The 57,671-nt window shown below is 62.1% G+C and carries 45 protein-coding genes and 5 tRNA genes (1 of these 50 cut by a window edge); 23 read left to right on the forward strand and 27 right to left on the reverse strand.

The window, feature by feature from the left end; genetic code table 11:
* From AC6H4Z_RS19180 to AC6H4Z_RS19200, 5 genes are all read left to right on the forward strand, one after another.
* Positions 1 to 362, forward strand: partial view of an NAD(P)/FAD-dependent oxidoreductase gene (locus AC6H4Z_RS19180; RefSeq protein ID WP_497543571.1) — the end only. 682 nt of this gene lie to the left of the window's left edge; the window shows 362 of its 1,044 coding nt (coding positions 683-1,044); the start codon falls outside the window, past its left edge; its stop codon occupies positions 360 to 362.
* 128 nt (positions 363 to 490) lie between these two features.
* Positions 491 to 1,453, forward strand: a complete 963-nt coding sequence (gene lipA / locus AC6H4Z_RS19185; RefSeq protein ID WP_497543572.1) for a lipoyl synthase — start codon at positions 491 to 493, stop codon at positions 1,451 to 1,453.
* Between the two features lie 102 nt (positions 1,454 to 1,555).
* Complete coding sequence (gene pdhA, locus AC6H4Z_RS19190) at positions 1,556 to 2,587, forward strand: pyruvate dehydrogenase (acetyl-transferring) E1 component subunit alpha (RefSeq protein ID WP_497543573.1); 1,032 nt, start codon at positions 1,556 to 1,558, stop codon at positions 2,585 to 2,587.
* Positions 2,588 to 2,687: 100 nt separating this feature from the next.
* The gene (locus tag AC6H4Z_RS19195) at positions 2,688 to 3,677 is read left to right on the forward strand and encodes a pyruvate dehydrogenase complex E1 component subunit beta (RefSeq protein WP_497543574.1); all 990 of its coding nucleotides are present in this window, start codon (positions 2,688 to 2,690) and stop codon (positions 3,675 to 3,677) included.
* Positions 3,678 to 3,694: 17 nt separating this feature from the next.
* Positions 3,695 to 4,978, forward strand: a complete 1,284-nt coding sequence (locus AC6H4Z_RS19200; RefSeq protein WP_497543575.1) for a pyruvate dehydrogenase complex dihydrolipoamide acetyltransferase — start codon at positions 3,695 to 3,697, stop codon at positions 4,976 to 4,978.
* A 4-nt stretch (positions 4,979 to 4,982) separates the two neighbouring features.
* Here the strand turns inward: AC6H4Z_RS19200 and AC6H4Z_RS19205 are convergent, their stop codons facing one another.
* Positions 4,983 to 5,795 (reverse strand): carboxypeptidase-like regulatory domain-containing protein, encoded by an 813-nt coding sequence (locus AC6H4Z_RS19205; protein ID WP_497543576.1) that lies wholly within the window; start codon positions 5,793 to 5,795, stop codon positions 4,983 to 4,985.
* A gap of 161 nt (positions 5,796 to 5,956) precedes the next feature.
* Here AC6H4Z_RS19205 and lpdA point away from each other — a divergent pair, with 161 nt between their 5' ends.
* The 3 genes from lpdA (at position 5,957) to AC6H4Z_RS19220 (ending at position 8,654) form a co-directional block, all read left to right on the forward strand.
* Positions 5,957 to 7,360, forward strand: coding sequence for a dihydrolipoyl dehydrogenase (gene lpdA / locus AC6H4Z_RS19210; RefSeq protein ID WP_497543577.1), 1,404 nt, complete (start codon positions 5,957 to 5,959; stop codon positions 7,358 to 7,360).
* An 84-nt stretch (positions 7,361 to 7,444) separates the two neighbouring features.
* Positions 7,445 to 8,158 carry a lipoyl(octanoyl) transferase LipB gene (gene lipB, locus AC6H4Z_RS19215; RefSeq protein ID WP_497543578.1) on the forward strand — a complete coding sequence of 238 codons (714 nt, stop codon included), beginning with the start codon at positions 7,445 to 7,447 and terminating at the stop codon, positions 8,156 to 8,158.
* Positions 8,159 to 8,255: 97 nt separating this feature from the next.
* Positions 8,256 to 8,654 carry a hypothetical protein gene (locus tag AC6H4Z_RS19220; protein ID WP_497543579.1) on the forward strand — a complete coding sequence of 133 codons (399 nt, stop codon included), beginning with the start codon at positions 8,256 to 8,258 and terminating at the stop codon, positions 8,652 to 8,654.
* 137 nt (positions 8,655 to 8,791) lie between these two features.
* Here the strand turns inward: AC6H4Z_RS19220 and AC6H4Z_RS19225 are convergent, their stop codons facing one another.
* On the reverse strand, positions 8,792 to 11,617 hold the full coding sequence (locus AC6H4Z_RS19225; RefSeq protein ID WP_497543580.1) for a beta strand repeat-containing protein: 2,826 nt from the start codon (positions 11,615 to 11,617) through the stop codon (positions 8,792 to 8,794).
* A gap of 734 nt (positions 11,618 to 12,351) precedes the next feature.
* Between AC6H4Z_RS19225 and AC6H4Z_RS19230 the strand changes: the two genes are divergently transcribed.
* Positions 12,352 to 14,448 (forward strand): ATP-dependent helicase, encoded by a 2,097-nt coding sequence (locus tag AC6H4Z_RS19230; RefSeq protein WP_497543581.1) that lies wholly within the window; start codon positions 12,352 to 12,354, stop codon positions 14,446 to 14,448.
* A gap of 74 nt (positions 14,449 to 14,522) precedes the next feature.
* Here the strand turns inward: AC6H4Z_RS19230 and AC6H4Z_RS19235 are convergent, their stop codons facing one another.
* Positions 14,523 to 15,617: an aminopeptidase gene (locus AC6H4Z_RS19235; protein WP_497543582.1), complete on the reverse strand. Its 1,095-nt coding sequence runs from the start codon at positions 15,615 to 15,617 to the stop codon at positions 14,523 to 14,525.
* A gap of 66 nt (positions 15,618 to 15,683) precedes the next feature.
* Between AC6H4Z_RS19235 and dnaE the strand changes: the two genes are divergently transcribed.
* The 4 genes from dnaE (at position 15,684) to metG (ending at position 22,947) form a co-directional block, all read left to right on the forward strand.
* A complete protein-coding gene (dnaE, locus tag AC6H4Z_RS19240; protein WP_497543583.1) occupies positions 15,684 to 19,184 on the forward strand; it encodes a DNA polymerase III subunit alpha in 3,501 nt (1,166 codons plus the stop codon).
* A 1-nt stretch (position 19,185) separates the two neighbouring features.
* Positions 19,186 to 20,154, forward strand: coding sequence for an acetyl-CoA carboxylase carboxyltransferase subunit alpha (locus AC6H4Z_RS19245; protein ID WP_497543584.1), 969 nt, complete (start codon positions 19,186 to 19,188; stop codon positions 20,152 to 20,154).
* A gap of 114 nt (positions 20,155 to 20,268) precedes the next feature.
* The gene (locus AC6H4Z_RS19250; RefSeq protein ID WP_497543585.1) at positions 20,269 to 21,396 is read left to right on the forward strand and encodes a PSP1 domain-containing protein; all 1,128 of its coding nucleotides are present in this window, start codon (positions 20,269 to 20,271) and stop codon (positions 21,394 to 21,396) included.
* Positions 21,397 to 22,947 (forward strand): methionine--tRNA ligase, encoded by a 1,551-nt coding sequence (gene metG, locus AC6H4Z_RS19255; protein WP_497543586.1) that lies wholly within the window; start codon positions 21,397 to 21,399, stop codon positions 22,945 to 22,947.
* A gap of 89 nt (positions 22,948 to 23,036) precedes the next feature.
* On the opposite strand, the gene AC6H4Z_RS19260 is transcribed toward metG, so the two are convergent.
* The 4 genes from AC6H4Z_RS19260 to AC6H4Z_RS19275 form a co-directional block, all read right to left on the reverse strand.
* Positions 23,037 to 23,669 (reverse strand): LemA family protein, encoded by a 633-nt coding sequence (locus AC6H4Z_RS19260; protein WP_497543587.1) that lies wholly within the window; start codon positions 23,667 to 23,669, stop codon positions 23,037 to 23,039.
* Positions 23,670 to 23,783: 114 nt separating this feature from the next.
* Positions 23,784 to 24,503, reverse strand: coding sequence for a hypothetical protein (locus AC6H4Z_RS19265; protein WP_497543588.1), 720 nt, complete (start codon positions 24,501 to 24,503; stop codon positions 23,784 to 23,786).
* 2 nt (positions 24,504 to 24,505) lie between these two features.
* Complete coding sequence (locus AC6H4Z_RS19270; RefSeq protein WP_497543589.1) at positions 24,506 to 25,321, reverse strand: TPM domain-containing protein; 816 nt, start codon at positions 25,319 to 25,321, stop codon at positions 24,506 to 24,508.
* Between the two features lie 18 nt (positions 25,322 to 25,339).
* Positions 25,340 to 25,975 carry a MotA/TolQ/ExbB proton channel family protein gene (locus tag AC6H4Z_RS19275; RefSeq protein ID WP_497543590.1) on the reverse strand — a complete coding sequence of 212 codons (636 nt, stop codon included), beginning with the start codon at positions 25,973 to 25,975 and terminating at the stop codon, positions 25,340 to 25,342.
* Positions 25,976 to 26,174: 199 nt separating this feature from the next.
* Here AC6H4Z_RS19275 and AC6H4Z_RS19280 point away from each other — a divergent pair, with 199 nt between their 5' ends.
* Positions 26,175 to 26,888: a DsbA family protein gene (locus AC6H4Z_RS19280; protein ID WP_497543591.1), complete on the forward strand. Its 714-nt coding sequence runs from the start codon at positions 26,175 to 26,177 to the stop codon at positions 26,886 to 26,888.
* 8 nt (positions 26,889 to 26,896) lie between these two features.
* On the forward strand, positions 26,897 to 28,186 hold the full coding sequence (locus tag AC6H4Z_RS19285; protein WP_497543592.1) for a 3-deoxy-D-manno-octulosonic acid transferase: 1,290 nt from the start codon (positions 26,897 to 26,899) through the stop codon (positions 28,184 to 28,186).
* Between the two features lie 226 nt (positions 28,187 to 28,412).
* Here the strand turns inward: AC6H4Z_RS19285 and AC6H4Z_RS19290 are convergent, their stop codons facing one another.
* From AC6H4Z_RS19290 to AC6H4Z_RS19300, 3 genes are all read right to left on the reverse strand, one after another.
* Positions 28,413 to 30,050: an EAL domain-containing protein gene (locus tag AC6H4Z_RS19290; RefSeq protein WP_497543593.1), complete on the reverse strand. Its 1,638-nt coding sequence runs from the start codon at positions 30,048 to 30,050 to the stop codon at positions 28,413 to 28,415.
* Between the two features lie 16 nt (positions 30,051 to 30,066).
* Complete coding sequence (locus AC6H4Z_RS19295) at positions 30,067 to 30,468, reverse strand: response regulator transcription factor (RefSeq protein WP_497543594.1); 402 nt, start codon at positions 30,466 to 30,468, stop codon at positions 30,067 to 30,069.
* 78 nt (positions 30,469 to 30,546) lie between these two features.
* Positions 30,547 to 31,200, reverse strand: coding sequence for a hypothetical protein (locus AC6H4Z_RS19300; RefSeq protein ID WP_497543595.1), 654 nt, complete (start codon positions 31,198 to 31,200; stop codon positions 30,547 to 30,549).
* 389 nt (positions 31,201 to 31,589) lie between these two features.
* Here AC6H4Z_RS19300 and AC6H4Z_RS19305 point away from each other — a divergent pair, with 389 nt between their 5' ends.
* A complete protein-coding gene (locus tag AC6H4Z_RS19305; protein ID WP_497543596.1) occupies positions 31,590 to 32,120 on the forward strand; it encodes a hypothetical protein in 531 nt (176 codons plus the stop codon).
* Between the two features lie 88 nt (positions 32,121 to 32,208).
* Here AC6H4Z_RS19305 and AC6H4Z_RS19310 read toward each other — a convergent pair whose 3' ends face one another.
* The 8 genes from AC6H4Z_RS19310 to AC6H4Z_RS19345 all read right to left on the reverse strand — a co-directional run bounded on the left by AC6H4Z_RS19310 (position 32,209) and on the right by AC6H4Z_RS19345 (position 43,526).
* Entirely contained in the window at positions 32,209 to 33,834 is a 1,626-nt protein-coding gene (locus AC6H4Z_RS19310; protein WP_497543597.1) for a RagB/SusD family nutrient uptake outer membrane protein, read from the reverse strand.
* A gap of 26 nt (positions 33,835 to 33,860) precedes the next feature.
* Positions 33,861 to 36,968 (reverse strand): SusC/RagA family TonB-linked outer membrane protein, encoded by a 3,108-nt coding sequence (locus AC6H4Z_RS19315; RefSeq protein WP_497543598.1) that lies wholly within the window; start codon positions 36,966 to 36,968, stop codon positions 33,861 to 33,863.
* Between the two features lie 480 nt (positions 36,969 to 37,448).
* On the reverse strand, positions 37,449 to 38,612 hold the full coding sequence (locus AC6H4Z_RS19320) for a TonB family protein (protein ID WP_497543599.1): 1,164 nt from the start codon (positions 38,610 to 38,612) through the stop codon (positions 37,449 to 37,451).
* Between the two features lie 95 nt (positions 38,613 to 38,707).
* Entirely contained in the window at positions 38,708 to 40,588 is a 1,881-nt protein-coding gene (locus AC6H4Z_RS19325) for a GDSL-type esterase/lipase family protein (protein WP_497543600.1), read from the reverse strand.
* Between the two features lie 19 nt (positions 40,589 to 40,607).
* Positions 40,608 to 41,108 carry a hypothetical protein gene (locus AC6H4Z_RS19330; protein ID WP_497543601.1) on the reverse strand — a complete coding sequence of 167 codons (501 nt, stop codon included), beginning with the start codon at positions 41,106 to 41,108 and terminating at the stop codon, positions 40,608 to 40,610.
* Positions 41,109 to 41,142: 34 nt separating this feature from the next.
* Positions 41,143 to 41,301, reverse strand: coding sequence for a DUF5989 family protein (locus tag AC6H4Z_RS19335; protein WP_497543602.1), 159 nt, complete (start codon positions 41,299 to 41,301; stop codon positions 41,143 to 41,145).
* A 15-nt stretch (positions 41,302 to 41,316) separates the two neighbouring features.
* Entirely contained in the window at positions 41,317 to 41,733 is a 417-nt protein-coding gene (locus AC6H4Z_RS19340) for an SxtJ family membrane protein (RefSeq protein ID WP_497543603.1), read from the reverse strand.
* Positions 41,706 to 43,526 (reverse strand): carbamoyltransferase family protein, encoded by a 1,821-nt coding sequence (locus tag AC6H4Z_RS19345; protein WP_497543604.1) that lies wholly within the window; start codon positions 43,524 to 43,526, stop codon positions 41,706 to 41,708. Before AC6H4Z_RS19345 ends, AC6H4Z_RS19340 begins: the two co-directional genes overlap by 28 nt.
* A 215-nt stretch (positions 43,527 to 43,741) precedes the next feature.
* Between AC6H4Z_RS19345 and AC6H4Z_RS19350 the strand changes: the two genes are divergently transcribed.
* Complete coding sequence (locus AC6H4Z_RS19350; RefSeq protein ID WP_497543605.1) at positions 43,742 to 44,188, forward strand: hypothetical protein; 447 nt, start codon at positions 43,742 to 43,744, stop codon at positions 44,186 to 44,188.
* Between the two features lie 57 nt (positions 44,189 to 44,245).
* On the opposite strand, the gene atpC is transcribed toward AC6H4Z_RS19350, so the two are convergent.
* From atpC to atpA, 4 genes are all read right to left on the reverse strand, one after another.
* Positions 44,246 to 44,494 carry an ATP synthase F1 subunit epsilon gene (gene atpC, locus AC6H4Z_RS19355; protein WP_497543606.1) on the reverse strand — a complete coding sequence of 83 codons (249 nt, stop codon included), beginning with the start codon at positions 44,492 to 44,494 and terminating at the stop codon, positions 44,246 to 44,248.
* A 14-nt stretch (positions 44,495 to 44,508) separates the two neighbouring features.
* On the reverse strand, positions 44,509 to 45,939 hold the full coding sequence (gene atpD, locus AC6H4Z_RS19360; protein ID WP_497543607.1) for a F0F1 ATP synthase subunit beta: 1,431 nt from the start codon (positions 45,937 to 45,939) through the stop codon (positions 44,509 to 44,511).
* Between the two features lie 116 nt (positions 45,940 to 46,055).
* Entirely contained in the window at positions 46,056 to 46,919 is an 864-nt protein-coding gene (atpG, locus tag AC6H4Z_RS19365; protein ID WP_497543608.1) for an ATP synthase F1 subunit gamma, read from the reverse strand.
* Positions 46,920 to 46,952: 33 nt separating this feature from the next.
* Positions 46,953 to 48,560: a F0F1 ATP synthase subunit alpha gene (atpA, locus tag AC6H4Z_RS19370; protein ID WP_497543609.1), complete on the reverse strand. Its 1,608-nt coding sequence runs from the start codon at positions 48,558 to 48,560 to the stop codon at positions 46,953 to 46,955.
* Between the two features lie 153 nt (positions 48,561 to 48,713).
* Between atpA and AC6H4Z_RS19375 the strand changes: the two genes are divergently transcribed.
* On the forward strand, positions 48,714 to 49,115 hold the full coding sequence (locus AC6H4Z_RS19375) for a four helix bundle protein (RefSeq protein WP_497543610.1): 402 nt from the start codon (positions 48,714 to 48,716) through the stop codon (positions 49,113 to 49,115).
* Here AC6H4Z_RS19375 and AC6H4Z_RS19380 read toward each other — a convergent pair.
* The 3 genes from AC6H4Z_RS19380 to AC6H4Z_RS19390 form a co-directional block, all read right to left on the reverse strand.
* Positions 49,084 to 49,902, reverse strand: coding sequence for a hypothetical protein (locus AC6H4Z_RS19380; protein WP_497543611.1), 819 nt, complete (start codon positions 49,900 to 49,902; stop codon positions 49,084 to 49,086). The genes AC6H4Z_RS19375 and AC6H4Z_RS19380 overlap by 32 nt on opposite strands.
* Positions 49,899 to 50,657, reverse strand: a complete 759-nt coding sequence (locus AC6H4Z_RS19385) for an ABC transporter ATP-binding protein (protein ID WP_497543612.1) — start codon at positions 50,655 to 50,657, stop codon at positions 49,899 to 49,901. The genes AC6H4Z_RS19380 and AC6H4Z_RS19385 overlap by 4 nt, the downstream gene beginning before the upstream one ends.
* 153 nt (positions 50,658 to 50,810) lie before the next feature.
* Positions 50,811 to 51,698, reverse strand: coding sequence for a sigma-70 family RNA polymerase sigma factor (locus tag AC6H4Z_RS19390; RefSeq protein ID WP_497543613.1), 888 nt, complete (start codon positions 51,696 to 51,698; stop codon positions 50,811 to 50,813).
* A 273-nt stretch (positions 51,699 to 51,971) separates the two neighbouring features.
* Between AC6H4Z_RS19390 and AC6H4Z_RS19395 the strand changes: the two genes are divergently transcribed.
* The 5 genes from AC6H4Z_RS19395 (at position 51,972) to AC6H4Z_RS19415 (ending at position 52,638) form a co-directional block, all read left to right on the forward strand.
* Positions 51,972 to 52,044: transfer RNA gene (locus AC6H4Z_RS19395), tRNA-Ala, on the forward strand.
* Between the two features lie 125 nt (positions 52,045 to 52,169).
* Positions 52,170 to 52,242, forward strand: a tRNA-Gly gene (locus AC6H4Z_RS19400).
* Between the two features lie 60 nt (positions 52,243 to 52,302).
* Positions 52,303 to 52,376: transfer RNA gene (locus AC6H4Z_RS19405), tRNA-Val, on the forward strand.
* A 75-nt stretch (positions 52,377 to 52,451) separates the two neighbouring features.
* Positions 52,452 to 52,525, forward strand: a tRNA-Arg gene (locus AC6H4Z_RS19410).
* A gap of 36 nt (positions 52,526 to 52,561) precedes the next feature.
* A tRNA-Pro gene (locus tag AC6H4Z_RS19415) sits at positions 52,562 to 52,638 on the forward strand.
* A 152-nt stretch (positions 52,639 to 52,790) separates the two neighbouring features.
* On the opposite strand, the gene AC6H4Z_RS19420 is transcribed toward AC6H4Z_RS19415, so the two are convergent.
* Positions 52,791 to 54,179: a hypothetical protein gene (locus tag AC6H4Z_RS19420; protein ID WP_497543614.1), complete on the reverse strand. Its 1,389-nt coding sequence runs from the start codon at positions 54,177 to 54,179 to the stop codon at positions 52,791 to 52,793.
* Positions 54,180 to 54,202: 23 nt separating this feature from the next.
* Complete coding sequence (locus tag AC6H4Z_RS19425) at positions 54,203 to 57,412, reverse strand: SusC/RagA family TonB-linked outer membrane protein (protein ID WP_497543615.1); 3,210 nt, start codon at positions 57,410 to 57,412, stop codon at positions 54,203 to 54,205.
* Between the last annotated feature and the right edge of the window lie 259 nt (positions 57,413 to 57,671).

Below are 57,671 nucleotides of genomic sequence, written 5' to 3' on the forward strand. Positions count from 1 at the left end.
ATATCTACCTCGTTCCGCGCGGCAGCGAGATCGCCGTGGGAGCGACCGTCGAGGATGTTGGCTTCGACATCACGACGACGGACGATGCGATCGACGGACTCAGGCGCGCCGCCACTGAACTCGTTCCTGCACTCGAGAGCGCCTCGATCGCCCGGCGCTGGGCCGGGCTCCGACCCGCGACTCCGGATCGGCTCCCCATCATCGGAGCCGACCCTGACCAACCAAGCCTCGTCTACGCCTGCGGCCACTCGAAGAACGGAATCCTGCTCGCGCCAGCGACCGCCAAGGCGGTCGCAGCGGTCGTTCTGGGGGTGGGGCCGGAGTGGGATTTGACGCCGTTTTCTGTCGCCCGTTTCGCGTAGCTTCTGTCTCTCGGATTCGCTAACCCCACAACCGTTTCGTCGCGGGTTATTCGGTCCTACCAGCGCCAATACGACCGGGGTAGATTTCGCGGTCCGTCGGACATAGGGCTTCGCGATGAGCGCCGCTGGTGAGCTCGCAGAAGCGCTTTGCCCGCTATCACTTCGCCGCGAGGCTCATGGGCGATACGCTTTACCAAATAACCGGCCGACACCGCGTAGAACCGCTTCCCGAGCGAAAGCCGGGGTGGTTGAAGGTTCGCGCTCCCGGAGGTCCCAACTACCTTCGGCTCAAGCAGCTGATGCGGGACCTCGATCTCCATACCGTCTGCGAAGAGGCACACTGCCCCAACGTCGGCGAGTGTTGGGAGCATGGCACTGCCACCTTCATGGTGCTCGGCGACGTCTGTACGCGAAACTGCGCGTACTGCGCCGTCGCCCATGGCCGTCCCCCGAAGTACGACATTGAAGAACCCTCGCGCGTGGCATCGGCAATCGCCGAAATGAACCTCCGCCACGCCGTAATCACGTCGGTCGATCGTGACGATCTCCCGGACTTCGGCGCTTACATCTTCGCCGAGACGATTCGTCAGATCAAACAGCGCCTTCCGGACTGTTCAGTCGAAGTCCTCGTTCCCGATTTTCAGGGCAACGAAGACTCGATTCGAACCGTGCTCGAGGCGGGCCCCGACATCTACAATCACAACACCGAAACAGTCCCGCGCCTGTACAAAAAGTGCCGCCCAGGCGGACGCTACGAGCGCGTGATGCAGATCTTTCGGACCGCCAAGCGCATTGCGCCGCACATCCCGACAAAGACCGGCATCATCTTGGGAATGAGTGAGACGCTGGAAGAAGTCGAGATCGTCATGCGCGACCTGCGCGCTGTCGACGTCGACATCCTCACGCTGGGCCAATATCTGCGTCCGTCCGACTCGCACATTCCGATCGATCGCTACGTGACGCCTGACGAATTCCGTCACCTGCGCGACGTGGGAATGGCAATGGGCTTCAAACACGTGGAATCGGGCCCGCTCGTGCGGTCCAGCTACCATGCGTGGGAGCAGGTGGTGGCGGCTGGGGCTGGGCGCTAGACACCAAGCGCTAGAGGTTCGGCAGAACATCGATTTAGAAAACCATAAACCCAAGTCCTTTTTTCTAGCGCCTAGCGCCGAGTGCCTAGCGCTTCCATCGACATGGCTAAAAAGAAACAGGAAGTGTCAAAAAGTTCTGATGCAGAACTAAATCTGTCGCTGCTCCACTCCATGCTTCTCCAGCGCCGCTTCGAAGAGCGTTGCGCCGAGGCGTATGCGTTGGGCAAGATCGGCGGCTTCTGTCACCTGTACATCGGACAGGAAGCGGTGAGCACCGGTTCGCTGTCGATGCTGCGCCCCGACGACTACATCATCACGACGTACCGCGATCACGGCCAAGCACTCGCGCGCGGAATGACGCCGCGCGCCGTGATGTCGGAACTCTTCGGACGCATCGATGGCTGCGCACGCGGCAAGGGCGGCTCGATGCACATGTTCGACAAGAGCCTGAATTTCCTTGGCGGCCACGGCATTGTCGGCGCGCACGTTCCGCTCGGCACGGGTGTCGGTTTCGCGATCAAGTATCGCGGCGGCGATCAGGTCTGTGTCTGCTTCATGGGTGAATCGGTCGTCAACACCGGCGCGTTCCATGAAGCGTTGAACATGGCCGGCTTGTGGAAGCTTCCGGTTGTGTACGTCATCGAGAACAACCGCTACGGCATGGGTACGGCACTCGAGCGGGCGTCGGCAATTCACGACGTGTACGAGCGTGGTGCTGCGTACAACATTGCTCGCGGCCAGTGCGACGGTCAGGATGTCTTTGCTGTTCGCGCGGCGATGGGTGAAGCCATCGAGCGCGCACGCACCGAGTCGCAGCCCACGCTCCTCGAAATTCGCACCTACCGCTTCATGGGACACTCGATGTCCGATGCGGTGAGCGGCACCTATCGCAGCAAGGCCGAGCTCGACGAATACATGAAGCGCGATCCGATCGTGCTGCTCCGCGCGCACATGCACGACGAAGGACAGCTCACGGAAGAAGATCTGCACAAGCTCGACGACGAAATCAAAGCCGTCGTCCAGGACTCGTGGGACTTCGCCGACGCGAGCCCCGAACCGCCGCTGGAAGCGCTGTATGAGGATGTGCTCGTGGATACGACGAGTGATGCTTTGGCAGAGGCTGTGGCGTCCTAGCAGTCATCCTCCGCGCGAAGCGCGAGGATCTACCATGCGTTCATCGAAGCCAGCCACTAACCAATGACACTAGATCCTCCGTTCGCGGAGCGAACGGAGGATGACTACTATGCCAGTAATTACATACAGAGATGCCCTGAACCAGGCGCTGCGCGAAGAGATGCAGCGCGACGACCGCGTGTTCCTCATGGGCGAGGAAGTCGCCGTCTATCAAGGCGCATACAAGGTCTCTAAAGGCCTGCTCCAGGAATTCGGCGAGATGCGTGTCGTCGACACGCCGATCACCGAGCTCGGCTTCGCAGGCGTCGGGGTTGGCGCCGCGATGGTCGGCCTTCGTCCGATCATCGAGTTCATGACCTGGAACTTTGGCATCCTTGCTCTCGACCAGGTGCTCAACTCGGCGGCAAAGCTGCTGTACATGTCGGGCGGACAGTACAACGTGCCGATCGTCTTCCGCGGCCCCAACGGCGCGGCACTACAGCTCTCGGCGCAGCATTCGCAGGCCTTCGAGTCGTGGCTCGCCCACATCCCTGGCCTCAAGGTGGTTACTCCGGGAACGCCGTACGATGCCAAGGGCCTCCTCAAGAGTGCCATTCGCGACGACAATCCGGTGTGCTTCCTCGAAGGCGAGATGCTCTACAACATCAAGGGCGAAGTGCCCGAGGAAGAGTATCTGATCCCGATCGGCAAGGCTGATCTCAAGCGCGAAGGCAGCGACTGTTCGATCATCACGAACGGCAAGATGGCGCTCGTCGCGATGCAGGTGGCGGATCAACTCGCCAAGGACGGCATTCACATCGACGTCGTCGACCTGCGGACCGTTCGCCCTATGGACGTCGAGGCGATCAAAACGTCGGTGGAAAAGACGAACCGCGCCGTCGTGCTCGAAGAAGGCTGGGAAATTTGCGGAATCGGCACGCAGGTCGTGGACTACATCCAGCGCGACTGCTTCGACTCGCTCGACGCGCCGGTCATTCGCGTGCACCAGGCCGACGTTCCAATGCCGTACGCCAAGAATCTCGAGAAGGCAGCAAAGCCTGACGTCGCCAAGACCATCGCGGCCGTCAAGAAAGTCATGTACATCGACTGAGAATAGGGTCTACCGTAATGGCAACTAAGGTGTTCATGGAGGCGCTCTCTCCCACCATGGAAGAGGGGCGTCTCGTCAAATGGCTGAAGAACGAAGGCGACGCCGTAAAGAACGGTGAGCCGATGGCCGAAGTCGAAACCGACAAGGCCATCATGGAGCTCGTCGCGCGCGGCGACGGCATTCTTCGTAAGCGATTGATCGCCGAAGGCGATTCGTCGCCTGTCGGTACGCTCATCGGCGTAATTGCCGCCGCCGACGAAAACATCGATGCGCTGGTTGCCGGCGCCGGCTCAGCAGCGGCAGCCAAGCCGGCCGAGCAGGCGGCGCCGGCCGCAGCTGCTCCGGCGGCAGCGGCTCCCGTTGCCCCTTCAGCTCCCGCCGCGCCGACGCAACCACCCGTCGCACCTGCTGCTGCGCCAGTCGCGGCTGGCAACGGCGGCCCCGTGCGATCTTCGCCGTTGGCTCGCCGGCTCGCGAGCGATCGCGGATTGGACCTCGCCTCGGTACGCGGCTCCGGCCCGGGCGGACGAATCATCAAGCGCGACATTGAATCGGCTGTGAGCGCCCCGGCCGCATCGGTAGCCGCTGCCGCCGCACCGCCGCGCGCAGCAGCTGCAGGCGACTTCGAGGACATCGCGCTCACGCAAATCCGAAAGACGATCGCCAAGCGTCTCTCGGAATCCATCGGGCCGATTCCGACCTTCTACCTCACCGCCGAATTCGACCTCACGCGCGTGACCGAAATGCGCGCCGCGATGCTCGAGATGGGCGACGAGTTCAAGGTGTCGATCAACGACATCCTCATGAAGGCCGTGGCCACGGCGCTCGCGCAGCACCCCGAGGTCAATGCGCACTGGCTCGGCGATCGTATCCGCCAACACCATCGCGTGCACCTCGGTATGGCGGTCGCTACGCCGGACGGCCTGATCGTACCGGTGATCTTCGACGCCGATCAGAAGCGCATGAGCGAGATCTCACGCGAGGCGCGTGAGCTCGCGAAGAAGGCGCGCGAGCGCAAGCTCAAGCCGGAAGAGTACACGGGATCGACGTTCTCGATCTCGAACCTCGGCATGTTTGGGATCGATCAGTTCACGGCGATCATCAACCCGCCCGAGGTTGCCATTCTCGCGATTGGCGCGGCGCAGGACATCGCCGTTCCCACGGGCGATGGCTTCACGGTTCAGAAGCGCGTGCGCGTCACGATGAGTTGCGACCACCGCGCCGTGGACGGTGCGGTGGGTGCGGCATTCCTTCAGACGTTACGGCGGTTGATTGAAAACCCTCTGATGCTCGTTTTCTAACGACTCAGGGGGGCGAAGGCACGGACGGAAACAAGGGCTTCCGCGGATCGCGCGTCCACACGACGATCGCTCCGCAGATGCCCTTTCCGTTTTTATCCAGCTCGGGAGGAACTTCCGAGATTCCGACGTACACCTCGAGCGCTTCGATGTCGTCGGCGGAGAAATCGTCGAGCATTCCACTATACGGCATGCCATGGACGAACATCGTCGGCACGCACGCTCGCGTGCCGGCGCCCCGCGTCATGATCACCTGATTGCTGCCTCCACTTCGCGTCGAGGCGAGCCGGACGCCAGGCACGGCTCGAACGATGTCCGTTCCAGTCCGTGCGCCTTTTCGCTCGATGTCGGTGCGTGTGATGAACGTGCCACGCGAGCCACTGCGGCGCCGTTCGAACTGATCGAGCCAGTGCGTCTTGAGCGCCGTATCGGCAATGGCGACCGTCGGCAATCCGAGCGCACTTGGCGTGAGCGCCAGCGTGGCACGATGCGTTTTTCCTGCCTTGAGCACCGCCGTGAAGCTGGCGGGCTCGAAGCCCAGACGACGCACGTTGAACACGCGCGTTCCCGAGGGAATGCCGGGAAAGCGGAAGTCTCCGCTATCGCCGGTGACGACGTGCAACTTGTCGTCGAACTGGTGCAGTGAAATCTCGGCGCCAGCCAGGCCGACGCCAGCGGGGTCGGTGACGCGGCCAATGAGGACAGCCGGCAGCGAATCGCGCTTGGCGCCCGTGTCAGCCTGCTCGGCGCCAAGTCGGAGAGCTACCAGCACCGCAAAGGCCAGGCACCACGCGAGGGTGGGGGTTCGGCGTGTGACCATGCGCTCAACCTTATGGCTCGGGGGGAAATCCGGCAACAACGAGGTGACGAACCGCGGTAGCGCCCTACTTCAAAAACCCCGTATCTTTCGACGTTGTCACAAGAGTTTCGGACTCACGTCCGACACCCTCTCCTCCGCACTCTCCGATCCCTCAAGAGTTTATGGCTTCCTTTGACGTCATCTTCATTGGCGGCGGCCCCGCCGGTTATGTCGGCGCGATCCGTTGCGCCCAGCTGGGGCTAACCGTCGCCGTCGTTGAGCGCGAAGGGCTCGGCGGCACCTGCGTTCTATGGGGCTGCATCCCTGCCAAGGCACTCCTCGAGTCTGCCGCGATCGCCAACCGCTCGCGCCACGCCGCCGAGTTCGGCGTGAACCTCGGCGAAGTGAAGACCGACTACGGCGTCGCCATGAAGCGCTCGCGCGCCGTGAGTACACAGAACTCGAAAGGCGTGGAGTTTCTCTTCAAGAAGAACAAGATCACGTACATCAAGGGCACCGCGAAGCTCGCCGGAAAGAACAGCGTGTCCGTGAAGACCGCCGACGGGAAGGACGAGAAGCACGACGCAAAGAAAGCCGTCGTGATCTCAACCGGTTCCCGCGTAAAGGGCCTGCCGCAGGTCGGCCTCGAGTTGAACAAGACGACGATCATCTCCTCCGACGAGGCGCTCATCCTCGAGAAGACGCCCGCGTCGATCGTCATTGTTGGCGCCGGCGCGGTGGGCTGCGAATTCGCGGACGTGTTCAACGCGTTCGGCTCGCAGGTCACGCTGATCGACGTCGCTCCGACGATTCTTCCGCTCGAAGATCAGGATGCATCGAAGGAAGTCGAGCGTTCGTTCAAAAAGCGCGGCATCACCGTGCTCACGGGCGCCAAGATCTCCAACGTGAAGGCTGCGAAGGATTCCGTCTCGATGACGGTCGACGCTGGTGGCGAGAAGAAGGATCTCAAGGCGGACATCGTTCTCGTTGCCGCTGGCCGCGCCGCGAACATCGAAGACATCGGCCTCAAGGAGAACGGCGTTCAGCTCACCGAGCGCGGATTCATCAAGATCAACGATCACATGGAGACGTCCACCAAGGGCATCTACGCGATCGGAGACGTGGCTGGCCCGCCGATGCTCGCGCACAAGGGCGAGCGCGAAGGCGTGGTGCTCGCGGAGTTTCTCGCCGGCAAGGGCGGCCACGGAATGGATTACGCCAACATTCCGAACGCCACCTACTGCCACCCGGAAGTCGCATCGATCGGCCTGACCGAAGCGCAGTGCAAAGAGAAGAAGCTCGATTACAAAGTTGGAAAGTTCCCCTTCTCTGCCAATGGCCGCGCACGCACGTCGGGTGAAACCGAAGGCTTCGTGAAAATCATTCGTGACGCGAAGTACGGTGAGATTCTCGGAGCGCACATCGTTGGCGCGCACGCCACTGAATTGATCCATGAGCTCGTGGTCGCCCGCACGAACGAGTTCACGGTCGAGGAAGTCGATCTCGCGATTCACGCGCACCCCACGCTCTCCGAAGCGATCGCCGAAGCGGCGCTCGATTCGTTGGGCAAGATGATTCACGCGTAACAGGTCACTGGTCTCTGGTCTGAGATCTCAGGGGTCGAATTCCGAGATCTTCGTTTCTTCCCTCGGACCAGTGACCTGAGACCAGTGACCTCTCCAGGTATGTCAGAGCTGTGGATTGATCGTCTCGGCGTGATGCCGTACGCCGAGGCGCTGGAGTTTCAGCGACAGGTAGCGCGCGCGCGGATTTCTGGCGCGATCGAGGAGGACGTTCTTCTTCTCGTCGAACACCCGCCAGTCGTGACCCTCGGCCGGTCGGCCAAGGAGAAGAACCTACTCGTGTCGCCGCAGTTGCTTGCGGCGCGCGGCGTAGAGCTCTTCGAGGTAGAGCGTGGCGGGGACGTCACGTTCCATGGGCCCGGCCAGCTGGTCGGGTACCCCATCATCGATCTCAAACGCCACAAGCGTGACCTGCACTGGTACCTTCGCCAAGTCGAAGGTGCGCTCATCGAGGCACTCGGCGAGCTTGGGATCGCCGCAGAACGCAGCGCAGGGTTCACCGGAGTCTGGACCCAGGGGCGCAAGATTGCGTCGATTGGCGTGCACGCGCGCGACTGGGTGACGTGGCATGGCTTCGCGCTCAACGTGTCGACAGATCTCAGCTACTTCGACGTCATGGTTCCGTGCGGGATCAAGGCGGTGACCATGACCTCCGTCGCGCGGGAATTGGGCCCAGGAGCCCCTGGGATCGATCAGGTTGGCGACGTGGTGGCCGAGGCATTCGCTCGAACATTCGGGCTGCAGACGCGGCCTGTGGCGGCTGAATTCGTGGCGTCGCGACTGCTACCTGCTAGCGCCTGACGGGTAGTTCCGTCACAGCGCATCCCGCAACAATTCGCTAATTTGCGGTGTTGTAGCTTGGCAGTTAACGCCCCCACAATAGCCCACAGGAGAACAGATGCGGACTCTTTTTGTCAGACGCAGGTTGTTGGCCTTTGCAACGCTCACTGCAGCTACTGCCCTCGTGGCGTGTGGCGAGGACAAGCGCGTCAAGGAGCTGAACACGGGCATCACCCGTGACTCGGCCGTGGGCGTCATTTCGCAGGGTCTCAAGCCGGGAACGGCGAGCGATTCCTTCCCGAACGTCTACACGCGCGAGCGCTTCCTCATCGCAGGCAAGACGGTCGAGGTCATGTACTTCACGCCGAACAACGAGAAGGCGGCGAAGCAGTCGGTACCGATGAGCAAGTTGACGCCATTGGTGTTCGTCGAGAACCAGTTGGTCGGAAAGGGTTGGGCCGCCTGGGATAGTATCTCGAAGGCGAACAACATTCCGCTGAAGGACCGCAGCAAGTAGTCCGTAGGCAAGTAGGAGAGCAAAGAGGCGCCCGAAATCGGGCGCCTCTTTTTTGTCGTCGAACACACATCCGAAAAAGGAAAGGGCCCCGTCTTTCGACGGAGCCCAATCCTCTCAAACCAAAGCCGTAAAGAAGATTACGGGATCAGCGTGATGTTCGCGTTGGCCGGCGTTACGAGCGCATCGCCCGCAGCGTTCGAACCGATCGCGATAACGTTCTTGACGCCCAAGCCGAGCGAAGCCGGCGGATCCCAGCTCGGGAAGCTCCACGTGAAGGCACGCGTTCCCGCGACTGCGTCATCCGTGACTGCCGACGCGGTGCTCGTACCGATGAACACCCACTCGGTCGTCGTCGCGTTGTAGTAGTAGAACTGGACCTGCGTGAAGGGCAGCTGGAACGTGCTGAGCGAACCCTTCGCCTGCGCGGTCAACGTGATCGTGGTCGGCGTTGCGCTCGAGACGCAAGCCGTGGCCGGAGCAACGATGTTACAGATGCTCGTCGCCGCGTTGCTGACCGTGAAGCCCGAGCCAGCCGGCGGAGCCGGGACAGCCGAGCCACCGAAGCCCGCCAACGTCGCCCAGTTCTGGGCGGCCGGAGCGGTCTGCGGAACGTTCGCGATGCCGATGGCCACAGCGCCCGACGAGGCCGTGTTGCCGGCAGCGTCAGAAGCACGGACCGTGATGCTGCTCGGCTGGTTGGCACCCGCCACGAGCGCAACCGGGACGCCAGCGGCGTCGGTCGCCTGGATGTTACGGAGGAACAGCGGGACCGTCGCGCTGAACGACGAAGCCGTCGTCAGGACGTTGTCGAACGCAACGCCGAGTGCAGGACCCGGGGTGCGGAATGCGAGGGGGTTAACCGCCGCACCAGCAACGTTCGTCGCGTACGCGAGCGTGAAGTTCGAGCTGACGAGATCGAGGTTGTCGCTGGCGCTCGTGGCGAAGCTCGCCGTGGTGCCACCGATGATCGTAGCCGGAACCGAGATACCACCGACGACCGGGGCCGTCACGTCGACAACCGCCGAGCGGGTGAGCGTCGGGGCGTTGTTCTGCGCCTGATCGCGAACCGTCGTCGTGTACGTGTAGTAGCCTTCGGTGTTCGTTGCGTTCGGGTTCGGGTCGACTGCTGCACCGACCGTCGCCGCGCCCGTGCCGTTCACCGGGATCGTCGTTGCCTTGTTCGCCGTGTTGGCGCAAACGTTCGAGCTGTTGAGCGAGCCGATGACGCAGGTGTGCGCGGCATCGATGCCCGGGTAGTTACGAACGATGAGCGTACGAGCCGGGGTCGGCGTGAAGCCCGAACCCGTGTCCGAGATGACGAGCTGCCAGCTCGGGATCGCCGGAGCGGCAATGTTCACCGCAACCAGGTCAGCCGCGCTGCCGCCAGCCACATCGTTGAAGCTCGCCTGCGGAACCGTCTTGTCGACGCCGAAGGTAGCCTGGCCACCGCCGACACCGTTGAGGTCCGTGCAGCGGATGTTGCCGAGCTTGTCGGTCTCAGTCACACGAACCTTGTAGGTCGTGTTCACGAGCGTCGCGGCAAGGTCGCCGGCCGTCGTGATGGGCGTCAGGCCCGTCGTCGCGCAATCGGAAGCGCCCGTGCTCGTCGCTGCAGCAGCGGCACCGCCAACGTTCGTGTACGACGCAGCCGGAGCCGCAAAGTACGTGTAGGTCAGGCCCGAGCCGGAAACGAGACCGGTCGTGCCGCTGATGCCAGCCGTCGAGCCGCCCGTCGGGTTCGGCGCACCGCCGAGACCAACGTAGAGGCCAGGCGTGCCCTTGCCATTGCCGTTCGAGACGCCAAGATCGCCGCCCGTCGCATAACCAGCCGCCGAACCGGTGAACGTGTACGCAGCGTTGACCCAACCAGCCTGACCGGTCGTGTTGGCCGGCGGAACCGGCGAACCCGGGATCGTGAAGACCGTCGGGGCAGCAGCGGCCGTGTTATCGATACGGACATCGCTCGCCGACGTGGCATTGAGCTGATTGAGCGCGAGGTCCGCACCCGTGTTGTCGATCACGAGGACCGTCGGGCGAATGCCCACCGGGAACCCGTTGACGTCATAACCAGCGATGAGCGACAGGCCCGTGATGCGTGAGCCGGAGGTTGCCGTACCAGACCACGTGGCCGTCGTAGCGCCCGTGGTGACCGCCGCGATCGTCTGCGACGAGTTCGTCGAGCCCGGAACCGTGATCGTCACCGTGGCCGGGGTGCGGCCGCTGTAAAGAACCGGCAGCGCGCTGACCGTCAGCGAGCCAGCCTTCCACGGAAGACCGTTGATGTCGTTCGCCGAAGCGCCCGACATGGCCGACGTCACGATGACGCCGTCCGTGTTGTTCAGCGTCAGCTGCGCCGAGTTCGTGGCGCTCTGCGTGCCCGATGCCGTCGTGGCCGAAGCCGCGATCGTGCAAGCACCGTTGTTGAGCGCCGGAACGCCAGTCGTGGCGTTGAACGCCGCCGTGTTGAAGCTGAGCGTGATCGGAACAGCCGAAGCCTCGGCCGCAACCGGCGCCAGGTTCGAAACCGTCTGCGACGACGTAACCGACTTCGTGCCGCAGGTCATCGTCGCCTGCACCGTCTTCAGCGTCTGGCCGTTCGGCTCGACGTTGAGAACGACATCAAGCTGGCCCTTGGCGTTCGTAAGATCCGCCGGGACCGACGTGGCGCCGTTGTTCTGGTTGATCGACGAGATCGTAACGGTCGGAGCGCCAGAGTTCGCGCCGGTCACCGTCACTGCAGCCGCACCCTTCACGTTGGCATCAGCCGCCGACGTCGCAATGATCGTCGCCGTACCGGTCTTGACGCCCGTCACAACACCAGCCGCGCTGACGGAAGCAACCGTCGCGTCGCTGGACGTCCACGTCACCGTACGAACCGTGACACCCGCGCCAGCGTCAACCGACGCGGCCAACGTGATCGTCGAACCAACTGCGACCGAAGCCGCCGCCGGCGAAACCGTCACGCTGTGTACAATGTTATCCGTTGGCGGATTTACTGCCGGGGGAATCGTGACCTTGTCGCCGCAAGCCGTAAGGCCCGCCGCGAAGGTCAGGAGACCCACCAAAGAAAGACGAACTACGCGTTGCATCTTACCCCCTTGGTAGTGATGCGAGGTGAAAACAGAAACTTCCTACCTGCGAGAAACCACTAAAACACCTTCACCAACTGCCACGACTTCAGTTGCAACGACTGCTCGAGTACCGCAGAACGTTTCGGAGAACCGTGACCATTCTCCACATTCGTTACCGAATACCGCTCATACCGGAAACGACCCAAGGTACAGCTTGGGTGCAATGGGGTCAAGGCGACCCCCACCGGAGTTTCCGATTAGGCGTTCTAATTTTTCAGTTGCGTCATCAACAGGTGAACGACAACACCAGTCATTCGGTCACCCTACCACGTCATGCTCCACGCGGGCGCCCCTGCACTTCTCTTTGCGGCGGGAACAACCTAGCGCCCACAGACTGCCTCTACAGTGAGAGAGGTCACGCGTACCGCGTGTGAATTCTACTCACCCCAGCACCAAAACGGCACGACTACAGTTTTCTCACCCATCACGTCCAGGCTTCGTCACCGGAGAGCGGGCGGACAACGGGGATAAGACGCCGCACCCAATCGGACGTAACAGCCGGGTGCTCCACCATCCACTCGGCAACCTATTCCCCCCGAAATTCCCCCGAACCTATATTGCGCGCCATGACCGTCGAGCCCCGCCTCTACCCGGCGCGCGAGCGGACGATCGCCGGCCCCGCCCGCGATCTCTCCTCAGAGCTGAATCACGAGCAAGCCGCTGCCGCCACGCACGGCGACGGACCCCTGCTCATCATCGCCGGCGCCGGCACCGGGAAAACTCGCACGCTCGTCTATAGAGTCGCCCACCTCCTCGAGCAAGGCGTCTCCCCCGAACGCATTCTCCTCCTCACCTTCACCCGCCGCTCCGCCCAGGAAATGCTCGGCCGCGCCGAACGACTGGTCGGCTCCGTGTCGCGCAGCGTGCAGGGAGGGACGTTCCACGCCACCGGGCACAAACTCCTTCGACAGTTTGGCCCCGAAGCAGGTCTGGCGCGCGACTTCTCCATCATGGACCAGGGCGACGCCGAAGACCTGATGCAGCTCGCGCGCGGTAATCTGGGCTTCGGCCGCCAGGAAAAGCGTTTCCCAAAGAAGGAGACGCTGCACTACATCTACTCGCGCCATCTCAACATCGAGCGGCCGGTCGACGAGATCCTCGAGCGCGACTATCCGCAGTTTAAAGAATTCTCGAACGAGATCATTCGGATCTTCGCCGAGTACGTGAGCCGGAAGTCGGAGCGCAATCTCGTCGACTACGACGACCTCCTGCTCTTCTGGGCGCTGATGCTCGAGCAGTCAACATCGCTGGCCGATCGCATCGCCGGCCTGTACGACCACATTCTCGTCGACGAATACCAGGACACCAATCTGCTGCAAGCCCGCGTGCTGCGCGGCATGTGTCGCCAGCACCGGAACATCACGGTCGTCGGCGACGACGCGCAGAGCATCTATTCGTTCCGCGGCGCGCACTTCCGCAACATTCTCGACTTTCCAAAACAGTTCCAATGCGACGCGATCGTCGCGTTGCAGCAGAACTACCGCTCCACGCAGCCGATCCTCGACGTTACGAATACGCTCATCTCGCGCGCACTCGAGCGCTTCACGAAGGAACTGTGGTCGATGCGCGCCGGCGCCGAGGCGCCATGGCTTGTCACCGCGCGCGATGAGCAGCAACAAACACGGTTCGTCGTCGACCGCATTCTCGAACTGCACGAAGAAGGCACGCCGCTCGCCGAGATTGCCGTGCTGGTGCGTGCGGGATACATGTCGGCCGACCTCGAGATCGAGCTGACGAATCGCAAGATCCCGTTCGAGAAGTGGGGAGGCATCAAATTCCTCGAAGCCGCGCACGTCAAGGACGTGCTGGCGTTTCTGCGCGTATTAGAGAATCCTCGCGACGAAGTGAGCTGGTACCGCATCCTCATGCTCCTGCCGGGGATCGGCGACGTCACCGCGCGCGCGATCATGGAGACGATGGCCGAGCAAGCCTGGGATCCGGAAGCGTTCGCGAACTTCACGCCTCCGGCGCGTGCGCGTGACGCACACCGCGATCTCGCGGCGCTGCTCCGTCGCCTCCGCAAAGCACGAACGAATGACGAGGGCAGCGTCGGCGAAGACATCGACGAAATCCGAACGCTGTACGATCCCGTGCTCGCCGAACGCTACGATCACGGCGAGCCGCGCACGGCCGATCTCGATCAACTGCGTGTCATTGCCGCCGGCTATCCGAATCGCGGTGCGTTCCTCGCCGCGCTCGCGCTCGAGCCGCCCGCAAACACACAGGATCTATCGGCGGGCAGTGAATCGGAGGAGGACGCACTCGTCATCAGCACGGTGCACAGCGCGAAGGGTAAGGAATGGGACGCCGTGTTCGTACTGTGGGCGGTCGACGGATGGTTCCCGTCGTCGCGTTCGTTGAACGATGAAGACCAACTCGAAGAAGAACGACGTCTGATGTACGTCGCGATGACGCGCGCGCGAAATCACCTCGCCGTGACGTACCCGTTGAACGTCTACGCCACGCGTCGTGGGTCCGACTATTCGATCGATCAGCTGTCGCGCTTTCTCGATCAGGGAGTCCGCGCGAAAATGCAGCGTGTCGTTCCGAAAGACGCCAACCCGGTGCCTGGCGCACCCATCGAACCCGAGTTGCCACAGCACGAACCGGCGATCGACCTCCGGGCGCTGCTGAAAGGAAGATTCTCCGCGCCGCCGGGATGACTTGGGCAAGGACCTAGGGTCTTCGCGCGTTGGCGGGCGTCACGATGGCGAGGGCGAGCCCCGGTCCTGCTCCTTCATATAGAAGGCCGCCCTACCCAGGCCCGCATGGCCCCGAAGGGATCCTTGGGCCTCGACTTGGCCAACTCCACGATCCTGGCGACGGCCCGGCGCAGATCCCCCTGCTCCCGCCACCACACCTCATCGAACAGATCGAGGTCCGTATCGTAGATCCGGTGCGCCATCAGCGCCGCATTGTCGAGCCGAACGCGCACCAGCGAACGAGGACTGTAAGTCTTGAGCTGCGGCCCCAAACGCTCGACCAGATCCCGGCGGGCTTGCGCGTAGACACTATCGCGAGCGACGAGCCGCGCCAGCGAATCAGACGGATGCGCGGCGAACGCCGAATCGACGGTCTTGTAGAGCTGAGCCCAGAAGCGCGACAGCACCTTCTCATCGGCCCAGCGTGCGTCCTCACCGTCCGCCGCCGTGGGCGCGCCCCGCGATCGAAAAAACCACGCGGAGCCGCGCGCGCCAACGAAATTGGCGAATGATTCATTGAACACCGTCTGACCGCTCGCGTAAAACGTGTTGTGCGTCAGCTCGTGGATGACCGTGTTCGCCAGATCGAGCGAGTCGGCACGCAATGACGTGGAGAGCAACGGATCGTTGAACCAGCCGAGTGTGCTGAATGCCGGCGACGGTCGGAGGTAGACGTCGAAGCCGGCGGCGTCGAGTGACTGACCCGCCTTTCGCGCCGCCTCGAAGTCGAAGAATCCTTTGTACGGAACGCGGCCAACAATCGGAAACCACCACGTGTACGGCACGAGACGGTCGCGGTACGCGCCCGATAGGACCATGACCAGTGTGTCGCGATCGAGCGGGCTGTACGTCGTGAAGCTCTCTTTCGCGCGCAGTCCAATCGATTCGGCCGCAAAGCTTCGCGCGGCGAGCACGAGACGAAGCTTCGACGCGATAGCCGGCTTGGTCGCGGAGTCGGCGACGATCGCGTCGATCGGGCGTCGCCGAGCCAAAATGCGCCCCTCGGCCAGCGCAGCACGCACGAGGTAGCGCCCGGTTGGAGCGAGTGCGAGGTAGGCCGCGACCGCGAGAAGAACCACGCCGATGACACGACGCGCGACCTTCCAGCTAATCCATTGATATGAAAACACTTACAAGCGAGAAAAAAGTTCGGTTCGTTTTGACACCGTCGGGGCCGTATCGCTATCTTCACCAAGATGTCCTTCGTCCACCTCCATTGCCACTCGGAATACTCGCTTCTCGACGGCGCTAACCGGATCGAAGATCTGATCCGTCGCGCACAGGAGCTCGAGCAACCGGCGCTGGCGATCACCGATCACGGAAATCTTCACGCCGCCTGGGAATTCCAGGAAAAGGCGAAGAAAGCCAAGATCAAGCCGATCCTTGGCATGGAGGCGTACGTCGCGCCCGGAGATCGGCGGACGAAGACGCGCGCCACGCCGGGCGCCAAGGCGTACTACCACCTCGTGCTGCTCGCGCGGGACATGACCGGCTACAAGAACCTGGTCAAGCTCTCGTCGCTCGCGTATACCGAAGGCTTCTACTCCAAGCCGCGCATCGATCGCGAGTTACTCGCCAAGTACAGCGAAGGGCTCATCGTCTCGTCGGCGTGTCTGGCCGGTGAAGTCGCGCAGCATCTGATGGACGATCGGATCGACCAAGCGCGTGAAGTCGCGGCCTGGTACGCCGAGCTGTTCAAAGGCCGGTACTACCTCGAGGTGCAGGCGCACGAGTCCGAAGGTCAGGCGAAGCTCAACGAACGCATTTTCGCGCTGTCGGACGAGCTCGGACTGCCAGTGATCGCGACGAACGACGCGCACTTCTTGAAGAGCACCGATCACGACGCGCACGACGTGCTGCTCTGTATCGGACTCGGCAAGGATCGCAGCGACGCCGACCGCATGCACTACGATCGCGGCCTGTACTTCAAGAGCGCACCGGAAATCGCGAATCATTTCAAGTCGCGTCCCGACGTTCTCGAGAATACGCTCAAGATCGCCGACGAAGTCAGCGTCGAGTTCGGAAAGAAGTATCATCTGCCAGCGTTCCCGCTCACGCCCGACGTCTCGAGCGAGAACGAGCTGCTGATGAAACTCGCGACCGCAGGCACGATTGAACGGTATGGCGACCCCATGCCCGACAACGTGCGTGAGCGGCTCGACTACGAGCTCGGCGTCATCACGAAGACGGGCTATGCGGGCTACTTCCTCATCGTCGCCGACTTCATCAAGGCGGCACGCGATCGCGGAATCCCGGTAGGACCCGGCCGAGGATCCGCCGCGGGCTCGCTCGTGGCGTATGCGCTCAAGATCACGAACGTCTGTCCGCTCAAGTACGATCTGCTCTTTGAGCGTTTTCTGAATCCCGAGCGCGTGTCGATGCCTGACGTCGACGTCGACTTCTGCTTCGAGCGACGCGGCGAGGTGATCGAATACGTTCGGCAGAAGTACGGCAAGGCATCGGTCTGCCAGATCGTAACGTTCGGAACGATGAAGTCGCGCGCCGCGATCAAGGACGTAGGCCGCACGCTCGGCTTCACGCCAGCGGAGACGGACGCGCTCGCGAAGCTGATTCCGAACGCGCCGAACTTCTCGCTCACAGTCAAGGAAGCGGTCGATCAGATCGCCGACGTTGGCAAGCTGTATCGCGGCGACGAGCGTTATCGCCAACTGCTCGATTACGCGATCGCACTCGAAGGTCTGTCGCGACACACCGGCGTGCACGCGGCCGGTGTCGTGATCGCGCCAGGGCCGGTGGACGACTACGTGCCAGTGTGCACACAATCGTCGAAGGGCTCAGGCGCTGGCAGTGATGAAGCGGTGGTCGTGAGTCAGTACGACATGAACTGCCTCGAGAAGGCAGGCATGCTCAAGATGGACTTCCTCGGCCTCACGACGCTTACCGTGATTCACGACGCGGTAGAAGGCATCCGTGCGCGTACGGGAGAAGTGATCGACGTCGACGGGCTGCTCGACCAGAACGACGAGCGCACCGAAAAGGTTTATCAGATGCTGCGCTCCGGCCGCACGACTGGCGTGTTCCAGTTCGAGTCGCCGCTCGCCACAGATATGCTGCGCAGCATGCGCTGCGACCGTTTCGACGATCTCGTGGCGTCGAGCGCGCTCATGCGCCCGGGTCCGCTCGATGCGGGCATGCATCGCGTGTATCAGCGTCGCAAGCGCGGCGAAGAGCCGGTGACGTACGCGTTGCCGGAGCTCGAGCCGATTCTGCGCGAAACGCAAGGCGTCATCACCTATCAAGAGCAGGTGATGCGTATTGCGCAGGTGCTCGGCGGCCTGTCGCTCGCCGAAGCAGACGTTCTTCGAAAGGCCGTCGGTAAGAAAGACGCGGAGCTCATCAAGCTCGAGCTCGGCAAGTTCGTCGAGAAGGCGATCGCGAAGGGCCACGACCGCAAGGTCATCGACGAGTTATCGGGACAGATTGAAACGTTCGGCCGCTACGGTTTCAACAAGTCTCACTCCGTTGCGTACTCCGTCATTTCGTATCAGACGGCGTGGCTCAAAGCGCACTTTCCGGCCGATTTCATGGCGGCGATTCTGTCGTCATCGATCGGCGACACGGATAGCGTCGTCAAGTTCATCAACGAGGCGCGCGAGATTGGGATCGAGGTCTTGCCGCCGGATGTGAACGAATCTGGATACAAGTTCACGGTGATCGGCGAAAAGCGGATGCGCTTTGGGCTCGGCGCCATTCGCAACGTCGGCCGCACGGCGATCGACTCGATCCTCGCGGCGCGAGCGAACGGGCCGTTCACGTCGTTCTACGACTTCTGCGATCGCGTCGATTTGCGGATGTGCAATCGGCGCGTGTTCGAAGCGTTGATCGCATCGGGTGCGCTGGACTCGCTCGGTGGACATCGCGGCCAGTACTCGGCCGTGCTCGACGTCGCGCTGCAGGAGGCGTCGCTCAAACAGCAGGAAGCGGCAATGGGGCAGTTTTCACTGCTCGGCGGGTCAGACAGTCCGACCGCGACCGCGAGTCCGCGCATTCTGCCGAACCTGCCCAAAATCAGCGATTCCGAACGTTTGGCGAAGGAAAAGGAGATCCTCGGCTTCTACATCTCCGGCCATCCGCTCGAGCCATTTCGGCTGGAATGCGAACTGTTCGCCACCCACGCCGTGTCTCAACTTGGGAAGTGGACAGACCAGCCCGTATCGCTTGGTGTCGTGGTCACGGCTGTCAAGAAGCAGATCAGCAAACGGTCGGGGGCTGAGTTCGCGCGGTTGACAGTTGAGGATTTTTCGGGATCTTCTGAAGTTCTGGTCTTTCCGGAAGCCTGGACGATGCTCGGAGACCGGGTCAAGACGGATGTACCTGTCGTATTGAAAGGCAGTTATTCGCGGCGAGATCAGGACGTTGAAAACCCCACCTTCATCGTCGAGTCGCTTTCGCCGTTTGTAGAACTTCGGTTGACGGGGCAGGTCGCGGTCGCATTGGAACTGGCATCGGGCGGCGATTTGACGCCCGAGATCATGCGCGACGTTCGATCGATCGTCGACAATCACGCGACGACGGCAGCATCATCGCCGCCGTTGGAAGTACAGTGGACCGACAGTACTGGTATGCGCGCCCGCTTGCGGTCGCGCTCATTGCGAATCGCGGCATCTCAGGCCGCACTCACAGATCTTCGCCGCGTTTTGGGCGAAGCTCGTGTTCGTCTCGTGCGCGGGAGCTGACGTGGGGTCTTCCGTAACACTGGATTTCGAGAAGCCGATCGTCGAGTTGGAAAAGCAGATCGACGAGCTGAAGCGGCTCGCCGGTGGGCAGCAGTTGGACGTCGACGAAGAGATTGCGCCTCTCGAAAAAAAGCTGACTGCCTTGCGCGAAGAGATCTACAAGAATCTCTCGCCGTGGCAGCGCGTGCAGGTCGCTCGCAGCGCGAAGCGGCCGTTCACGCTCGATTACATCCAACTGGCGTTCACGGATTTCATCGAACTGCACGGCGACCGTGCGTTCCGTGAGGACGCGGCCATCGTTGGCGGTTGGGCGCGGCTCGACGGCGAGACCGTAATGGTGATCGGCCAACAGCGCGGCCGCGACACCAAAGAAATCCTGAAGCGCAACTTCGGCATGCCGCATCCGGAGGGCTATCGAAAAGCCCTTCGCCTGATGAAGCTCGCCGAGAAATTTCACGTACCGGTGATCACCTTCATCGATACGATGGGTGCGTGGGCTGGACTCGGCGCCGAGGAACGCGGCCAGTCGGAGGCGATCGCGACGAATCTGTTCGAGATGAGCCGCCTCGAGGTACCGATCATCGCCACGGTCATCGGCGAAGGCGGCTCCGGCGGCGCACTCGCACTCGGCGTTGCCGATCGCACGAACATGCTCGAGAACGCCGTGTATTCGGTGATCACCGTCGAGGGCTGCGCCACGATTCTATGGAAGGACGGCAAGAGCCCGGAGATGCGCGAGAAGGCAGCGTCCGCGCTGCGCATCACCGCTCAGGACCTCATGGAACTGAGGGTCATCGACGAGATCATCCCGGAGCCACCCGGCGGTGCCCACGCCAACCACGAGCAGACCGCCCAGGCGGTGCACGACACGCTCGTGCGACAGCTCGAGGACCTGCGGCGGTACAAACCGGACAAACTCGTCCGGCGACGCCGGGATAAGTTTCTGAGAATGGGGCAATTCCAAGAATAGGTCTCAGGTGTGAGGTCTGAGGTCTCAGGTCCCTGGTCTCAGGTCACTGGTCTGAGACCGCGAGTTGCACGCCTTAACCCACAGACCAGAGACCAGAGACCTCAGACCTAAATCATGCTGATCGAAGTCTCGTTCAAGGGAAATCGAAAAGACTTCTTCCTGTGGGAGGAAGACGAAGCGCCGCCTCTCAAGGCAGGCGTGATCGTCGACGCTGACCGCGGCGAGGATCTCGGTTTCGTGCATGCCCTGGGCGAGCTCGCTGAGAAGCGCAACGCCGGAACGCCGCACGGATATGGCGCAGCCGGTACAGCGAAAAAGGCTCGGCGCCTGGCGACACCAGACGACGTGCAGCGGTCGCACGAGCTCCGCGAACAGGACGAGGACGCGCGTCGCAAAGCGATGGAGCGCGTGAAGGCGAACGATCTCGTGATGAAGCTGTCCGACGCCGAATGGCAGTGGGATCGGAAGAAGCTCACGCTGTATTTCACCGCCGAAAAGCGCGTCGACTTCCGAACGCTCGTCCGCGAGCTGGCGTCGATGTTCCGCACGCGAATCGAGCTCAAGCAGATCGGTGTGCGCGACGAAGCCAAGCGTCTCGACGGCATCGGTCGCTGCGGCCGACAGTACTGTTCGTCGTCATGGCTGCCAGAACTTCGTCCGGTGAACCTCGGCGTCGCCAAGGATCAACGACTTTCGTTGAATCCGTCGCAGATCTCTGGCGCGTGCGGACGCCTGATGTGCTGCCTGCGCTACGAGCACGAGTTCTACGCGCAGAGTCGGAAGCGCTTCCCGAAAGAAGGGAAAATGATTCGGACGAAGCGTGGCGAAGAGAAGATCATCGCGAACGACATCTTTCGTGAGCGCGTCACGCTGCGCGGCGAAGATGGCGAGGTGCGAGTCATTTCACTCGTCGACCTGCGCGCCGAGGCCGACGAGGTCGGCGCTCCACTGCCTGCTGTCGCGGCGGTAGCGGCCGCCGCGCCGGCCGTCGAGGAAGATGAAGGCGTGGATATCGCTCTCGAAGAAATCATCGAGGTCGAGACAGAAGTCGTCGCCGAGGCGGCGGACGAAGACGAATCGGGGCCTGATGGCGAAGCCGCCGACTCGAGCGATGGCAAGGAACGACGACCACATCGCCGGCGTGGTCGTCGCGGTGGAAGACGCAATCGTCCAGGCGGACGCGGCCCGCGCGACGGGTCGCCGGGAACTCCGGACGCGCCGACACAGAACGGAGAAAGCTGAGTGGGACGGTTCTATCTGACGACCGCCATCGATTACGCGAATGGCGATCCGCACATTGGTCACGCGTACGAGAAAATTGGCGCCGACGTCATCGCACGGTATCGCCGGATGTGCGGCGATGACGTCTGGTTCCTCACGGGCGTCGACGAACATGGCCAGAAGGTCGCGCAAGCTGCGGCCGATCGCGGTGTGTCGCCGCAGGAATTCGTCGATGAGATCGCCGGCCGCTTCGAGAAGATGTGGGCGCGCCTGTCGATCTCGAACGACATCTTCATGCGTACGACGGGCGAGAGCCACAAGCGTGGCGTTCGCGCGCTGATCGAGCGCATCCACGAGCGCTCGCCCAACGACTTCTACGAAAAGGGCTACGAAGGCTGGTATTGCGTCGGCTGCGAGCTGTTCAAGCGCGACGACGAAATCGTCGATGGCAAGTGCGTGCTCCATCCGACGCGCGAGCTACAGTGGACGACCGAACGCAATTGGTTCTTCCGCCTGTCGTCGTACGAAGGTTTCGTGCGTCAGCTGTTCGAAGATCACCCGTCCTTTCTGGCGCCCGAGACTCGGCGAAACGAAATCCTGTCCCTGCTCGAGCAGGGCTTGGAAGACATTTCGATCACGCGCTCGCGACTATCGTGGGCCATTCCCTTCCCGCTGCCGCTCTCGACGGGCGAGACGCAGGGCACGTGGGTGTGGTTCGACGCGTTGCCGAATTACCTCACGGCGACTGGCTTCCCCGATGAAGGATACGAGACGCGCTGGCCGGCTCAGTTGCACGTGATCGGCAAAGACATCACGCGTCTGCACTGCGTGATCTGGCCTGCGATGCTCAAGGCGGCCGGGATCGAGCTGCCCAAGCAGGTGTGGGCGCACGGTTTTGTGCTGCTATCCGGTGAGCGATTTAGCAAATCGTCTGGCGTGCGCTTGGACGTCGACGAAACCATCGACCGCTACGGCGCCGATGCGCTTCGCTATTTCCTCATGCGCGAAGTCCCCTTCGACGCTGACGGGAGCTTTTCGTACGAACGCTTCGACGACCGATACGTCTCCGACCTCGCGAACGCCCTTGGCAATCTGGCCAGTCGCGCGATCTCGATGGTCGAGAAGTACTGCGACAGCGTCGTGCCCACGGGCGCGCGAGGCGAGCTCGATCGCGCGGATGAAGCCGAGTTGGTCGAGTACCACACTGCGATGAGCGGTGGCGGCGAGTTTCTGCTGCACGAGGGACTCAAGCGCGTCATGGCGTGCGTTACACGCGGCAATGAATTCGTGCAATCGAGTCAACCGTGGGCGCTCGCGAAGAACCAGGAGCTGCGGCCGCAGCTCGAGTCAGTGCTCGCTGCGATCATTCGCCAGATTGCGCGTCACGCCATCTATCTCGCGCCGTTCATGCCGACCAAGTCGCAGGAGCTGTGGGAACAGCTCGGCGGGCGCGGAAAGGTGAGCGACCAGCGCTTTGCGGACGTCGCGACACTCGACGTCACGGGATGGCGTGTAGCGAAGGGCGCGTCGCTGTTCCCAAAGCCGCAGCCAGTGGCGAAAACGGAGTACTAAGCGGCGAGCGATTGCGGGCTACGTGCAAAAAAAAGCTGGGACTCTTCATTCGTACTGAAGGGTCCCAGCTTTTTTTCAACTTCGCCAGGCTATGGCTTTTTCGGTGCTGGTGTCGTCGTCGGCGGCGGCGTCGTCGCAGGCGCGGTCGCCGGCGCTGCTCCGGGCGGCTTGGAGAAATCAACCGACGGCGGACCCTGCTGCGCATCGCCAGTCGCCGTGAAATACTTTCGCGGATGCGCGCCGGTGACCTTCGCGGTCAATACCGCCGGGAACTGACGGATGAATGCATTGTACGCGTTCACCGCCTGGTTGTAATCGTTGCGCGACACGGCAATACGATTCTCCGTACCCGTCAACTCGTCCTGTAGCCGAATGAAGCTCTGGTCGGCTTTCAAATTCGGATATGCCTCGACCGATACCATCAGTTTGCCGAGCGCGCCGGTCAACTGATTGTTCGCGTTGGCCATCTGTTCGGCGTCTTTCGACTGAATCGCATTCACGAGGCCGGCACGCGCCTGCGTCACTTGCGTGAGTACGGTCTCTTCGTGCTGGGCGTAGCCCTTCACGGTGTTTACGAGATTTGGAATCAGATCAGCGCGACGTTGCAGCTGAACTTCAATCTGACTCTGCGCTGCACCAGCCTGCTCATCCAGCGACTGGATGCGGTTGTACCCGCACGCGCCGAGAGGAAGCAGAAGCAGAAGAGCGAGCCAGCGTTTCATGTGCGTAACTCCTCAATGAGGGGTGGTGACGAAGAACACTACGATCCAACACAGCAACGAGTTCCAGAGCTGAGCGCGCCGCTGCATTGCGCTCCCATCCAAGACGACTGGTGCTTACGTAGCCGCCTGATACTTATCGAGATACGCCACAAGCTGCTCCATTCCCCGCAAATAGCCGGCGAGGACGCTAGAAACGTCAGCGGACGGAAGGGTTGCTTCAGCGCGCACGTGACGGACGACGCGCGCAAACGGCGTTGCGTCGAATCCGGCGTGTTTGGCGACAGCGTCCGACAGCGCAACGTTGTCCGTAGGTGGCTTTTCGTTGAGCATTCGCAGAAACGCGCGAAAGATGATCATGATCGTGCTGGCGCTCGCGGCAAGCAGCTCGAGTTGACGCTGCCCCTCGTTTCCCGACGCCAGCACGCCCTGCCGGAGCTTGATCAGCTTGCCCATCGCCTCCTGCTCGAGCTGCAGGCGCAAATCCTTGAGATCGACGCGAATGCCTTCGAAGGGCGATTCACCGTGGAGCACGCGATGTCGCTCGAGGATATCGGCGTACTCCATTGGAAAGATGTCGGCCGACCCGCGCCACTCAGAGGTTGTCAGCGTGAGCGGCGCCGGATTGCCGGCGTCTGCCCACGCGCGCGACGCTGCCGACGCAGCCGCCAGTCGCGACGCATCGAGCGCGTCGACGAGCACGAGCACGTTGTAGTCAGACCGCTTCGGATCGCGTTCGCCCGCCGCAGACGAGCCGTACAGCACGACAGAGCGAAGTGCGCTGCCGTACGCCGCCTTCAGTTGCGATACGAGCTCGTCGAGTGTCATTCGCGCCATGGTCACCAGGATCCGCTAGAGCCACCACCGCCGAACCCGCCTCCGCCACCGAAACCGCCGAATCCACCCCCACCGCCGCCAAAACCACCACCGCCACCGAACCCGCCTCCGCCCCATCCGCCGCGACCACCACCGCCCATCGGAATGAAGATCGGAAGGCATCCGCCGCGTCTGCGCCCTCCGCCCAACGCGGAGAGAATCACGAACAGAATGATCAGGTAGACGAAGGGCGGAATCCCTCCACCACTACCCTGACGCACGCGCTGCCGTGTGGGCGGCGGTTGAAACGTGCTATCGATCTGAAAGTTGAATTCGCCGGCGAAGCGCTGCGCGATGCGCAGCGTCATCAACTCGATGCCGCCACCGTAGTCGCGCTGACGAAAGTATGGAATAGCCTCATCGCGGATCTGGCCGGTCGTCGCGTCGGTAATGAAACCCTCGGCGCCGAATCCAACTTCGGTGCGCACGTGGCCCTGACCGTCCGCGCTCGTCTCTTTCGGCACGACGAGCAGAATGACGCCCGTATTTCGCGCGGTGTCGCCTGGCTTACCGTTCTGCCCGACCTTCCACTCGCGACCGATCCGGAGTGCTACCTCTTCGATGGGTCGGCCGCCCAGATCCGGCAGCGTGACGACCACGATCTCGCCGCCCGATTTCGCGCGCACGTCGGCAATGATTCGCTCGATCGTCCCCGCGGTAGCCGCAGGAATGACGTGCGCGAAGTCGTTGACGTATCCTTGGGGCGCCGGAATCTGCAGCCCCTGGAACGCGGTCGTGAGCAGCGCGAGTGCGAGAAGCGGCAGTGCACGAAGTGACACAGTGGTAAGCTAACTAGCTCAGCGGTGCCCGAGACGGACGTCGGGACGATCACTCAGCGCGTTGATGAGCCGCGCCGAAAATTCGCGAATCTCTTCCGTGATCGCCTCTGCCTGACTTACGAGATATCCGCGCCCGAGTGTCAGTGCGACCCCCACCGCCAGGCCGAAGGTCGTTGGCGTGAGTGCGGCGGCAAAGCCCGCCGATAGCCGCGCATCGTGGTCGGCGCCTGCACCAGATCGGAGCAACGCGTCGCGAAAGCCGTGGACCGAGCCGAGCACGCCCAGGAGAATGGCGACGACGGCAAGCGTAGGCAGATACTGCAGCCGCCGGGTCAACTTCGGTACGACGGTCAGGTTGGCCGCCGTCGCCACGTTCTGAAGGTCGGCCTCATCGCGGCTCCGGCTTCGCAAAATGAGAAGCCCAATGTCCGGAAGCGACGCGCTCGAATTCGCGCACAACTTGATGGCTTCGTCCAATTTGCCGCCACGAACGAGCTGAATGATCCGTTCGATGAAGACGCGGCCGTTGTTTTTGGATCGGAACACAATCACGTACAGCCGTTCGATGACGACGGCGATCCCAACGAGGCCAACTAGCGCGATGACCAGCATGATCGGCCCGCCCTCCTGGAACCACCCCACCATCGTGCGCATGTCGTCGTAAGCTCGGTACGTGACCCACTACCTCTCGTGACCGAGAGTCAGACGCTCCCAAGGGTGCAAGACACATGCCCTACGCCGAAAGCCGTACGAACGCCGGAGAGTGTTGCTGCGTAATGGTTTGTGGCGACTGTGCCCGTTGCGTAACTTTGAGTGCCAGGGCGCGCACTCCGCCGAACCTACCCACCGTCTCATGCGACATACCTTCCTTCGAATTCTCGTTGCCTCGTCGCTCGTCGCAGCCTGCTCGCGAGCCGACGCTGGAGCCCGCGACGCCAAGGTCGCGAGCAGCGATCGCGCTGCCGTCACCGAAAGCGGAACGCTCGCCCCGACGCTCGTCGCCGACACAATCAGCGATCGCGCTGACCGCGGACGCATCATGGGCGACAGCACGGCAAAGGTGTGGCTCATCATGGCCAGCGACTTTCAGTGCCCGTTCTGCAAACAGTGGCACGACGCTGCATTCGCCGGGATCGTGAAGGACTACGTCGCCAAGGGCCGCGTTCGACTCGCGTACCTCAACTACCCACTCGGCCAGCACCAGAACGCCATGCCCGCCGCAGAGGCGGCGATGTGCGCGTCGGTGCAGGGCAAGTTCTGGCCAATGCACGACGCGCTGTTCGCCACGCAAGCCAAATGGGAAACCGTCAAGAACGCCACGCCACTCTTCGACTCGTTGGCGACCGCGACCGGAGTCAACATGTCGACGTATCGTCAGTGCGTGAGCAAGCACCTGACGCTTCCGCTAATTCAAGCGGACCACGATCGCGCGCAGCAGTCGGGCGTGAACTCCACACCGACGTTCTTCATTGGTGATCAGATCTTCGCCAGCGCATCGGCGGACGTTCGCGCCGCGCTCGACGCGGCGCTCGCAAAAGCCGGCGGCGCCGCTGGCAAAAAGCCGTAATCGAATCGGTGAAGATACCGGTCCAGCTCGGGTATCGCGCACTCGCGCAGATCGCGCGTGGTGCAGCCGTAGTCGCACCGAATAGCGACTCGAAGTTTCTTCGATCGCTACGCGCGCGTCGTGGAATTCGCGGGCGGTATCGTGAGTGGGCAGCATCGCGTCGCGACCGATCGCGACCGTTGCTATGGATGCACGCGCCGTCGGTTGGCGAAGGCCTTCAAGCCCGACCGATTCTCGAATTGGCGCGCGTGCGACGCCCGGAGCTGCAGCTCGCCTACACATATTTCTCGCCGAGTGCGCCGACATTTGCGCGCGATCTGGACGTCGACTTCCGCGACTATCTGCCGTTCGACACGCCGGGCGACGCGCGTGTTGTGCTCGACGCACTCAAGCCAACGGCACTCGTCTTCTCCAAGCTCGACGTGTGGCCGGTCATTACGCGCGAAGCACGCGCACGTGGAGTGCGACTTGGGCTCGTCAGCGCGACGTTGGCGCGTGGATCGTCGCGTCGGTCGCGCACGGCCACGACGCTGCTGCGCGACGCTTACGCCGCACTCGAAGTCGTCGGCGCAATCGATGCGGCAGACGCCGATCGTCTCGTGGAGTTGGGGGTTCGCCCCGATGCAATCGTCCTCACCGGTGACACGCGCTACGATCAGGTTTGGCTTCGTGCGCAACGCGTCGATCGTGCGAGCCCAATGCTCGAACGATTGCGCAATCGCCGCTCGACAATCGTCGCGGGTTCGACGTGGCCGGCAGATGAAGCCGTCCTCCTACCCGCATTCGAAGCCCTGCGTCGCAGCGGTGGCGACGCGCGACTGATCATCGCGCCTCACGAGCCAACACTCGAGCATGTCGCACGCATTGTTGATGCGGCGCGGCGTTCACGTTTGACCGTCGCACGCATCGACGATACCGACGCCGCGGCGCGCGATGCCGATGTCGTCATCATTGACCGCGTTGGGATCCTCGGTGAGCTGTACGCGCTTGCCGATGTTGCGTACGTCGGCGGCGGGTTTCACGCCGCTGGCCTGCACTCGGTGCTCGAACCGGCAGCCTTCGGTGCGCCTGTCATCTTCGGTCCGCGCCACGAGATGAGCCGTGACGCGACGTTGCTCTCGCAGCGCGGCGGTGGCGTGTCCGTGGCCAATGAGGCGGACATGTGTCGGCGTTTGCGGCTGTGGACGACCGATCAGGCAATGCGACGCGACGCTGGAAATTACGCGCGCGCGCTCGTGCGAAGCGGTATCGGTGCGGCCGAGCGATCATTCGAACTGATCGATCGCTTGTTGCGATAGCGATTCGCGCCAGCAAACGGGTTTGTCGCTCGGCGGACATCTCAGATACTTAGAACAGAAACAGCCGGATTGACCGGAAACTGCCTGCATATCAAGCGCTGTTCATCCGGCCGTTTCCGTGAATCCGGCGGTTTCCGTTCATCAATTTGTGGGACTGTCCCCCATCCAGCAGCCTAGCGAGGGGGCGCGTTCATCAATTTGTGGGAACTATCCCGCATCCAGCAGCCTATCGAGCGGCTCGTTCCTTCGCCGGCTGCGCCGGTAGGTGCGACGGCCGATGCAGGAAGAAACCCTGCACGAGATGCACGCCCAATTCCTGGACGGCTTTGAACTCCTCCGCGCGCTCCACGCCTTCGGCAACGACTTTCGCACCGTGGTCGTTGGCGAACTTCACCATCGTCGCGACGAGATTCTGCTTGATGAAATTCGTATCGATCGCGTTGATGAGCGAAATATCGAGCTTGATGAAGTCCGGCTCGAGGTTGGCGATCGAACCCAGACCCGCGTACCCGCTGCCGGCGTCGTCGACTGCGAAGCGGAAGCCACGCTCGCGGAATAGACGCAGACGCTCGCGGAACTTTGGATAATCCTTGATCGCCGTGCGCTCGGTGATCTCGATGACCACGCGCTCGGGATACTTCACTTCGTTCTCGTCGAACGCCGGATCGCTGAAATCGTGCGGATCGACATTGAGAAAGAGCAGTTCGTTCGGCTGCAGTCTCGTATCGATTCCCTCGATCGCTCGGCTGCGGCATAGGCGACTGAGCTCCCACACCAGGTCAGCCTCCGCAGCGACATCGAACATCACTTCGGGGCTGCGCAGACTGCGCATCACGCCGCGCGCCAAGGCCTCGTAGCCGAAGATCTCGCGCGTCTCGGTGACGACGATCGGGTGATAGTCGACATACACCGCGCGATCGCGAAGACTCGACCGAAGATCCGCCACTCGGCGTGCTCGCTCGCGCTCTTCGATCGAGCGCGATGCATTGGCCGCTTCGCGAATGCCGCGGTAGATCAACCGCTCGAGACGAATCTTTGGATTGTAGTACACGTGCGCGCGTCCGACGTAAATGTCGAACAGCGCGGCGATGTCCTCACCATGCTGCGCTTCGATGCGCCCGCCAACGTGGCGCTGCAGTCGCGCCACCATCTCGGTAATCTCCGACTCCGATGCCGCCGCCACACCGGCCGCCGGCACGTGGAAGAAGATGAAATCGTCGTCGTTGGTGAAACTGACCATGACGCGCGATGTGCTGAGAGCGGTATCGTCGAGAAATTCTCGGACGGCCGCAGCCGTTGTTTCGAGCACCGCGTCCAGCTTTTCCCATCCGTAAATCTCTTCGATCTTCGAGTACCGCACGAAGTTCAGATAGAGCACGACGAGCTCGCCACGCTCTTTGAACAAGTTGCGCGATCGCTCGATCATCACGGGCAGTGTCGGCAGGCCCGTGAGTGAATCGTGAAGCATCTGCTCGTATTCAACGCGCTCGACGAGATCAGACGCGACCGGTCCGGGCACCGTTCCACGGCCCACGGCGGCGCGAATACGCTGCCCCATCTCTTCGGGATCCGTAGGACAGCGGAACCACTCTTCGACCTTGAGCTCCACGGCGCGACGCCGCGACGTATCGTCCGCGCACGCGACAACTACCGGGATCGCACCCGCGTGCGCTCGCTCGACCACAGCGCGCAGAATGGTTGGGTCGGACGTACTGATCAGTACCGCACGCGCCTCCGGCCGAGCGCTTATCGCGTCGGCAAGATCTTTGGATGCGACGCGCTCAACCTGCCATCCCTCGAGAGTGTCGATCGCCTTCTCGAGAGCGGGATCGTCGAAATCAGTGAGCAGAAGTGATTCGCTCACGCCGACCCGAGTGGCGTCACGACGCCTTGGCTTGCTGCATATCGAGGTTTCGTTGGACCGTCGCAGCCAAAGTTGGAAGATCGAATGGCTTTTCTACGTAATCGTCTGCGCCAATCTGCAGCGCTTCGCGCTTGTCGCGCCATTCGTCGAGCGCCGTGACCATGATTACGCGAACCGAGCGTCCAAGCGTTGGATGCTGCTTCATCACTCGGCACACTTCCCAGCCGTCTCGGCCGGGCATCATCACGTCGAGTAGAACTATAGCGGGGCGTACGGTCTCGAAGAGCGTGAGCGCCTCATCGCCGCTATGCGCCACGGTGATCGGATATCCGCGTATCTCGAGATACTGCCGGATGATCTCCGCATTGTCGTGGTTGTCGTCGACCACCAGAATCGGTGGAAGTGAGCCCTTGCTCATCCGTATGCCCTTGTGCGCGTTCGCCTGTGCGCGCCCCCCGCGCACCTCTGCAGTTGAGAAAGGCAATTCACAAGCCAGCTATCGAGTTGCCATGGCACGCGAAACACCAAGACCGAACTGAGGGCCTCCCGGACCACCAACGGCCCGCGGTCGGCTTTGCCCCAGGTCCACGCCTCCGGTAATCCCCCACGAGTCCGTCAGCCCCACGTCGAGTCCGATCGCGATGCGCACGAGGTTGTCGGGCGCAGAGCCTCCGGTGAAGAACACGAGCGCTGGGGCGGTATAGAGCGAGAAGCCGCGACCGAACCCTCCGGTGTGCTTCCAACCGAACGCGACGCCGACCGGTAACTCGCCCGAGTTCGTGATCGAATCAAAGACTGCGAGAATCGCCGGATTCTTGTGGCTGGAGGCCCCACCAGCTCCGGCGAACAGCGCCAGACCAATCGAGCTCGATGATGGAACCAGCGGCACGGCGACTCTAACGCCATAGGCCGCGCTCGACCCCACAGCATTTCCCGTCTGAAATCCAACGCCGCCGCTGACCTGAATTCGAAGCCCAGGTGCCCACGACCCCGCGGCCCCGATCACACTGCGACCGTTGCCTGCGCCGCCGTCGATCGCGAACATGATCCCTGGAGTTGCCCATGCGTTCTGCAAGACCGGCACGCCTGGTAGTTGAGCGCTCGCCCCCGACGCCGCGGCGAGCGTCAGCAGGAATGGTAGGATTCTCACGTTGGGTTTTCCGGTGTGGTTGAGCGACGAACCGAGCAAGCATCGTGCGCCGCCGCCATCGCCTCGCGCGTCCAGCTCCGACGAAGGCTCAGGATATGATAGGCCGTCCGCTGATGGCTCCCCCTGTGATGAGCACGCCGGGCACAGGCCTCCGCCTTTGCGCAACGCAGGGCGTGGCCGGTCAACCCTCTTTACGACCGCGACACCTGAGCGTTAGAGGACTTTTATAGGGCGCGATCGAAGACGCCTATTTCGTCACACGGAACGTCATCGCGCGTCTAGAAAATGTGAATTGCCGCCGTGTTCTGGCCGCAAAATAACTTGCGCTGAATTGATGGTTTCGGCACGTTGTCAAACGTTCACAATCTTCACTCGTATCGGAGGTTTGTGTGTATAGTTGCCGTCGGATTCTCTCCTCACTCGCGGTCGGACTCGTCGGGATTGGTTGTGCCTCAGCGCATTCCGACCCGAACGCAGCAGCAGTCAACGCGGGCTTGACTGGCGGTCTCGGACCGGCAACGCTCCAGTGGTCCGGATCGTTTCAGGCCGTCCAACAACAGAGCGGCGACGCGAACGCGCCGCGCGGCCGCAACAACGCCACGGGCACCGCGGTGCTCGTGGCCGAGTCACCCACCCTCATTCGGGCGCGGATCAACATCAGCGATGTCTCAGGATCCGCGCAGTACTATCACTGGGCACTCGTCAGCGGACGGTGTGGCTCCGGCGCGATTCCAATGCTTACCGTCAGCCAGTTCCCCGACATTTCCATGTCGAACAACCGCGGACACGTAGATGGGACCGTACCGCTCCCGCTTCCGACCTCCGGGAACCTTCACGTGAATGTCTACCGGAGCAACGGTGGCGACGAGGCCGACGTCATTACGTGCGCCAATCTGCGCCTGGAGCCAAGAAAGGAGTAGATCGCAGCCGCGATGAGTAAAAGAAAAATTCGGGCGATACCACTTTGGTATCGCCCGAATTCGTTTTCAGAGTGTTCTCAGCGAAGACCTAGCGCTTGAAACTGCTCGACGTAAGGGGTTCCGGTCGGACGCCCTCGTGAAGGTCCAACACCTTGCCATTCGGCAAGACGATCGACTTGGTGGAAGCGCCGGCGCTCGGACCGACGGAGAGCGAACTCCCTCCGGTCGGCGAAACATTCGCCAGCGGCTGACCAACACCGCCGAACGTGTACACCGGAAGCGTGAGGATCTCCAACTCCGACGCGGGAACCGGGATGTGGCGAAGCGTTCCGTCCTGCAGCGCATCCGCGTGTCGGTTGAAGAACAGGTTGAACCCGTCCGTTCCCAGTAGTTCCACCTGACGCTCGTAGAGGATGTCGGCGAGCAACGTGGCCGCACCATCGCCTGGAGTTGCTGCGGCGAGTCCACCGCGCGTGACGCGCGTGTTGTTGATCAGCTGGCACGCGAGCGCCAGATCGCCATTGGTGCGCACGAGCGCCTCGGCCTTGAGGAGATCGTTTTCCGCCGCGAGGATGTACGGCACCGGTCCGGTCGCCGACGTCGCCGAGTTGCGCGCCGCATAGGCGTACCGTGTGTGCGCCCACGGACTCTGCATGTAGATGCCGCGGGTCGCGTCACCGATGACGTTGGCCTTGTACGTGAAATCGGTTGCAAGGCGCTTGTCGCCTGTGCCAGACGCAGGCACGAGCGTTCCGGTGAACTTGTCCGGAACAACAGCATCCATCTGGTGAACCAGATGCTGGTCGACGCGCATCCACGACTCTTCTTCGAAGTAGTACGCGATGTACGAATACCAGTTGTTGTTGTCGCTCAGGATCGTGAAGTTGAACGGAGCGCCAGCGGAACCGGTGCCGATGCCCTTGTCGGCATACTGCAGCACCTTGGCCCAGTCTACCTTGGCCGCATCCGCCGCATTGCGCGGCGTGTACGCAAGCAGCTGCGCGGCCATCGTGTTCGCGATGCGATTGATGCTGGTTGCGTTGAGCGTCGTGCCAACGAGCGGCATGATCGTCGTCGCGTCCGAGTACGTCCACGTCTTACCGCTCGTCGCCGCGATCAGCGCATCCAGCTTTGCCTGCGCCGTCTTGGCAACGTCCGTGTACGGAGAGAACGTCGGGGCACCCTTCGATGCGTCGAAGGTCTCGTCGACGATGAACGCCTTGTCGAAGAGCAACGCGAGCTGCACCAGCGAACCTGCCTGGGCAAACTTCGCGAGCGCACCGTATTGATCCGTTCCGCCGGGGAGCGTGATGCCTCCCGCGACAGCGCGCAGCACGTCGTTCGCCGCACCCAACACCTTGTACTGCCGGTTCCACGGCTCGCGAGCCATTTCGGCATCGGCGTTCGACGTGATGTTGAGATAGGGCGCGCGCGGCTCCACGTTCTGGAAGCGCATCGCGAAGTTGCCGAAGTTCGCCGTCATGGCGTCGGCCGTCACCGATAGTCCCGTCCAGGGATCGATGTATGTCGTCGCCAGGTACCAGGAGTTCACCGACGACACGGCGAGCGACTGCACGTCCGCCGGCGACGCAATCGCGCGCGCGACGTCCGGGTTGTTCGGATTTGAAACCGCCAGATCCTGGGAACAGGCAGCGCTCATCATGAGCACCGCCGCTCCCAACGCGGATCCGAGTTTCGTTCGTGTTGCTATCATTACTTTGGCTCCGAGTTTGGCGATGTTTAGAAGTGGATCTCTACCTGACCCGTGATCGTGCGGAACGGCGGGTATTTGAATCCGTCAATGCGATAATTGAAATCGCTGCCCGACGTCACGTCCGGATCAAAGCCGCTGTACTTGGTCCACGTCATCAGGTTGCGTCCGACGAGGGCGATCTTGAGCCCGCTCGCGCGGCCAAGGCCAATCTTCGGCAGCAACTTGGTCGCCACATCATACGCGACCGAAAGCTCGCGAAGCTTGATGTATGACCCGTCCTCCACGAAGAACTCGTCGGCATTCAGGCCGTTGTACAGACCAGCCGAATAGAATCCTTCGGCAATCTTCTGGTCGGCAGCTTTGCCCGACTGATCCATCACGCCAGCGCGAAGATCCTGCATCATCCACTGCTTGGTGAAGTTGTAGATCTTTCCGCCCTGCTGGCCGTCGAACAACGCGTGAACGTTGAAACGGCTGATCTTGATGTCGTTCGTGAAACCGAAATTGAACTTCGGATTCACGTCGCCAAGCACGAAGCTCGTAGCACCCTTGGCATCGGTGTAGGCGATCGGCAGCTCATTCGCCGTACCACGGAGCGACTTCTTCACGAGGTACCCGAGCGGGTTGACGACGTAGTCGCTCTCGACCGCGCTCGCATTCGCCGGGTTTTCCTTGAGCTGCGCGAAGGTGTGGACGTACCGCGTGCCGTAGATGATGCCGAGCGGCAAGCCCGCCTGATACCAGAACACGTTCTGACCCTGCGCATTGTCCGCCGAAACGCGGAACGGCGCGCGGTTCATCGACAGGATTTCCTGAGTCGTGTGGTCGCCGCTGATCGAGATGTCGTACGTGAAGTTCCGGCGATCCAGAACGCGCGTCTGAAGGGCCGCTTCAAGCGTCTTCGAGCCGATCGTCGCGGCATTCTGCCACTGGTTGCTGAAACCACCCGACGCCGCGGCGGACAACGGAATCTGGAGGAAGGCATCCTTCGTGTTACGATCGGCGTACGTCACCTCGGCGCTGAAGCGCTGCAAGAACTGCGCGTTGATGCCGTACTCATTCTCCGTGAGCACCGCCGGCCGGAGATTCTTGTTGCCGAGATTCTGCTTCGAGAACGTACCGCCGCTCAGCGAGTAGGTCTCGTACTGGTAGTTGAAGCCTGGGCGAAGACCCGCGGTACCACGCGCCGCGTGCAGCTTGAGCTCCTGAACACCGGGGATATTGAGGTCCTGGGTCAGTCGATACGCGCCGGCGACACGATAGAAGTCCGACCAACGGGCGTTGGGCCCGAAGAGTGACGAGCCGTCGCGACGAACCAGACCGTCGAGGATGTAGCGGTCCTTGTACGTCAGGGACTGCGACGCCATGTAATCAGTCGTGAGCTGCTTCTGCGTGCCCTGCGTCAGCGTGAGCTGCGTCGGATCGAGCGCGGAAAGATCCGGCACGTCGTTGACGTTGAGCTTCGATCCACCGGCCGACGTGTTGTTGTCCGCCTCGCTCTCGAGCTGGTAGGATACGCTGGTCGTCGAAAGGATGTCCTTCCAGAACTTCGTGGCCGTCGCGCGGAGCTGCGAGTTCCAGGACACGTTGTTCGTGGCAGCCGACGTCAGCGAGCCGGGGCCAGGCGCGCCAGCACCGGTGAGATATCCGCGAAACTGATACGTCTGCTGCTGCTGGTTCAATCGATCGGTGCCGTAGTTGCCATCGATGCGCAGCCAATCCGTGGCGCGGTAGTGCGCAGCCGCCGAGCCGATGATGCGCTCACGACGCAACTGGACTGCCGTGTTCTTGAGCGAATAGAGCGGGTTGTCGCGCGCGTTCGGCGACGAGTAGGTCGGCAGTTTGCGGAAATACGACGTCGTGTCCGACGTGGTGCCCGGGTGCACGAGGTCGATCATCGGCGGCGCCTGAAGCAGTTCGAACCAGCTGGTGGTGCTTCCCGGCGTGTAGTCGTTGTGCTGCATGCCGTAGGTGAAGCTCCCCGACACGTCGAAGTTGTCGGTCACGCCCTGGTCGACGTTGAAGCGCGCGTTCTGCTTGAATTGACCGTTCACGAACGGAAGAATGCCGCCGTTGTGATTGGAGCTGAACGACGAATTGAAGTTCGTGTTGCCGCGACGCAGGCCAACCTGCACGTCGTTGTTGTAGTAATCGTTGTTGCCCAGGTAGGTCTGAAGCTGGTTGCGGAACCGGTTCGGACCACTGCTCGGATACGGCGTATCGTCAAAGCCCGTCGTATTGACGACCGGGTTGCCGTTCGCCTGTAGCTGGATGCTGCCGTCTGCGTTGAACTGGGCACGCGTGCTGTGGTTGAGATCCACCCAATTGTTCAGCGACGACCGGCCGTATTCCGATCGTCCGCTGATCGTGAGGTGGTTCTCCGCCAGGCTGCGACCGCGCTTCGTCGAGATGCTGATGACGCCGTTCGCGGCATTCGAGCCGTAGAACGATGCGCCGGCCGCACCCTTGAGGACTTCGATCGACTCGATGTCCTGCGCGTCGATGTCAGCGATCGAGTTGGTCGTGATCACGCCGTCGACGATGATCAACGGTGTGCTCGAACCAACCTGGAGGTTCGTTGAGCCTCGGAGCCGGATTGCCGGAGTCGAGCCCGGGTTGCCGACGCCGACTTCCACCTTCAAACCCGCGACCTTGCCGGCGAGGGCCTCGAGCGGATTCGCAGCGGGAACGTCCTTGACCTGATCGGCTCCGACGTGCGCCACGGAGAACGACAGATTCTTGGACGACGTCGAATCGGCGACGCCCGTGACAACCACCTGATCGAGGTGGAACGGATCCGCCTTGAGCACGAAATCCTGCGTGTGCGTGCCCGCGGTGATCGTGATCGGCTTGTCCAACGGCACATACCCGATGAACCGCGCTGTCAACATCTGCTGGCCGGTCGGGATTCGCGCACCCGGAATCGTCAGAGTGTACGTGCCCCGTTCGTTCGTCGTCGTTCCGAGCCCGAGCTGGCGAATGAAGATGTTCGCGCCAACCACGGGGGCTTCTTGCTCGTTCGTGACTTTGCCGGTTATCACGGCAGACTGCGCCTGCACGGTCGCAGCGCCTGCCACCAACAGTAATGTGAGGAGCGGGGCCACGATGGCCCTCACTCGATCAACCTGCGGCATGTGAATCCTCGTTAAGGGGGTCGCGCGGGTGGCGCGTTGCGCAGCGGGAAACTCTCGTCGATCGCAGTGCGGCTTTCTGTCGATCGGACGCGGGATAAAACGACCTACAGTTGTTGGCGCCCCGCGTCGGGCGCGGCCTGCTTGCTGAATCGTTCGACTTTGCGAAAACACCCGTCACAGAATCTTGGGGCACGATCTAGTTAGCAAACACTCCTACAGGCCAGTTAGTCACATCAGCATCTGACTTTGTATGGGCGTGCGACAATATGTCATACATATGCATGATCTCGCCAGCCCATTTTCTGACCGGATTCTGAGGCCGTTTGACACCTACCAGACGCCCGCTAGCGGTTCATGACCATGAATCCCCGTTGTCTGATGAGGATTCCCAACACGTCCGCAACACAGTGGTTGCAGGCCCGATACAGTTTGATTTGCCGCGCAACAGTCAAGAGAGGCCCTGTCGCACCACGGGCGCTGCTACGGTCGCCGACCTGTCGTCCGGGAGGAATCCGGGGGCACGGACGGGTCGAACTCAAAGGGCAATCGGACCAGCTGGCGCACCGTCCGTCCGCGCAGCATCGCCGGCGTGAACAGCGCGTGACTCGCTGCGTCGACCGCCGGTTCTGAGAACGCGCTGTCCGTAGTCGTCACCACACTGACCGTCCCCGGTTCGACTCGGCCCTTGGCATCGACGACGACCGCGATCACCACGCGACCCCGCACCTGGGCCTTTGCCAACGCCTCGGGATAGACCGGGACCGCCGACTCCGCGTCGTACACAGCCTGGCGGTCGACCTGACTCGCCGTAAAGACGGCGCCCTTGGCCACCAGCTCGTCGACGTCAACCGCCTGTCGCTCCGCCGCGCTACGACGTGGACGCATTGGCGCCGTCCAGAGCGCAATCACACCGCAGCGATCCAAGCCGCGCGGGCCGATCAGCTCGGGAGGCACGCCGGTGCTGCCGGCATAAACCTCAATTCCCTCCAAGCTCCCTAGCTCGATACCGTCGAGGTCCAACGGACCTGCAGTCGCTGGAAAACCATCGAGGAAGACCAGCGGTGGACACCCTGCTCCCCCCAGGCTGACCGTTCGACCCATCGCGCCACGCAGATTCAAAACGCGAACCCCTGGGAAGGCCCGAAGCGCGTCGACGACATGCGAGCTTGTCGTATGCTCGATCTGGTCGCGCGTGATGAAATAGCCCATTCCCCGCGTTTTCCGCGCGTTGAACCCGGACAGCCGAGCGTCGAACACCTCGCGGCGCGCCATGACCGTGACGGCGGACAACGCCTCAGGAATGGCTGCCAGGACAATCGGCAAGATCCCCGGTTCAGCAGTCAGGTTCAGATCGAGGCCAACCGGGCTGAATCCAAGACGCCGTACCGCAAGGTGCATCTTGCCCGGCGGAACCTCACGCAGCGTGAACCGACCGTCCACGCCGGTGACAACGACGGCCGCTCCAGCGACCGATACCTGCGCGCCGACAACGGCAGCACCCGTTGAATCGGTCACCTCGCCGCGCACCGTCAGCCGAGTCGCTTGAGCCGACGCGCGCGTCGCCACGGCAAGCGCGACCACCGCAGCGACAACCACAACCCCGATCGATTCGAGTGCTCGCCGCATCCACGCAGGTCGCGTCATGCCAGCTCCGGAGAAGCGTTGTCGCGCCACGTGATCAACACATGCGCTCACGTGTCAGTTCCGTCAAGCTGCGCGACCAGATTCCGGCCGCTGCGCTACCTCCCCGGCCCAACCCCCAATGCCCGCAGCCAATCGGCGAGCCCTGGATATGTCGGCGCCACACGCGCCAGCTGCAGCGCTGTGGCGCGGGCATGTACCGCATCATGCGTGAGTCCGTATGCGAGAGACAACTCATATAGCGCATCGGGACGCGCGATTCCCATGCGAATCGCTGTTTCGAGCAATGGTATGGCAGCGGCAGGATTCTTCTGGCGCATCGCCAAGTCGCCAGCCGCGAAGGCAACGTCCGCGGACGGCCGAATGGCTAGAGCCTGCTGAAACGCCGCCGCAGCCTCGCTATCGGACTTCACTTGAAGCAAGGCGCGGCCCAGCAGCGCCCATGGCTCAGAGAATTGCGGCGTTTCGCGCGCGAGGCCCCGGAACTCGGACACCGCCGAATCCGCTCGCCCGGCAGACTCATACGCCTGCGCCATGCGGAGTTTGAGCAGCGGCCACGGCGCTCCCCTCGATACGAGAAAACTCAAGCTGTCGAGCACACCGTTGGGACGGTAAGTCGCACGATAGTCCTGCTGTTCCGACGTCGCGACGAACGGCCACCGCCGCATGAGCGTTTGCTGAGTATGAAACGCGATGCGCTGGTCGAATGGCGTCAGCGTCATCCCGCGCTCGTAGTCGCCCCAGCTCTTGAGACGATCGAGTCGCGCTGTACGACCCAGGAAACCCGCGCCTCGAAGCGCTTCGAAAAAGGTTCTGGCGAGCAACACTGTGCCGTCCTGGGTCGGATGGACGTGTTCGAGAAACAGCGCAGCACCAGGTATCCCACCGCTCGCCGAGTCGAAGGCCTCCGGCACCGGCACATAAACAGCATCGTTCGCCCTTGCCGTCCCACGAATGATCTCGTTGAACGAACTCGGCGCACGGAAGCGCACGACGTCCAAATCACGCGCGCGAACGAAGAGCGCGCGAGCGTTTGCAGTATCGCCGCGCCCGAAGGCTGCGCGGGCCGCGGCGTAGGTCGAGTCGGCGCCTCCCGCGTTACCGTTCGCCGGCGACGCAAATGGTGGACGATCGCGGACGTTGCTCACCAATCCGCCGATGAAAACGGGGACACCAGCCCCACGAAACTTCTTGATCAAGAGCGCCAGGTTCTCAGAGAACTGCTGCGCTCCGCGACGATATGCTGGTCCGTCGAGCGAGATCAGTTGATCGCGCGCGAGAGTCTCCATGAAGCTCGCTGCATCACCCGACCCCGTTGACGTCCCGCGAGAAAAACGACGACGGGTTGACGCGACGACGGTGCGGATCGCCGCCACGACTCGCAGGCGTTGGAGTCGCAAGTAGAGTCTGATGAGCGCAGGAGATCCGCCGAGGCTTGACTCGCTCGACGCACCGCCGAGCGCACCGTAGTACTCATTGTGCCCGGCGTAAATGAGCACTGCGTCCGGGCGCTGAGCGATGACCTCGTCGGCCATGTCGAGCATTGAAAAACTGTTCGTCGCCGAGATGCCGAGATTCACGACCTCCACCGAGTCCGTCGGCAGGACATCGCGAAGCACGTCGCGGAGCAGTCGAGGAAATGCGCCGTTATGCGGAAACGGAAAGCCTGCGGTCGTCGACTCGCCCAAGGCAAAAATGCGGAACGCGTTCGCGGGTTTGTTTCGGGCGAACGGTTCGACGATCGGCGAGGGCGGCTCGGTCTCAGAGATGAACCAACGGCGCGCCACGTTCCGATTGGCAACCAGGTCGTCGCCCGCCTCGACGATCGCCGGCACAAAAAGCGGGATGGCCCCGCCGCGCCATACGAGCCGCAGCACGCCTTCGGCGGCAACCAGTAGCAACACTGGCGTGAGCAGCGTCAGCGTCCAGAATAGCGCGAGTTTCCGACGCGAGATTGGCGCCGCGGCGGTCGTCTTCACCGTGGGAGCGTGCGGGCCGTCAGCGCGGCAACCGCACCGCGGTACCGCCGCCTCCGGGCGGTGCCACCGGGTCGCTGCCAGCGCTGCCCACCAGACTACGCGAAGCGATGAGCGCACCCAACGCGGCGAGCGATCCGATAACAACGGCGAAGGTCTTCCCCTTCGAGAGTTGTCGCTCGGAAATGCCAGTCACGTACTGCTTTGGAATCTGGACCGGCTCACCAACCCAATGCGAACGACCCGCGCCCAAGGTTTCGACGACGAACACATTCACATTGTAGGCATCGCCCGCCATGCCGGTATAGCGACCTTCAACGCGTCCGACCGCCGGTCCGAGCTTGTCCGACAGGCCCGCGCGCCCCAGATCATTCAACGTGAACGAAAAGCTCGTCCCCGGAACGACCTGGATCGTTTCGGACGGTATCTGCGAATACTCATAGCAGGCCGACTCCACCATGCTCAAACCGAGCGTGCTGGCGAGTATGGCGCCTCGAACCGTCCGCGATCGCAACGTTCCCATCACACCCACCTCAAATGCCAAATGGTCCGACGGCTCAAAAAATCGAATAGATAAATGGTGCGAGCGCACTGCCCTGAGCCGCCAACACGAGCGCCCCGAGTCCGAGCAAGAGCACGATCAGGGGCATGAGCCACATCTTCTTCCGCGCTCGCATGAAGCCCCACAGCTCACGCGCCAGTCCGATCTGTCCCATCGCGTCGTCACTAGTTCAGTAAAGGTGCTCGAGACCGGCCCGAAGTTCCTCATCGGTCTGCGCGGAACGCCGAACCCAAAAGCTCGTCGACGCGCGCGAGCGCGCAAGTGGGCTGCGCCCCATGGTTCGACGAAGAAAGCCAAGCGGAGTGAGGACGAGGAGATACAACGCTGTGAAAAAGATCGGCGAGGTGACGCGCGACAGCGCGTGGCCTAGCGAATTCCACGACCGCTCGATAGGGCGTAAGCGTGTTGGAACAAACACGCCCGCTAGTGCCGCAACGACCGCGACCAGGGCAAGGATCGCCGAGGCCGGAATCCGATGACGCCACAACGCGAGGGCGGCCAAAACCGCGAATCCACCCGCGAGCGTTCCGGCAAACCGTCGCCCTTCGCGAACGGTCATCAATCCTGAATGATTGGTCGTTGCCATTGTTCGCGCGTGGTTGGTTGATCCTTGCTGCGCAGCAGGAATGGAGGCAACGCCAGAATGTCGATGTCCGTTCGCATGAAACACGCGTACGCATCTTCAGGCGTACACACGATCGGCTCTCCACGAACGTTGAACGACGTATTCACCAGCACGGGACACGCCGTGCGTTTCTCGAACGCCTCGAGCACGTCGAACAAGCCGGGCGATCGATCGCGCGTCACCGTCTGGAGTCGGGCCGTGTAGTCGAGGTGAGTGACGGCCGGAATGTCAGAGCGTGGCATGCTGAGACGCTCGAGCCAACCGCGCTGTGTGTCATCGTCGCGCGCAGGCATCCGACGCTGTTCGCGGACCGGCGCCACGAGAAGCATGTACGGCGATTCCCCGTCCAGATCGAAATACTCACTCGCTTTCGATGCAAGAACGCTCGGTGCGAATGGACGAAATCCTTCGCGAAATTTGATCTTCAGGTTGAGCTTTGTTTGCATCGCAGGATCACGCGCGTCGGCAAGAATGCTCCGTGCGCCGAGCGAGCGCGGGCCGAACTCCATCCGACCGTCGAACCAGCCTACAACGGAGCCACGCGACAATTCATCCGCGACGACGGCGATGGTTTCCTCGCGACCGAGCCGCTCGTACCGCGCACCCAGTATGCGTAGCGCGTTCTCGATCTCCGCCTCACCGTACCGCGGACCCAGCAGGCTACCTTGCATCGCGTCATGCCCTTCGGCTACGACACGCTCGCCGTGGAAGTATCGATGCCACGCAAGCAACGCCGCGCCGAGCGCGCCGCCCGCATCGCCAGCTGCAGGCTGAATCCAGATGCGGCGAGCAATTCGTTCGCGCACGAGCTTTCCGTTTGCAACGGCGTTGAGCGCCACTCCGCCCGCGAGGCAGAGCGAGTCGTGCCCCGTCTCGCGAACTGCAGTCCGAGCCATGCGCTCGACGACATCCTCGCAGACCACCTGAATCGACCGCGCGAGATCCATCTCGCGTTGCGTGAGCGGCGACTCCGGAACACGCGGTGGCCCTTCGACGAGCGACGAGAACGCGTCGTTCGTCATGGTGAGTCCACCGAGGTAGTTGAAGTAGCGTTGATCCATAGTGAACGAGCCGTCGTCGCGCAGATCGATCAGGTGCTTGTAGATCACATCGACGAAACGCGGCTCGCCATACGGCGCGAGCCCCATCAGCTTGTACTCACCAGAGTTCACACGAAATCCGGCGTGGTATGTGAACGCCGAATAGAGCAGCCCGAGCGAATCGGGAAAGCGCATTTCGTGGGTCAGTCGCAGAGTGCGCCCTGAGCCGGCGCCGATCGTTGCAGTCGCCCACTCGCCAACGCCGTCGATCGTCAACACGGCCGCTTCGTCGAACGGCGACGGATAGAACGCGCTCGCCGCGTGCGACTCGTGATGCTCGCAGAAAAGCACGCGGCCCTCGAAGCCATCGAGCGCGCGTCGGATCGCGTCCTCGACTCGGAGACGCGTTGTTGCCCAAAGCGGACCAGCCTTCAGAAACGCGCTTAGTCCGCGCGGCGCTAGCCAGAGCGACGTCTCGAGCAACCGATCGAGCTTGAGGAGCGGTTTGTCGTAGAACGCGACAGCATCGAGTTCGCTTGCCGAAATTCCCGCCTCGGCGAGACAGAATCCGACGGCGCTGTTCGGAAAGCGCTCATCGCCTTTCACCCGAGAGAACCGTTCTTCCTGAGCCGCGGCGACGATCACGCCGTCACGAACAAGGCACGCGGCGCTGTCGTGATAGAACGCGGACAGCCCGAGAACGTGCTGCGCCACTTCAGGTCGCGGATGCTAGATCGATCACTGCACGCACCCAATGGTCGACGACTCGTAACGGATCATGCGGGCAGTGTACAGAATGGCAAACTGAGGTGCAAGCCGACTTGCGCGACTTGCGCGGCGTGGCCACGTTAGCGACGAATAAGAGCCCTTAACGTCCTCTCCCGAACCCCCACCCACGGCCGCTCGTTGGCCGTATTTCGGAGGATGGCATGACCAAACTTGGCTTGCCCCGCGTCATTGTCGCGGTGGTCGCCGCTGCGACGCTGGCGTGCGCCAGCGCCGGTGCATCCGAAACGGCTAGCAGCAGTGATGCCGCGCCAAAGCGGGATCGTACCGTGATAACCGCCGCTGACATGAAAGACGTTGCAGTTTCGAATTTGCTCGAAGTCGTGCAACGTCTGCACCCGGAGTGGTTGACGCCGCGCGGTGGAACGAGCGTTCCGGCCTCGAAAGCCCGTGGAGCGGGCGGCTCGACTCCGGTGGCTGTGCAGGTCTACATCGACACACAGCACGCCGGCACGACGGAAATCCTCGGACAGTTGGCGCTCACCAGCGCGTCGTCGCTGAAATACTATTCGGCGTCAGAAGCGCAGTCACGCTTCGGGAACGGCAACAGCGCCGGCGCTATTCAAGTCATCTCCGTCAACAGGCGCTAGATACGACGCAAAAGGGTCGGCCAATGGCCGACCCTTTGTCGTTGCATCCGAAGAACCTTAAGCCGCCGATGCCTTTTCGGTTACGACGCGCACCGTGTTGTCGACGACCTGAAGAAACCCGCCTTCGACGTTGAACTTCCGGCCGCTCGCGCCGCCGAGCCGAAGCACGCCCTTGCCGAGCAGCGCCATCATCGGGGCGTGGCCCGTGAGAATACCAACCTCACCGTCGTGCGCCGGGGCGACGATGGAATCCGTCTGCCCCTCGTACAACACCGCTTCCGGCGAGATCACCGAGACGTTCAACATGATCGCTACTCCGCTCAGCCCTGAAGCTTCTTCGCGTTCTCGACGACGTCGGCGACGCCGCCTGCCATGAAGAAGGCCTGCTCGGGGAGGCTGTCGAACTCACCCGCCACCAGTCGCTCGAACGACGAGATCGTTTCTTCGAGCTTGACGTACCGACCCGGAATACCCGTGAACTGCTCGGCGACCGAGAACGGCTGCGACATGAAGCGCTGAATACGGCGAGCGCGTCCGACGATCTTCTTGTCGTCTTCGGAAAGCTCGTCCATACCAAGAATCGCGATGATGTCCTGCAGTTCCTTGTAGCGCTGGAGAATGCGCTGCACGTCCGTCGCGGCCTTGTAGTGGCGCGCGCCGATGAACTGCGGATCGAGAATTCGCGACGACGATGCGAGCGGATCGACGGCGGGGTAGATGCCGAGCTCCGTGATCGCGCGCGAGAGCACGACGGTCGCGTCCAAGTGCGCGAACGCAGTCGCCGGTGCCGGATCCGTGATGTCGTCGGCAGGAACGTAAATCGCCTGCACCGACGTGATCGAACCGTCGCGGGTCGATGTGATGCGCTCTTGCAAATCGCCCATCTCCGTCGCGAGGGTCGGCTGGTAACCGACGGCGCTCGGCATACGACCGAGCAGCGCGGACACTTCGGAGCCGGCCTGCGTGAAGCGGAAGATGTTGTCGATGAACACGAGCACGTCAGCATGCTCTTCGTCGCGGAAGTATTCGGCGACCGTGAGGCCCGATAGACCGACGCGCAGACGCGCACCCGGCGGCTCGTTCATCTGACCGTAAATCAGCGCGCAGGAGTTGATGACGCCCGACTCCTTCATTTCCAGATAGAGATCGTTTCCTTCGCGCGTGCGCTCACCCACGCCGCAGAACACGGACTTACCGCCGTGGCCCTTCGCGACGTTGTTGATGAGTTCCATGATGACGACGGTTTTGCCGACGCCGGCGCCGCCGAACAGACCGATCTTACCACCCTTCACGAACGGAGCAATCAGGTCGACGACCTTGATGCCCGTCTCGAAGATTTCGGTCTTCGGCTCGAGGTTCACGAACTCGGGCGGCTTGCGGTGAATGGGCCAACGCAGCGCGTCCTTCGGAATCGGCGCGCCGTTGTCCACCGGCTCACCGAGCACGTTCAAGATGCGTCCGAGCGCCGGAGCGCCAACGGGAACCGCAATCGGTCCGCCCGTGTCGACGACTTCCATGCCGCGAACCACGGCGTCCGTGGATGACATGGCGACCGCGCGCACTTGGTTGCGGCCGATGTGCTGCTGCACTTCGACCACGACGCGGATCGGCGTGCCGTCATCCGCCGTGCCAGTGACTTCGAGCGCGTTGTAGATCTCCGGCAGATGCTCGGCCTCGAACTCGACGTCGAGCACCGGTCCGATGACCTGGACGATCTTACCAATATTATGAATCGCGGTGGCGGTGGCCATGAGATTGTCCTAATAGCGATTGAATGGTTCTTCCGACTCTTGAGGTCTCAGGTCTCTGGTCTGAGGTCTCAGTAAAACCCTGAGACTAGTGACCCGTGATCTGTGACCTGTCTCTTCTATCCCTGCAGTGCCGCTGCACCACCAACGATTTCCGCGATTTCCTGCGTGATCGTCGCCTGGCGCGCGCGGTTGTACGTACGAGCGAGAATCTTCAACATGTCGCTGGCATTGTCCGTCGCGTTCTTCATCGCGGTGCGCTGCGTGGCGTAGAACGACGCCGTCATCTCGACCAGTGCGCGATACACCGCGTTGCGAACATACAGCGGAAGCAGTTCGCCGAGGATCGTCTCCGCGTCGGGCGACAAGATATAGTCACGCTGCTTCGCGCCCGCTTCGGGCGGCTGCACCGGCAATACCTGCGTCGTCGTCGGCGGAGCCGACAACACCGACTTGTAGTTCGGCGCGATCACGTACACGGCATCGAGATCGCCGCGCGCGAACGCCTCGGTGAGCGGATTCACGATTTCCGCGGCATTCTCCGCCGTTGGACGATCGCTGATGTCCGTGCGGCTGCTGGCCACCGTGCGACCAATGTAGCGGAAGTAGCCAAGTCCCTTCTTGCCGACCGCGTGCACTTCGACGGCGATGCCCTGCCCTTCGAGTCTGGCAATCGTCGCACGCGCTTCCTTGATCAGGTTCGCGTTGAACGCGCCAGCGAGACCACGATTGGCCGTGATCAGGATGACGCCCGCTCGCTTGATCGTCGTCGGCTGCCGGAGCAGCGGGAAACGCTCAGCGAGCTCCGGCGAGTAGAGACTTCCAATCACGTCGCGCAGCGCGTTCGCGTACGGCCGAGCGGCCGATACGCGATCCTGTGCGCGCTTCATTTTCGAGGTCGCGACCATCTCGAGCGTGCGCGTGATCTTGCGCGTGTTCTCGACGGACTTGATGCGACCTTTGAGTTCGCGGCCCTTAGCCATGGCGAGACCTGTTCAGGAGAACCAACGTCGCCATCACTTGACCGAAGCCTCGACACGCTCGGCTTCAGCCTTCGGTGCGCCTGCGCCCTTCTTGTAATCTTCGATGCCGCGCTTGAGATCGGCTTCGACATCCTTGATCGTCTTGCCGCTGCGCAGCGCATCGCCAACCTGCGGATACTTGCTCTTCATGAACTCGTGGAAGCCACGCTCCCACTCGCGCACGCGCGCAAGCGCGATGTCGTCGATGAAGCCGTTCGTGAGCGCCCAGATGATCATGACCTGCTGCTCGACCGGCATCGGCTGGTACTGCGCCTGCTTCAGCACTTCGACGGTCCGCGCGCCACGATCGAGCTGACGGCGCGTTGCGGCATCGAGGTCGGACGCGAACGCGGAGAACGCTTCGAGCTCGCGATACTGGGCGAGGTCGAGACGGAGACGACCAGCCACCGAACGCATCGCCTTTACCTGTGCAGAGCCACCGACGCGTGACACCGAGATACCGGCGTTGATCGCAGGGCGAACGCCGGCGAAGAACAAATCGGACTCGAGGAAGATCTGACCGTCGGTGATCGAGATGACGTTCGTCGGGATGTACGCCGAGACGTCGCCGGCCTGCGTTTCGATGATCGGGAGCGCCGTCAGCGAGCCGCCCGGCTTGAGGATCGTCTTGCCATCCACCACGCTCGGATCTTCGCTCAGCTTTGCAGCGCGCTCGAGCAAACGCGAGTGGAGATAGAACACGTCGCCAGGGAATGCTTCGCGGCCCGGCGGACGACGAAGCACGAGCGACAGCTGACGATACGCAGCGGCCTGCTTCGACAAATCGTCATACACGCACAACGTCGGCTTGCCTTCGTTGTACATGAAGTACTCGGCCATGGCGCACCCGGAGTACGGTGCGATGTACTGCATTGGCGCCGGGTCGGACGCAGAGGCGGTGACGACGATGGTGTATTCCATCGCGCCCGCTTCCTTCAAGCGCTGAACGACTGACGCAACGGTCGACGCCTTCTGACCGATGGCGACGTACACGCAGATGACGCCCGTGCCCTTCTGATTGATGATCGTGTCGATCGCGACGGCGGTCTTGCCGATACCGCGGTCACCGATGATGAGCTCGCGCTGTCCGCGGCCGATCGGGATCATCGAGTCGATGGCCTTGATACCCGTCTGCAGCGGCTCTTTCACCGGCTGGCGGACGATGATACCTGGCGCGTTCGATTCGACTTTGCGCGTGGTTTTTGCGTTGATGTCGCCGAGTCCGTCGAGCGGACGACCGAGCGGATCGACCGTGCGTCCGACGAGTTCAGGACCGACGGGAACCTCGAGCACGCGGGCCGTGCGACGAACCTCGTCGCCTTCCTTGAGCTGGAGGTAGTCACCGAGGACGACCGACCCGATGTTGTCTTCTTCGAGGTTCAGTGCGAGCGCGGTGATTTTCGCGCCCGTCTCGGACGACGTGATCTCGAGCATCTCGCCGGCCATCGCTTTCTGCAATCCGTAGATGCGCGCGATGCCGTCTTTGACTTCGAGAACGGTTCCAACCTCTTCGACATCGAGCTCGTGAAGGTCAGCGGCTTCGATCTCGCGAAGAAGGATGTCCTTGATTTCGCCGGGGCGGAGTGTGGTGTCGGTGGCCATACGGTGTTGTCGGAAAGCGGGACGGCGTGAAGGTTCTATCGGTGCTTGTGAAAAATATCACAAGGAGGGTCTACACGGCAAGACGCACTATTTCCTAACTGCATGCAATCCAATGGTTCTGGCCCTGAACGGAGCCAGCCCATCTTGTCGTCCATGGCAGCCAGCATTCGGGAACTCAAGGTATGGCAGGAAGCGGTCGCACTCGCGGCGGACATCGTGCGCTCCTCTCGCCAAGCCGCTCGTCGTGAGACGAAAGTCGTGACTGACCAGCTCATGCTGTCCGCCCTCGCGGCGGCCAGCACAATTGCAGACGGCTATGGACGTTACACTGCTCCGGAACAGCGGCAACTGTATCGAGCGGCCAAACGCGAACTACTGCGTCTGGAAACCAACCTCGCCATCGTACGACAGGCCGAGCTCATCCCGGCCCAAACGCACGCCGATCTGTCCAATCGCATCCAGAGCGTCAATCGACTGCTCGGAGGCTACCTCGTGTATCTCGAGCGACAGCTCGCGCCCGAACCTACCCCCGGCTCCGCCCGTGCCCCTTCCTGAAGCGCTCGATGAGGTCGACTGTCCTCAACCGCGCCAATGATGTCGGCTTGGTGCCAACCACTCGCATCGCCGTGCTCGATAGATGCGACGACGACGCGAAGTCCAGAATCTTGGCGACGTCGCGTAGATCGTACCCAGGATTCTTGGCCAGCTCTGCCGAGGCTATGATCCGGACGAGGTCGATGATGCGCTTGAGATTCGGCGCGCCGTCGGCGGAGAACGATCGGCTCAGATGCTCGCGCGTGACCTTGAGCTCGTGGGCAAGCGCCGACGTGCGAACCGGACGACCTGCGTGCGACACAATGAACCGCCACGCATCGCGCTGCAGCGGTGCATCGAGTCCGAGCACGCGTGGCGGCGCCTCGAGCGCGTTCGCAAAGCGCGTGGAGAAACTCTGTTGTGCGACGATGTCGCGTGCGGCAGCGTCGTCCACGCCATCGACGAGCACGTCGGCAAACTCGTAGCTCGCGCACTGCGCGAGCGCCGGGCCTTCGGCGGCGCGCAGTGCGGCGAGCCCGAAGAACGGCGCGCTCGGAAACTCACGCGCAAGCGCGGCGACTCTCCACGTCTCTTCCTGCGCGCTCCCAACGTCCACGACGGCGGCGTCGACCAGATTCTCGCGGAAGGCGAGCTCGAAATCCTCGAGCGTTTTCGTGAGAACGACGCGCATCCGTCGGCGCGGAAACGCCGATCGCATCAACGCACGCGCGCGTTCGCGGTGCGCATAGACGATGATTGCCGGCGTGTTGCTCGCCGAAAGCTCAGTTCGCGCTGGCGCGAGGGTCACGTACTGCTTCCGGCGTCGTCTGCGTCGAGCGTTGGCCGACCGTCGACGAACTGTCGCACGAGCGGATCTGTCGAATTCTTGATTTCCTCCACCGTTCCCACGGAGCGCACGCGTCCCTGGTACAGCATGGCGATGCGCGTGCCGACGGTGTAAGCGCTTCGCATATCGTGCGTGATCACGATGCTCGTGACGCCGAGGCGGTCGCGCATACGAACCATGAGCTGATCGATGACTGCACTCGTTACCGGGTCGAGGCCGGTAGTCGGTTCATCGTAGAGGATGTATTTCGGCCGAAGCGCGATTGCGCGCGCGATGCCGACGCGTTTCCGCATGCCGCCGGAGAGTTCTGCGGGAAAACGATCGGCGACGTTTGGTAGATCGACGAGATCGAGTGCTTCGTGCACACGGTCGGCGATCTCGCGTTCGGAGAGTTCCTGCTGCTTTCGTAGGCCCATCGCGACGTTTTCGCCGATGGAGAACGAATCGAAGAGCGCGGCGAATTGAAAGACGTATCCGATGCGCGCCCGAAGTTGATACAGCTCGCGCCGAGAGAGCGACGGCACTTCGAGATCGTCGACGATGACGTGGCCAGAGTCGGGTTCGAGTAGGCCGACGATGTGTTTGATCGCGACTGACTTTCCTGTGCCCGAGTAGCCGATGATGACCATCGTTTCGCCTTCGACCACATCGAGGGTGAACCCCTCGAGGACTTTCTTTGGGCCAAAGGCTTTATAAACGTCGATCAACCGAATCATGGCGGGGCAGCGGGAAGCGTGAAGAGCGAGGCGAGAACGCGACTACCCGTTTTCGCCCGGCCAGAAATGTGATATGCCTGGGAAGCGGTGGCTAGGCGGAAAAAGAAAGAGGGCCGGCTTTCGCCGGCCCTCTTTCAGTTCCTCGACTGCTGTTTACGCTGCGAAGCTGCCGAGTGCTCGGCCGACATCGCCTTCGCGGAGGCGCTTGAGCGCGCGATCGCGAAGCTGGCGAACACGTTCACGCGTGACGCCAAGCATCGAGCCGATTTCTTCGAGCGTGTGCTCACGGCCGCCTTCGAGGCCGAAATACAGGCGCAGGACCTTGGCATCGCGCGGGGGCAACGTGCTGAGTGCCTGCTCGATTTCGTCGGTGAGGAAGCGGTTCATCGCTTCTTCTTCCGTGTCGGGCATCTCGTCGGCAACGAAGCGCTCGATGAGCGAACGATCGCCTTCGGGATCCATCGGCGCGTCGAGGCGAACGTCGCTCGTGTTGAGCGCGGCCAGCGACTGCACGACGTCGACCGAGAGTCCGGTGAGCTGGGACAGCTCTTCGGGGCTCGGTTCGCGGTTGAGCTTTTGGCGAAGGATTTCCGAGGCCTTGATGATTCTCGAAAGATCGGCTGTGCGGTTGAGCGGCACACGGACGGTGCGGCCCTGTCGCGCGAGCGCGGAGAGAATCGCCTGGCGGATCCACCACACGGCGTAGGAGATGAACTTGACGCCCTGGTCTGGATCGAACTTTCGGGCGGCAGTGAGGAGACCGACGTTGCCTTCACCGATCAGATCGATGAGGGGCAGACCGCGGTTCTGGTATTTTTTGGCGACGGAGATGACGAAGCGCAGGTTGCGCTTGACCAGCTCCTGCAGGGCATCCTGATCACCGGCGCGAATTTTCTTCGCGAGGTCGATCTCTTCCGTCCCCTTGAGGAGCGGATAGGTGCTGACCTCGTAGAGGTACTGGTCGAGAATATCGCGCTCCGGTTCATTCGGAGCGATCCCAGCGGGGGCCGCACGGCGGCGACGGCGCTTGAGTTCGGTCATTGAAGGCGTAGGTGTTTTTCCACGCGCGGGGGGCGAGTGGATTCGAGCATGTATAGGCGGCGGACAAAAACTCCGCGTCGCGACGGATGTATGCAAGTGCACGATGGAAAATCATCGTGCACAACATTCGCTACGAGTGAGCGAAAGGCGCTGCAAAATACCGGCCTATGAGATTTTCGCTAGTCCCAATTCGTTGACACTCGGTATACCCTCTGCTATAGTTCGTGGTTCCTGGCGGTAACCGTCTGAGCCGTTAGGATTTGGTGTAGCGAAGGGGGCGTAGCTCAGTTGGGAGAGCGCTTGAATGGCATTCAAGAGGTCAGCGGTTCGATCCCGCTCGCCTCCATGACGTGGCTGTAGGATGCTGGTGCCTCGTCGATTAGTATCTCGGAAGAATTGCCGCGACGTATGCCGAAAGATGTTGTGTGAAGTTTCTCTCCGGCCGTCGGCTTCCGAGCTCCAAAGTTTTTTGCGGGAATAGCTCAGTTGGTAGAGCACAACCTTGCCAAGGTTGGGGTCGCGGGTTCGAGTCCCGTTTCCCGCTTTGAAGGCAGGGTCTGGGGTGTCGGGTCTAACGACTCGAGATCCAAGACTCTGGAAGTTTGGGCGGTTAGCTCAGTTGGTTAGAGCGCCACGTTGACATCGTGGAGGTCACAAGTTCGAGTCTTGTACCGCCCATTGCCGTTGACGCGTTCCTAACGCGGAAATAGGTTGCACGTCCGCCGCTTCACAGCGGCGATTGTGTGTGTGTATGCGCCCATAGCTCAATTGGATAGAGCATCTGACTACGGATCAGAAGGTTGGAGGTTCGAGTCCTTCTGGGCGCACTGTAGGAAGCGAGCCGGTTAAACTCGTGAGTTCGGCGGGGCGTAGCGTAGCCCGGTAGCGCGCCTGCTTCGGGAGCAGGAGGTCGCTGGTTCAAATCCAGTCGCCCCGACCATATATAAGAAGCGGCCATGCCTCGCGTTTGAGGTGTGGCCGCTTCTTCGTTCCACCGAGTCGTTTGACGTCATTGCCGCGGCGCGAACGAATAAACGAAGGGCCCGCGACACCGTCGCGGGCCCTTCGTCCTTCTATCGCTGGCCTATCAGTCTATGCCTTACGATCCAAGCACGCCGTGAACAGCGGGTTCACCTGCTCGCTGCTCGGCACCGGGAAATTCTCGTCGGTGCCGTACTTGCCGCCCTTGAAATAGTTGCCCGTCGGGAAGACCTGATCGTCGGTGCGTCCATACTGACGAACGAGCCGGCGAAGGTCTGGCAACCGCTGACCACGACCGAACGTCCAGAATGCCTTCTCGCGGAAGAGGAGCGACGTGGCATCCGTCACGTTCGCCGGCGTCGGCAGCGCTGCCATTGCTGGAACCGACAGCGAACCGATCGTCGGCTTTGCAGCACGCAGCGTATTGAGAATCGTCATCATGCCGGCAATGTCGTTGGCCTGCAGCTTGGCCTCGGCCTCGTACAACCGTGCATCGACGCCCGATGCGAGCACGAGCGGATCGAACTGCCCCTTGTATCCCTGCGCGAGATAGAAGGGCCGGGTCACTCCATCTTCGGGTGGAACCTTCGGAGAGAGCTGATCTCCGTCCGCGACCGGAACGCGCGGATCGTTCGCCGAGGCAAAAGGCAACGCGTTCTTGATGACGTTGACCTGGCCGCCGATGATGTCAAAGCTGTCAGACACACCGATACGCGCCGTCGAATTGTTGAGGGTCCACATGCCGTTCGAGCCCGACACCGACGAAAACGTCATGTCGTACACGAACGTCGTGGGTACCGAGGCAACCAACGTTGCGGCAGCCGCCGCGCCGGCTTTGTCCTTGTCGATCAGGACACGCGCCTTCCACACACGAGCCGCGCGATTGATGTAGACGCTTCCTGCATCCGTTGCCTTGCTGCTGAATGCCATCGCGGTGTCGAGGTGCGCCGACGCGCTGTCGTAGACCTGCGAGATCGTCAGAGGCGCGCCGTTCACGAACACACCGTTGTCGGTATGACCCAACGGAATTCCATTGCAGTAGTTGTCGGCCATGGTCATCTCGAAGAACGCGAGCTCCATGTACAGCTCACCGATGAGCGCCGAACTATCTGGATTGAATTGCTTCATCGCCTTGATCGCATCGCGTACGAACCCGCGCGATTGTGTCACGCCGGCGTAGTTCCACGAAACAGCCGCGTCCGTGAGGCGTTGGTCAGCGTTGATGCGGTCAGACGAGAAATCAGCATTCTTGAATTCGTCGGCGAGCGTTCCGGCATATTGCCAGATCGACTCGCCTGCCTGCACTTGCTTGTAGCGTCCAATCGCGCCGACGCGAAGTGCCAGGGCGGCCGTCGGCGTTCCGACGGCCGATGGATCGACGAGACCCGGATTCTGTGGCGCGAGCAGCTCGGTCTTGACTCGATCGCATCCAACCACGGCGACAAGGCCAGCGGCGGCTGCGACGAGAACCCACCGAGCGCGATTCATTTTCTTCGACATATCAGATCGTCCTCGGCGTAGGGTTAGTACTTCAGATTGAGACGGAAGGTGATGTACGTCGGCGGCGGACTGGTATTGAAGTCCTGCGGGATTTCGGTCGAGGTCACGCCATAGTTTTGCTCGGGGTCAACACCGGTGAAGCTGGTCCACGTATGGATGTTGCGAAGACCGAAAACGAAGGTCGAGCCCGTGCTCGCCCTGAGGAGTCGGTTCACGCGCTGGGGAAGCTGCGCCACCGCCGAGAGCTCGCGGAACTTCCAGAACTGCGACGGCGAGAAATAGCCGAGGCGCGTCGTGTTTGTGGTGCCATTCGTCTTCGAGCCATACGTAACGGCAACGGCCCGTGCCTGCATCCAGAGCGGCGCCGTCGGATCCTGACTGTCGCGGCACGCCTTCGGGGCCGAAGAGCACTGGAAGTAGTTGCCTTCGAGCGTGTTGCCGCCGGAGCGATAGTCGAACAGACCGCTGATCCGTAGGCGACGCTGGAAGAGATCGAATCCGGTCTGAATCGACGCCATGTCCTTGGCGAAGCCAACGCCGATTTTGCTCAGCGTGTCATCGACCTGCACTTCGCTCTGCTGAATGATTCCGTCGCCGTTCTTGTCGGCGAATGAGAACCGGCGATACCACTGCATGAAGAGCGGATCACCCTTGCGCTGCTGCGTGACCGTTCCGGCGCCAAGCACGAGGTTTTCGCAATCCTGCCCGAGAGCCTTGGCGGCCACGGTGCCGCACTTCGATGGATCCTGTCCGAGGTCGACCCACTTGTTGTCGTTGTGCGATCCGCTAATCGTCACATCCCATCCGAACGATCGGCGATCGACGAGCACGACGTTGGCCTGAACCTCATTTCCCCAGTTGCGCGTCTTGCCAATGTTTTGCTGGAGGCTCAGAACGGGCGCGCCGACTGAAGCGGGAATCGGAAGCGCGATGAGCGCGTCCTTCGTGTTCTTGGTGTAGTGGGTGAAATCGATGTGCAGTCGGCGATTGAAGAAATCTCCTTCAAACCCTGTCTCGAGCTCACTCGACGTTTCCGGCTTGAGCTGCGCGTTGCCCGGCTGATTCGCGACCAGGCCCGCAATATCAGTTCCCGTCTGAGCGTCGACCTTGGTCACCGTCTGCGTCGCCGCCGTAAAGGTCTGCAGTGCGGCGGTGGCCAGCGGCTGCACGCCATTCGCGCCGAATGCGGTTCGCAGACGGAACGAGTTGATCCAGCCGACGTGCGGGAAGAATGACTCGTCGCTCGCCAACCACGACGCGCTCACCTTCGGGTATAAGACTTTTTGAAACTTCGTTCCGAACGCGCTGTTCTGATCGGATCGAGCGGCCACCGTGAGGAACAGTCGGTCACGAAGGCTGGCCTGCTCCTGCACGTAATAGCCGAGCGTCTTGACTGCGGTCGGCTGAGTCGCGCCGAACTGTACGAACGTGGCGGTGGCACCGAGCGTCGACGCTCCGGGGGCTAGCGTGCGACCCTGGGCAAAAAGCTGGTCGTTTTCGACGTTCGTGTATTCGGCGCCGAGCGTCGTCTTCAGGTTCGCCCACGAGGTGGCCTGCCACGAACCGGTGCTCGAAAGCTTGCCTGAGAAGTTGCGTCGGTTGTCTTGCTGCGAATACACGTTGCCGACGCGCGCCGTTGCGCCGCTCGCGGGACACTCGTTCAGCCGGCAAACGTGAAACTGATTCTGGTCCGCAAGGTCGAAGCCGAACGTCGCGTCGTTCTGCATCCAAGACAGCGGACGCCAGTTCGCGCTCAAGCTGCTCGTAAAGCGCTGAACGTCGTCGGTCCACACGTACTGCATGATGTCGCCCGGCGCGAAGCTGTTGCTGTCGTGCAGCGGGAATCCGGTCGGATCGGTATAGCCCTTTCCGTCCGCGCCCGTCATACCGCAGCCGGTGGTCTCGGTGCCGGCGGGGCAACCCTTCCAGCCGTAGCTCGACTGGCCCACGTAGAGTAGGCCGATGATCTGAGAGTTGTCCGGCTCGATGATGTTGCTTGACTTGCCGAAGCCGGCGCTGGCTTGAATATCGAACTTTGGGCTAAGCGCCGCGGAAACGTTCGAGCGGAAGTTGAGCTTCTGTTGCTGCCGCGGGTGCAACATAGAGTTGGTCACCGGCGTGTGCAGAACGTTGTTGTAGTAGTCGATGTCCGACTGCGGCATTTGAATCGGGCCGTACTCATTGTCCGATGTGCCGCTCACGAAGAAGCGAACCGCCTCCGTACCGCCCGTAACCTGGCCTCCGACCATGCTCCCACGACCGAGCTTGATGAACGTTTGCGACGGGTCGGTCAGGTAGTTGTAGCTCGTTAGGCTGTCGGAGATACAGGTCGCGCCCTGCGAGAGGGAGTATGAGGGCGTCTGCATCACGGAGAGTTGGCAGCGAATGTTCTTGGTCGGCGCTGCCGCCGTGTGGCCCCAGTTCGCGAACTGCGCCTGGTATGGGTTGCGATCATCAACGGTGCGTTGCTCACCGTTGAAGGACCACTTGGTGCTTCCCGCGCGACCCTTTTTGGTCGTTATGACCACGACGCCGTTCGCCGCATTCGTCCCGTAGAGCGTTGCTGCCGACGGGCCTTTGACGATTTCGATGTCCTCGATCTCTTCGGGCGTGAGGCTGTTGAGCAGGCTGATTGGCGTTGAGCCGGCCGACGAAGCCCCCTGCGTCGTGATGTATCGAACGCCATCCACGACCCAGATCGGCGCGTTGCTCAGGTTGATCGACGAAATGCCTCGAACGCGAATCGTTGGAGCAGCGCCGATCACAGATCCCTGCATCACGTTGACACCCGGTGCCTTCGCGACCAAGAGATCTTGAATCGACGTCACCACGGTGTTCTCAACATTCTGAGAGACGTTCCCCAACGTTTGAACGCTGTTGCCAAGTTCGATCTTGCGCTGTTGCCCAGTGGCCGTCGTCACGATTTCGTCGAGTTGGACGATCGCCTGCTTCATTACGAAGTCGGCAACGACGCTGTCCTTGCCGCTGACGGTCACGGTCTTCTTGAGTGACTGGAAGCCGACGTGAAGCGCCTGGAGCGCCACCGAGCCCGCGGCGACATTTCGAATGACAAATCGGCCGTCAGGGCCAGTCGTCGCCGACGCCGTGCTCGCGATGACGATCACGCGCGCGTCGGCGAGTGGCGCGCCGGCTTCACTCGTGATGTGCCCCGTAATCGTTCCCTGGGCTCCGAGCGAGCGCGCACTGGTGACTGCGGCTGTTAACACGAACATGTGTACTGCCAGACATCTCCACCGAGCTCGAAACATGTGTGGAATCCTCCAGGGAGAAAACACGTCCAACACCGCGTGGGCGATCCTAGACAGCCAAAGCCGTCCAATCACTGCGTGGGGAAGGTGTGGCGCGTGTGAGGCGGGGTACTGAAGCGCGTGAGATGCTACCGTCTTATCACAATCACGTCAAGCAGTCGTCGCGTCACTTCCAAATTCATTGTGTTGTGCTACGGAAGGGTGTGAGTCACGATCTGGGGAT

The sequence above is a fragment of the Leucogemmata humicola genome (assembly GCF_055379415.1).

Excerpts from the sequence above, each read along its gene's own strand:
- AC6H4Z_RS19250 (WP_497543585.1), top strand. The coding sequence starts at position 20,269 with ATGCTGATCGAAGTCTCGTTCAAGGGAAATCGAAAAGACTTCTTCCTG.
- AC6H4Z_RS19375 (WP_497543610.1), top strand. The coding sequence starts at position 48,714 with ATGGCAGCCAGCATTCGGGAACTCAAGGTATGGCAGGAAGCGGTCGCA.
- atpG (WP_497543608.1), bottom strand. The coding sequence starts at position 46,919 with ATGGCTAAGGGCCGCGAACTCAAAGGTCGCATCAAGTCCGTCGAGAAC.
- atpC (WP_497543606.1), bottom strand. The coding sequence starts at position 44,494 with ATGTTGAACGTCTCGGTGATCTCGCCGGAAGCGGTGTTGTACGAGGGG.
- AC6H4Z_RS19315 (WP_497543598.1), bottom strand. The coding sequence starts at position 36,968 with ATGCCGCAGGTTGATCGAGTGAGGGCCATCGTGGCCCCGCTCCTCACA.
- AC6H4Z_RS19335 (WP_497543602.1), bottom strand. The coding sequence starts at position 41,301 with ATGGGACAGATCGGACTGGCGCGTGAGCTGTGGGGCTTCATGCGAGCG.
- lpdA (WP_497543577.1), top strand. The coding sequence starts at position 5,957 with ATGGCTTCCTTTGACGTCATCTTCATTGGCGGCGGCCCCGCCGGTTAT.
- AC6H4Z_RS19265 (WP_497543588.1), bottom strand. The coding sequence starts at position 24,503 with ATGGCGCGAATGACACTCGACGAGCTCGTATCGCAACTGAAGGCGGCG.
- AC6H4Z_RS19330 (WP_497543601.1), bottom strand. The coding sequence starts at position 41,108 with ATGGGAACGTTGCGATCGCGGACGGTTCGAGGCGCCATACTCGCCAGC.
- AC6H4Z_RS19385 (WP_497543612.1), bottom strand. The coding sequence starts at position 50,657 with ATGATTCGGTTGATCGACGTTTATAAAGCCTTTGGCCCAAAGAAAGTC.
- AC6H4Z_RS19205 (WP_497543576.1), bottom strand. The coding sequence starts at position 5,795 with ATGGTCACACGCCGAACCCCCACCCTCGCGTGGTGCCTGGCCTTTGCG.
- AC6H4Z_RS19420 (WP_497543614.1), bottom strand. The coding sequence starts at position 54,179 with ATGTCGAAGAAAATGAATCGCGCTCGGTGGGTTCTCGTCGCAGCCGCC.
- AC6H4Z_RS19320 (WP_497543599.1), bottom strand. The coding sequence starts at position 38,612 with ATGACGCGACCTGCGTGGATGCGGCGAGCACTCGAATCGATCGGGGTT.
- AC6H4Z_RS19350 (WP_497543605.1), top strand. The coding sequence starts at position 43,742 with ATGACCAAACTTGGCTTGCCCCGCGTCATTGTCGCGGTGGTCGCCGCT.
- AC6H4Z_RS19195 (WP_497543574.1), top strand. The coding sequence starts at position 2,688 with ATGACTACTATGCCAGTAATTACATACAGAGATGCCCTGAACCAGGCG.
- AC6H4Z_RS19275 (WP_497543590.1), bottom strand. The coding sequence starts at position 25,975 with ATGCGCACGATGGTGGGGTGGTTCCAGGAGGGCGGGCCGATCATGCTG.
- AC6H4Z_RS19425 (WP_497543615.1), bottom strand. The coding sequence starts at position 57,412 with ATGTTCGTGTTAACAGCCGCAGTCACCAGTGCGCGCTCGCTCGGAGCC.
- AC6H4Z_RS19295 (WP_497543594.1), bottom strand. The coding sequence starts at position 30,468 with ATGAGCAAGGGCTCACTTCCACCGATTCTGGTGGTCGACGACAACCAC.
- AC6H4Z_RS19200 (WP_497543575.1), top strand. The coding sequence starts at position 3,695 with ATGGCAACTAAGGTGTTCATGGAGGCGCTCTCTCCCACCATGGAAGAG.
- AC6H4Z_RS19310 (WP_497543597.1), bottom strand. The coding sequence starts at position 33,834 with ATGATAGCAACACGAACGAAACTCGGATCCGCGTTGGGAGCGGCGGTG.
- AC6H4Z_RS19340 (WP_497543603.1), bottom strand. The coding sequence starts at position 41,733 with ATGGCAACGACCAATCATTCAGGATTGATGACCGTTCGCGAAGGGCGA.
- AC6H4Z_RS19260 (WP_497543587.1), bottom strand. The coding sequence starts at position 23,669 with ATGAAACGCTGGCTCGCTCTTCTGCTTCTGCTTCCTCTCGGCGCGTGC.
- AC6H4Z_RS19390 (WP_497543613.1), bottom strand. The coding sequence starts at position 51,698 with ATGACCGAACTCAAGCGCCGTCGCCGCCGTGCGGCCCCCGCTGGGATC.
- pdhA (WP_497543573.1), top strand. The coding sequence starts at position 1,556 with ATGGCTAAAAAGAAACAGGAAGTGTCAAAAAGTTCTGATGCAGAACTA.
- dnaE (WP_497543583.1), top strand. The coding sequence starts at position 15,684 with ATGTCCTTCGTCCACCTCCATTGCCACTCGGAATACTCGCTTCTCGAC.
- AC6H4Z_RS19280 (WP_497543591.1), top strand. The coding sequence starts at position 26,175 with ATGCGACATACCTTCCTTCGAATTCTCGTTGCCTCGTCGCTCGTCGCA.
- AC6H4Z_RS19220 (WP_497543579.1), top strand. The coding sequence starts at position 8,256 with ATGCGGACTCTTTTTGTCAGACGCAGGTTGTTGGCCTTTGCAACGCTC.
- atpD (WP_497543607.1), bottom strand. The coding sequence starts at position 45,939 with ATGGCCACCGCCACCGCGATTCATAATATTGGTAAGATCGTCCAGGTC.
- AC6H4Z_RS19230 (WP_497543581.1), top strand. The coding sequence starts at position 12,352 with ATGACCGTCGAGCCCCGCCTCTACCCGGCGCGCGAGCGGACGATCGCC.
- atpA (WP_497543609.1), bottom strand. The coding sequence starts at position 48,560 with ATGGCCACCGACACCACACTCCGCCCCGGCGAAATCAAGGACATCCTT.